Source organism: Mariniradius sediminis (assembly GCF_021491425.1).
Lineage (GTDB): Bacteria > Bacteroidota > Bacteroidia > Cytophagales > Cyclobacteriaceae > Mariniradius > Mariniradius saccharolyticus.
The window spans coordinates 57,672-115,342 of sequence record NZ_JAKEVZ010000009.1; the positions used below are offsets into that span (position 1 = coordinate 57,672).

The 57,671-nt window shown below is 46.3% G+C and carries 50 protein-coding genes and 1 pseudogene (2 of these 51 cut by a window edge); 23 read left to right on the forward strand and 28 right to left on the reverse strand.

The window, feature by feature from the left end:
- From L0U89_RS12560 to L0U89_RS12580, 5 genes are all read right to left on the reverse strand, one after another.
- Positions 1-1,003, reverse strand: partial view of an Ig-like domain-containing protein gene (locus L0U89_RS12560; protein ID WP_234861842.1) — the 5' portion only. 3,263 nt of this gene lie to the left of the window's left edge; only the first 1,003 of its 4,266 coding nucleotides appear in the window; the start codon lies at positions 1,001-1,003; the stop codon falls past the left edge of the window.
- Between the two features lie 505 nt (positions 1,004-1,508).
- The gene (locus tag L0U89_RS12565) at positions 1,509-2,123 is read right to left on the reverse strand and encodes a hypothetical protein (protein WP_234861843.1); all 615 of its coding nucleotides are present in this window, start codon (positions 2,121-2,123) and stop codon (positions 1,509-1,511) included.
- A 24-nt stretch (positions 2,124-2,147) separates the two neighbouring features.
- Positions 2,148-3,422, reverse strand: coding sequence for an LVIVD repeat-containing protein (locus L0U89_RS12570; RefSeq protein WP_234861844.1), 1,275 nt, complete (start codon positions 3,420-3,422; stop codon positions 2,148-2,150).
- 174 nt (positions 3,423-3,596) lie between these two features.
- On the reverse strand, positions 3,597-4,013 hold the full coding sequence (locus L0U89_RS12575; RefSeq protein WP_234861845.1) for a nucleotidyltransferase substrate binding protein: 417 nt from the start codon (positions 4,011-4,013) through the stop codon (positions 3,597-3,599).
- A 40-nt stretch (positions 4,014-4,053) separates the two neighbouring features.
- A complete protein-coding gene (locus tag L0U89_RS12580; RefSeq protein WP_234861846.1) occupies positions 4,054-5,493 on the reverse strand; it encodes a S1C family serine protease in 1,440 nt (479 codons plus the stop codon).
- A gap of 199 nt (positions 5,494-5,692) precedes the next feature.
- Between L0U89_RS12580 and L0U89_RS12585 the strand changes: the two genes are divergently transcribed.
- The 9 genes from L0U89_RS12585 to L0U89_RS12625 all read left to right on the forward strand — a co-directional run bounded on the left by L0U89_RS12585 (position 5,693) and on the right by L0U89_RS12625 (position 18,855).
- Complete coding sequence (locus L0U89_RS12585; RefSeq protein WP_234861847.1) at positions 5,693-6,859, forward strand: 1-deoxy-D-xylulose-5-phosphate reductoisomerase; 1,167 nt, start codon at positions 5,693-5,695, stop codon at positions 6,857-6,859.
- The gene (rseP, locus tag L0U89_RS12590; protein ID WP_234861848.1) at positions 6,859-8,178 is read left to right on the forward strand and encodes an RIP metalloprotease RseP; all 1,320 of its coding nucleotides are present in this window, start codon (positions 6,859-6,861) and stop codon (positions 8,176-8,178) included. The genes L0U89_RS12585 and rseP overlap by 1 nt, the downstream gene beginning before the upstream one ends.
- 625 nt (positions 8,179-8,803) lie before the next feature.
- On the forward strand, positions 8,804-10,033 hold the full coding sequence (locus tag L0U89_RS12595) for a hypothetical protein (RefSeq protein ID WP_234861849.1): 1,230 nt from the start codon (positions 8,804-8,806) through the stop codon (positions 10,031-10,033).
- A gap of 6 nt (positions 10,034-10,039) precedes the next feature.
- Positions 10,040-10,426, forward strand: a complete 387-nt coding sequence (locus L0U89_RS12600; RefSeq protein WP_234861850.1) for a hypothetical protein — start codon at positions 10,040-10,042, stop codon at positions 10,424-10,426.
- Positions 10,427-10,668: 242 nt separating this feature from the next.
- Entirely contained in the window at positions 10,669-11,895 is a 1,227-nt protein-coding gene (locus L0U89_RS12605) for a hypothetical protein (RefSeq protein WP_234861851.1), read from the forward strand.
- A gap of 12 nt (positions 11,896-11,907) precedes the next feature.
- Positions 11,908-13,974 (forward strand): IPT/TIG domain-containing protein, encoded by a 2,067-nt coding sequence (locus L0U89_RS12610; protein WP_234861852.1) that lies wholly within the window; start codon positions 11,908-11,910, stop codon positions 13,972-13,974.
- 124 nt (positions 13,975-14,098) lie between these two features.
- Positions 14,099-16,579 (forward strand): endopeptidase La, encoded by a 2,481-nt coding sequence (lon, locus tag L0U89_RS12615; RefSeq protein ID WP_234861853.1) that lies wholly within the window; start codon positions 14,099-14,101, stop codon positions 16,577-16,579.
- A gap of 69 nt (positions 16,580-16,648) precedes the next feature.
- Positions 16,649-18,052 carry an ATP-dependent protease ATPase subunit HslU gene (gene hslU, locus L0U89_RS12620; RefSeq protein ID WP_234861854.1) on the forward strand — a complete coding sequence of 468 codons (1,404 nt, stop codon included), beginning with the start codon at positions 16,649-16,651 and terminating at the stop codon, positions 18,050-18,052.
- A gap of 65 nt (positions 18,053-18,117) precedes the next feature.
- Complete coding sequence (locus L0U89_RS12625; protein ID WP_234861855.1) at positions 18,118-18,855, forward strand: SDR family NAD(P)-dependent oxidoreductase; 738 nt, start codon at positions 18,118-18,120, stop codon at positions 18,853-18,855.
- 19 nt (positions 18,856-18,874) lie between these two features.
- On the opposite strand, the gene L0U89_RS12630 is transcribed toward L0U89_RS12625, so the two are convergent.
- Entirely contained in the window at positions 18,875-19,363 is a 489-nt protein-coding gene (locus L0U89_RS12630; protein WP_234861856.1) for a SixA phosphatase family protein, read from the reverse strand.
- A gap of 89 nt (positions 19,364-19,452) precedes the next feature.
- On the opposite strand from L0U89_RS12630, the gene L0U89_RS12635 reads away from it, so the two are divergent.
- On the forward strand, positions 19,453-19,647 hold the full coding sequence (locus tag L0U89_RS12635) for a cold-shock protein (RefSeq protein WP_008623506.1): 195 nt from the start codon (positions 19,453-19,455) through the stop codon (positions 19,645-19,647).
- 58 nt (positions 19,648-19,705) lie between these two features.
- Here the strand turns inward: L0U89_RS12635 and cdaA are convergent, their stop codons facing one another.
- Together cdaA and folP are read right to left on the reverse strand one after the other, a co-directional pair.
- A complete protein-coding gene (cdaA, locus tag L0U89_RS12640; RefSeq protein ID WP_008623507.1) occupies positions 19,706-20,575 on the reverse strand; it encodes a diadenylate cyclase CdaA in 870 nt (289 codons plus the stop codon).
- Positions 20,572-21,417, reverse strand: a complete 846-nt coding sequence (folP, locus tag L0U89_RS12645) for a dihydropteroate synthase (RefSeq protein WP_234861857.1) — start codon at positions 21,415-21,417, stop codon at positions 20,572-20,574. The genes cdaA and folP overlap by 4 nt, the downstream gene beginning before the upstream one ends.
- Positions 21,418-21,471: 54 nt before the next feature.
- Here folP and L0U89_RS12650 point away from each other — a divergent pair, with 54 nt between their 5' ends.
- From L0U89_RS12650 to L0U89_RS12660, 3 genes are read left to right on the forward strand one after another with little or no spacing between them, the layout of a single operon-like run.
- A complete protein-coding gene (locus tag L0U89_RS12650) occupies positions 21,472-22,017 on the forward strand; it encodes a DUF1599 domain-containing protein (RefSeq protein ID WP_234861858.1) in 546 nt (181 codons plus the stop codon).
- Positions 22,010-23,110 (forward strand): BT_3928 family protein, encoded by a 1,101-nt coding sequence (locus tag L0U89_RS12655; protein ID WP_234861859.1) that lies wholly within the window; start codon positions 22,010-22,012, stop codon positions 23,108-23,110. The genes L0U89_RS12650 and L0U89_RS12655 overlap by 8 nt, the downstream gene beginning before the upstream one ends.
- Positions 23,107-23,631, forward strand: a complete 525-nt coding sequence (locus tag L0U89_RS12660) for a shikimate kinase (protein ID WP_234861860.1) — start codon at positions 23,107-23,109, stop codon at positions 23,629-23,631. The genes L0U89_RS12655 and L0U89_RS12660 overlap by 4 nt, the downstream gene beginning before the upstream one ends.
- On the opposite strand, the gene L0U89_RS12665 is transcribed toward L0U89_RS12660, so the two are convergent.
- Both L0U89_RS12665 and L0U89_RS12670 read right to left on the reverse strand, forming a co-directional pair.
- On the reverse strand, positions 23,628-25,148 hold the full coding sequence (locus L0U89_RS12665; protein WP_234861861.1) for an OmpP1/FadL family transporter: 1,521 nt from the start codon (positions 25,146-25,148) through the stop codon (positions 23,628-23,630). The genes L0U89_RS12660 and L0U89_RS12665 overlap by 4 nt on opposite strands.
- Positions 25,149-25,226: 78 nt before the next feature.
- On the reverse strand, positions 25,227-26,612 hold the full coding sequence (locus tag L0U89_RS12670) for a hypothetical protein (protein ID WP_234861862.1): 1,386 nt from the start codon (positions 26,610-26,612) through the stop codon (positions 25,227-25,229).
- A 127-nt stretch (positions 26,613-26,739) separates the two neighbouring features.
- On the opposite strand from L0U89_RS12670, the gene proS reads away from it, so the two are divergent.
- The 3 genes from proS (at position 26,740) to floA (ending at position 29,838) form a co-directional block, all read left to right on the forward strand.
- Entirely contained in the window at positions 26,740-28,221 is a 1,482-nt protein-coding gene (gene proS / locus L0U89_RS12675; protein WP_234861863.1) for a proline--tRNA ligase, read from the forward strand.
- Between the two features lie 153 nt (positions 28,222-28,374).
- Positions 28,375-28,836 (forward strand): NfeD family protein, encoded by a 462-nt coding sequence (locus tag L0U89_RS12680; RefSeq protein ID WP_008623515.1) that lies wholly within the window; start codon positions 28,375-28,377, stop codon positions 28,834-28,836.
- 3 nt (positions 28,837-28,839) lie between these two features.
- Positions 28,840-29,838, forward strand: a complete 999-nt coding sequence (floA, locus tag L0U89_RS12685; RefSeq protein ID WP_234861864.1) for a flotillin-like protein FloA — start codon at positions 28,840-28,842, stop codon at positions 29,836-29,838.
- A 73-nt stretch (positions 29,839-29,911) separates the two neighbouring features.
- On the opposite strand, the gene L0U89_RS12690 is transcribed toward floA, so the two are convergent.
- Entirely contained in the window at positions 29,912-31,477 is a 1,566-nt protein-coding gene (locus L0U89_RS12690; RefSeq protein WP_234861865.1) for a WG repeat-containing protein, read from the reverse strand.
- A gap of 345 nt (positions 31,478-31,822) precedes the next feature.
- Here L0U89_RS12690 and L0U89_RS12695 point away from each other — a divergent pair.
- Positions 31,823-31,945: pseudogene (locus tag L0U89_RS12695) on the forward strand (thioredoxin family protein); the annotation flags it as partial.
- 505 nt (positions 31,946-32,450) lie between these two features.
- On the opposite strand, the gene L0U89_RS12700 reads toward L0U89_RS12695, so the two are convergent.
- The 6 genes from L0U89_RS12700 to hemA form a co-directional block, all read right to left on the reverse strand.
- Complete coding sequence (locus L0U89_RS12700) at positions 32,451-33,041, reverse strand: hypothetical protein (protein WP_234861866.1); 591 nt, start codon at positions 33,039-33,041, stop codon at positions 32,451-32,453.
- Complete coding sequence (locus tag L0U89_RS12705) at positions 33,031-35,832, reverse strand: RHS repeat domain-containing protein (RefSeq protein ID WP_234861867.1); 2,802 nt, start codon at positions 35,830-35,832, stop codon at positions 33,031-33,033. Before L0U89_RS12705 ends, L0U89_RS12700 begins: the two co-directional genes overlap by 11 nt.
- A 354-nt stretch (positions 35,833-36,186) precedes the next feature.
- Positions 36,187-36,633: a hypothetical protein gene (locus tag L0U89_RS12710; protein ID WP_234861868.1), complete on the reverse strand. Its 447-nt coding sequence runs from the start codon at positions 36,631-36,633 to the stop codon at positions 36,187-36,189.
- Positions 36,634-36,752: 119 nt separating this feature from the next.
- Positions 36,753-38,060, reverse strand: coding sequence for an RHS repeat-associated core domain-containing protein (locus L0U89_RS12715; protein ID WP_234861869.1), 1,308 nt, complete (start codon positions 38,058-38,060; stop codon positions 36,753-36,755).
- Between the two features lie 2 nt (positions 38,061-38,062).
- Positions 38,063-38,608 (reverse strand): REP-associated tyrosine transposase, encoded by a 546-nt coding sequence (locus L0U89_RS12720; RefSeq protein WP_234861870.1) that lies wholly within the window; start codon positions 38,606-38,608, stop codon positions 38,063-38,065.
- 204 nt (positions 38,609-38,812) lie between these two features.
- Positions 38,813-40,087, reverse strand: a complete 1,275-nt coding sequence (hemA, locus tag L0U89_RS12725) for a glutamyl-tRNA reductase (protein ID WP_234861871.1) — start codon at positions 40,085-40,087, stop codon at positions 38,813-38,815.
- Between the two features lie 224 nt (positions 40,088-40,311).
- On the opposite strand from hemA, the gene L0U89_RS12730 reads away from it, so the two are divergent.
- The 4 genes from L0U89_RS12730 (at position 40,312) to L0U89_RS12745 (ending at position 43,625) form a co-directional block, all read left to right on the forward strand.
- Entirely contained in the window at positions 40,312-41,010 is a 699-nt protein-coding gene (locus tag L0U89_RS12730; RefSeq protein ID WP_234861872.1) for a ComEA family DNA-binding protein, read from the forward strand.
- A gap of 178 nt (positions 41,011-41,188) precedes the next feature.
- Positions 41,189-41,662 (forward strand): type I restriction enzyme HsdR N-terminal domain-containing protein, encoded by a 474-nt coding sequence (locus L0U89_RS12735; RefSeq protein ID WP_234861873.1) that lies wholly within the window; start codon positions 41,189-41,191, stop codon positions 41,660-41,662.
- A gap of 73 nt (positions 41,663-41,735) precedes the next feature.
- Positions 41,736-42,449 carry a Crp/Fnr family transcriptional regulator gene (locus L0U89_RS12740; RefSeq protein WP_008623798.1) on the forward strand — a complete coding sequence of 238 codons (714 nt, stop codon included), beginning with the start codon at positions 41,736-41,738 and terminating at the stop codon, positions 42,447-42,449.
- 90 nt (positions 42,450-42,539) lie between these two features.
- A complete protein-coding gene (locus L0U89_RS12745) occupies positions 42,540-43,625 on the forward strand; it encodes a Gfo/Idh/MocA family protein (protein WP_234861874.1) in 1,086 nt (361 codons plus the stop codon).
- A gap of 89 nt (positions 43,626-43,714) precedes the next feature.
- Here the strand turns inward: L0U89_RS12745 and L0U89_RS12750 are convergent, their stop codons facing one another.
- A complete protein-coding gene (locus tag L0U89_RS12750) occupies positions 43,715-45,091 on the reverse strand; it encodes a Gfo/Idh/MocA family protein (RefSeq protein WP_234861875.1) in 1,377 nt (458 codons plus the stop codon).
- A gap of 394 nt (positions 45,092-45,485) precedes the next feature.
- Between L0U89_RS12750 and hemN the strand changes: the two genes are divergently transcribed.
- On the forward strand, positions 45,486-46,847 hold the full coding sequence (hemN, locus tag L0U89_RS12755; RefSeq protein WP_234861876.1) for an oxygen-independent coproporphyrinogen III oxidase: 1,362 nt from the start codon (positions 45,486-45,488) through the stop codon (positions 46,845-46,847).
- A gap of 40 nt (positions 46,848-46,887) precedes the next feature.
- On the opposite strand, the gene L0U89_RS12760 is transcribed toward hemN, so the two are convergent.
- The 9 genes from L0U89_RS12760 to L0U89_RS12800 all read right to left on the reverse strand — a co-directional run bounded on the left by L0U89_RS12760 (position 46,888) and on the right by L0U89_RS12800 (position 56,410).
- Positions 46,888-47,592 carry a sulfite exporter TauE/SafE family protein gene (locus L0U89_RS12760; protein ID WP_234861877.1) on the reverse strand — a complete coding sequence of 235 codons (705 nt, stop codon included), beginning with the start codon at positions 47,590-47,592 and terminating at the stop codon, positions 46,888-46,890.
- Positions 47,593-47,634: 42 nt separating this feature from the next.
- Complete coding sequence (locus L0U89_RS12765; protein WP_234861878.1) at positions 47,635-48,060, reverse strand: FixH family protein; 426 nt, start codon at positions 48,058-48,060, stop codon at positions 47,635-47,637.
- Between the two features lie 252 nt (positions 48,061-48,312).
- Positions 48,313-49,725, reverse strand: coding sequence for a cytochrome c oxidase accessory protein CcoG (ccoG, locus tag L0U89_RS12770; RefSeq protein ID WP_234861879.1), 1,413 nt, complete (start codon positions 49,723-49,725; stop codon positions 48,313-48,315).
- Positions 49,726-49,805: 80 nt separating this feature from the next.
- A complete protein-coding gene (locus tag L0U89_RS12775) occupies positions 49,806-50,765 on the reverse strand; it encodes a cbb3-type cytochrome c oxidase N-terminal domain-containing protein (RefSeq protein WP_234861880.1) in 960 nt (319 codons plus the stop codon).
- Entirely contained in the window at positions 50,752-50,943 is a 192-nt protein-coding gene (locus L0U89_RS12780) for a hypothetical protein (protein WP_040478768.1), read from the reverse strand. The genes L0U89_RS12775 and L0U89_RS12780 overlap by 14 nt, the downstream gene beginning before the upstream one ends.
- A 12-nt stretch (positions 50,944-50,955) precedes the next feature.
- On the reverse strand, positions 50,956-53,088 hold the full coding sequence (ccoN, locus tag L0U89_RS12785) for a cytochrome-c oxidase, cbb3-type subunit I (protein WP_234861881.1): 2,133 nt from the start codon (positions 53,086-53,088) through the stop codon (positions 50,956-50,958).
- A gap of 2 nt (positions 53,089-53,090) precedes the next feature.
- The gene (ccoS, locus tag L0U89_RS12790) at positions 53,091-53,273 is read right to left on the reverse strand and encodes a cbb3-type cytochrome oxidase assembly protein CcoS (RefSeq protein ID WP_008623810.1); all 183 of its coding nucleotides are present in this window, start codon (positions 53,271-53,273) and stop codon (positions 53,091-53,093) included.
- Positions 53,274-53,275: 2 nt separating this feature from the next.
- Positions 53,276-55,714, reverse strand: coding sequence for a heavy metal translocating P-type ATPase (locus L0U89_RS12795; RefSeq protein ID WP_234861882.1), 2,439 nt, complete (start codon positions 55,712-55,714; stop codon positions 53,276-53,278).
- A gap of 60 nt (positions 55,715-55,774) precedes the next feature.
- On the reverse strand, positions 55,775-56,410 hold the full coding sequence (locus tag L0U89_RS12800) for a hypothetical protein (protein ID WP_234861883.1): 636 nt from the start codon (positions 56,408-56,410) through the stop codon (positions 55,775-55,777).
- A 192-nt stretch (positions 56,411-56,602) separates the two neighbouring features.
- On the opposite strand from L0U89_RS12800, the gene L0U89_RS12805 reads away from it, so the two are divergent.
- Positions 56,603-57,274: a 3-keto-disaccharide hydrolase gene (locus L0U89_RS12805; protein WP_234861884.1), complete on the forward strand. Its 672-nt coding sequence runs from the start codon at positions 56,603-56,605 to the stop codon at positions 57,272-57,274.
- A 33-nt stretch (positions 57,275-57,307) separates the two neighbouring features.
- On the opposite strand, the gene L0U89_RS12810 is transcribed toward L0U89_RS12805, so the two are convergent.
- On the reverse strand, positions 57,308-57,671 hold the 3' end of the coding sequence (locus tag L0U89_RS12810) for a lysophospholipid acyltransferase family protein (protein WP_234861885.1). Its footprint extends 470 nt past the window's final position; only the last 364 of its 834 coding nucleotides appear in the window; the start codon falls outside the window, past its right edge; its stop codon occupies positions 57,308-57,310.

Below are 57,671 nucleotides of genomic sequence, written 5' to 3' on the forward strand. Positions count from 1 at the left end.
GGATTTCTTCAGAGCAAACTATCGTACCACCAAACTGTTCATTGAAAATAAATTCCGCCTTTCCATAGAGAATATCCCCATCCTTTAAAACACCGTAATAAGGTGCTGGAATAGTAAAGTCAATATCCTTGAACCATGAAATTTGACGGTAGCAGTCAATTTCGCGGGTGTATGTACAACGGAAACTATCCTCCCTTTGAACAGAAAAAACAAGATCACTAACATAAGAGACACCACAAAAAGACTGCTCTTCCTTTCTAAAAACTGTTCTCTCCTTTGGCTCACCTACGATTACTCTGATGGATATCCCCTCATTAGCTTGAGCATAATAATTCAGCCATTCTTTGTATGCACCAGCAACCCAACTCTTATAAAAACTCTTAATCCCATTTTCGTCGCTACTTAAATCAGTAGTCCAATGATAGGCGATATTGTTATCAAAAAATGTTCCATCGTAACCACGTAACCCACTTCGAACGAACGAAAGTCCAGAGGAATTATTCGGATTAGATCCTGAATTAATATCGAAGAAAGATGGAACCTTAATCTTATCTCCTATAGAATTACCGTTAAGCGGATAATCAACGAATTTTCTTCCTTCCAATTCAATGGCTAATTCCCCCCAGTCACAAAGAGATGTAACATAGGTGCCCTCCGGTGCCAATCCCCGAGGGTCCAAAAATGCATAGGCATTGTACAGAAGGCCAAGTTCCTCATTAGCAGGGTCATTGTTAAGGTAGCACCATGCCCCTGACCTTGTATTTGCCCAGGCACCAGGGTCTTTAATCTCTGGAATGGGGTCGCCGTTGCGGTAATGCTTCACCCGGAGGTTGCTTTTTATCCAGCGCTGATCGCCGATCACCACGGTTTCATACACATTGCCGTCGATGTCGGTGATGGTTTCCTGGGCAAAGGAATTCGATATGCCAGAGAGAAATAGGGTGAAAAGAATCAGCAGAACAGGAATCGACTGATTGAGCTGTCGACAAAAGGATACACGCATATTATGTTTTTGATTGTTTAAACAATCCTTTAAGTGAGGCAAATGGGCGAAAGGCTTTTAAATATATTAAAACTGCATTTCAAATATTGTTTTTTTGACTTGATGAAACAATACCTACAAAATGGTATTTTTTTACTCAAAAATTTTGTTAAGTCAATCAATAAAAAAGTGTTTTTTGTTATTGATTGGATGACTTCACCTGGCATTTAGAATTAGTAAGAAATCGGCGTAATTACGGGCGTGATTGGGCAGAAAAAACCTTCAATGGGTAGGCATTCCTGATGATAATGAATATAGTGTCAAAAAACGGACGGCTATCTACCTTGGTCTGGTGGTAGGAAGGATGAAAAATCGCCCCGAGTTACTGTTCGCTTTTAAAAAATAGGATACTTACCTGCAACGCACTTTAGCTTGGCCAAAACTTGAAATCCGGAACGCTGTTAGAATCTTGATAAATCGGCCCGCAAATCAGTTCTCGGGCCTTTGGATTTTTAACCAAAAACCCTCAAAACATCAACCCCCATTTCACAAAAAAGCTATTGAAGGCATATTTCTCCGTACGTACGGAGGAAAAGCCGGCCGGTATATTCGAATTGAAAAAAGGTTGAACCCCAGAAAAATCGTAAAAGCCTTCGAAAAAGGAAGCCTCCTGACGCTTGTAGCCGATCGACCAGACAAAAGAATGATTTCCATCCTTGGGTTTCTTCCGAACGCCAATCGAGGGACTGACGAAAATTCCCCCATCAAACCAACTCTCGGACCATTCGGTGCGTGTAGTTTTCTGCAAAATCGTAGAACCGCCTCCCAGGTCCATCCCCGCAAACCAGGTGTATTTTTTGCCTTTTTCCCGAAATCCCCTCCAGCCCAATGCCAAAGGCATGATTTTCAAGCCAGGGTAAGTGTCTATCCCGACAGAAAATCCGACAGCATGGGCCGGGAGAATCTTGACCCCGTGGAAGGTGCTGAAAGTGAAATTCAGTCTCGTGTCAAAATTGTCTTCCCAAGCCTCCACCCTTCCGATCAGCACGCCAAAATCCGTCTGGTTGAAGTACTTCTGCGCTCCTGCATTGGCTACAGAGCTCATGTAAAACAGCAAAAAAAGGATTACTTTCAATTTCATAGCTTCGCCCATCGCCGAAAGAACCTAAACTACGACAGGATTTTTGACTTGGATACAGCTGAGCGGTTTCAGGACCGATGGCGTGCTGTAGTCAAACTGACAAACCCCATCCGGACCAATGACGATGAGCGATTTGGGACCTGCGATAATGTCAACGGACTTCATGGATTGCAGGAATTCGAGCTGATGCTTGTCCACCTCCATCACATCGCTGACATCAAAACTCTTCAGCCCATGCTTGCCTTCTGCCACATAAAGGAAGTTCCCCGTCAAGGAAAGGCCATGGGGATGTAGCATAGGATACGCCTTCAAAAGCGTCGGATTACGAGGGTTTTGGATATCGACGACATGGAGCTCGTTGACGCCATTGTTGCAGTTGACCCCTTTTCGCAAGGTCACAAATGCATGCTTCTCATTAACTACGACAGGATCACAGGCGAGAATATGTTGGTAAACAGCCATTTCCCTTGGATCGCTGGGGATTTTGGCATCATAGATATGCATACCGGTGTTGGAGCCGATGAAGAGTTTTTCTTGAAAAGGGAAAATCGTCTCAATCCCCCAGCCGAGGTCGATATTTTTAAGGTGTTTCGGCAACTTGGCGTCCGCCACGTCAAACACGCGCAAGCTGTATTCATCCACGGCATACAAGTGCCCACTCATCAGCGTAAACCGCGCCATCGATCCCCCCTGTCCATAGCTTTGGGATCCGGGCGAGGCACTCTGGGCACTTAAGTTTACCCTATCCATCATTACCCAAGGCCTTCCCCAATGCCACATCTGGTTGGAATCGGCAGTCATGACTGTATCCTTATAAGTAATGATCACACCGGTGTCGTGGTGATGGTACATGTGCTTGAAGACATCTTGGACCCTATTCTCCAGTTTCACGTTGCGGATGTCATTGATGTCAAATGCCAGCAGATCCACATAACTGTCCGCATAGAGAATCCCCGAATTGATAGCCAAATCCACGTTTCCGTCAATCTTGATGAAGTTTACATTGATCGGGGCGGCAGGATTGGAATTGTCCAAGATATGAATCCCTTTTTGGGGCTCGTTGACAAAAAGATAGTCGCCGTAGATGTAGATTTTACCGGGATTTTCCAATTCCTGCGGCGGTGCCACCACTATGTCCTTTGCCCGGATTGTACTCATTTCAAGATACACGGGGATTACCGTCTTGAAAGTATAGGTACTTGTCACTTCGTCATGACAAGAAGGAAGCACCAAGACCATCATGCCCGCCAGCAGCAGGGACATGAAGCGAAAGAAGGGGGAAGGAAAATAGGTCTTCATGGCAAAATGTTTTGAGGTAAGAAAAACTTCTGAACCCTAGACGCAGCTGTTTTTTGAAGTGCGACAGAAAGGATCGAAAAAAATCCTTCTACCGCGATCTTTTTTTGGAAAAGCGAAGGAAGGAGAAATTTCATCGCTGCAACAAGATCTCACGCAAAAGAAAAGAGGGCTCATCTAGCCCTCCAATTTCCTGATTATTTTCCTTTGGAAATTCTCCAATAGGTGAATGTATTTGTGGACAATTTTATCCGCCAACTCTCCTTGGTCAAGACCCTGATAAATAGGATTGTACTGAATCCGGTCGATGACCATGTCCAGCCAGCCCTTGCCATCATCGATCAGTTCCTCGTTGAAAGCCTCCACGGTTGCATCCCTCGAGCCGGAAAAGTACCCTCTCCCCTGCTTTCGGAAATATTCACCGATGGTCATCAAGGCCATCTCATGTGCGAGTTCGAAGAGGCGGATGACTTTCCGCTGCGACTTGTCATCCTTGTGATTGTGGGAATATTGCCACAGCGCATCATTTAATTCCTGCAAGGCCTCGGAGAAGTCTGCCAAACACTGTTCGCAATTTGGGGCGGTTGTTTTCATCTTCAAGGTCGATTTTTATACAGTCTTCAAGTTAAGAATTTTAGCGCACATTGTATGACTGCATGAAAGGTTGCCCGCCCGGTGTGAATCCCTCCAAGCGCAGCCTTCCGCTGAATTTTTCCAAAAACTTGCCGACATCCTCGGGATTTTTGGCAGGCTCGCCGTTGATGAGTGTAATGACGAAACCATTATTCAAGCCCAAATCCCTCAGGTAGCCCCGACTCATGCCGGTGATTTTGATTCCATAGGAAATGTTGAACCTATCCTTTTCGATCGTGTTTACAGATTCAAGCCTTGCACCCAACAGATCGGATGCGTAAAACTCCCGCTTCAGCACGCCTGTCCCGCCTTCGAGGTTTTGAAGCGTCAGGGTTGCGTTGCGTTCGGTTCCACCACGCTTGAAAACGACGCGTACCTTGTCGCCGGGGTAGTAGTAGGAAAGCACTTCCTCGAAACTTCCGTTGCCGGTGATGTTGATGTTTTCGATTTTGGTAATCACGTCATTGCGCTCAATCCCAGCCTTCTCGGCAGCACCTTCCCGAACCACATGGGTCACAATCACACCATCCAAAGAACCCAATTTCATTTCTTCTGCCAACTCCGGCGTAATCTCCACTACTTCGATACCGGGTATTGCCTTTTGGACTTCCCCAAACTTGATCAGGTCATTGGCAATTTTCATCGCAATGTCCACGGGCACCGCAAATCCATATCCCGTATAGGAACCCGTGCGGGAAAGGATGGCCGTATTAATGCCCACGAGTTCTCCCCTGACATTGACCAAGGCTCCGCCTGAGTTGCCGGGATTGATAGGTGCATCGGTTTGGATAAAGGACTCCAACGGAAACTCACCACCAAGAATATTGATCTGCCGCTCTTTTGCGGAAACGATGCCCGCTGTCACGGTTGAGGTCAAGTTAAAAGGATTACCCACCGCTATTACCCATTCGCCTATTTTCAGCTCTCGGCTATTGCCTAAGGTGATGGCGGGAAGGCCCTTTCCTTCAATCTTCAAAACTGCAATGTCGGTATTCTTGTCCGTCCCAACGAGCTTGGCTGGATAGGTGCGCTTTTGGTGGACCACTTCAATAACCTCCGCGCGATCGATCACGTGGTTGTTGGTAATGATATAACCATCCGCACTGATGATCACCCCCGAGCCTGTACTCACCCGCTGCGTCGGGCCGGTACCAAAGAAAAAGTCAAACATGCTGTAGCGCCTTTGGTCGGTACCCGAGAAGTTTTTGATGAACACTACCGAGGGAGTGCTCTTTTCGGAAGCTTCCACAAAGGAAATCGGTGGATTGTTAGCGGCACTTGGCCCGCTGTCATAGCGCACGTACTGTTGCCGGGCATTTTCGGGGATGTTTATTTCGCTCCCAAATACCGGCTCTTCTTTGCTCTTCAAAGAATCATAGGCCCACGCGCCGATAAGGCCTGCCACAAAGGCTACAAAAACAATTTTCAGATTATTTGCCATATTGTATCTGAACGATCCGTGAATTTTTGAGTTTAACAATTGCAGTAATGAAAATACCGATTTTCATGCCAATTGCCACGGCAATCAAAAAGACTGGAAAAGTTGAGGGAAAACCCAATGAAGCTTGTAATTTTGTCAGTTGCAATGGACGTGACACCAACACTGTCAGCTTGCAATTTTGTCAATCGTACCCATATTGATGTCAGGAAAAAAGCATGTAGCCATTCTCGGCTCCACAGGAAGTATTGGAAAACAAACCTTGGAAGTCATCCAAGCCCATCCGGGAAAGTTTGAAGTAGAGGTCCTGACCGCACAAAACAACGCCGAACTTCTCATCGAGCAAGCCCTGCAGTTCCAGCCCAACTGTGTCGTTATCGGCAATGAAGCCCTGTATGCTACCGTAAAGGATGCATTGTCGGGGCAAGACATCAAGGTGTACGCGGGTGAAAAAGCCCTGGCAGACGTGGTGACCATGGACACGGTCGATATCGTCCTGACCGCTTTGGTGGGATATTCGGGCCTGATTCCGACGCTGAAGGCGGTAGACGCAGGCAAACCCATCGCCCTTGCCAACAAGGAAACCTTGGTGGTAGCAGGCGAGTTGGTGACGCAATTGGCCAGCGAAAAAGGTGTCAACATCTATCCTGTGGATTCGGAGCATTCGGCGATATTCCAGTGTCTTGTTGGAGAATTCCACAATCCCATCGAAAAAATCATCCTGACAGCTTCAGGAGGACCCTTCCGGGGAAAAGACCGGGAGTATCTCAAGACTGTCACCAAAGCCCAAGCGCTCAAGCATCCCAATTGGGATATGGGTGCGAAAATCACGATAGATTCCGCTTCCTTGATGAACAAGGGCTTGGAAGTCATAGAAGCCAAGTGGCTTTTCGGATTAGATGCCAATCAAATAGAGGTGGTGGTTCATCCCCAGTCGATTATCCATTCTTTGATACAATTTGAAGATGGGAGCATAAAAGCACAACTTGGGCTGCCCGATATGCGTATTCCCATTCAGTTTGCCCTGAGCTATCCGGAAAGGCTCAAGGCGGATTTCCCCAGGTTTGATTTCACCAATTATCCAAACCTGACATTTGAAAAGCCCGACATGACAACCTTCCGAAACCTAGGCCTTGCCTTTGCTGCTTTGGAAAAGGGGGGAAATGCTCCCTGTGTACTCAATGCAGCAAATGAGATAGCCGTGGCCTCGTTTTTGAGGGATGAGATCGGATTTTTGGAAATGTCGGATTTGATAGAGCAGACGCTCGAGAAAGTGGATTTTGTCGCGCACCCCAGTTTGGAAGATTATGTGCAGACGGACCGAATAGCTAGAAAATTAACAGAAGAATCAATCAAGAGTAAAGTATAATGGAAACATTGATCATGGTGGCCCAGCTGATTCTGGGATTGTCGATACTGGTAGGATTGCACGAATTGGGGCACCTCTTGACGGCCAAAATGTTTGGGATGCGGGTGGAGAAGTTTTCCATAGGATTCCCTCCAAAAATCATCGGCTTCAAATGGGGCGAAACGGAATATTCTATCGGTGCGGTTCCTTTGGGTGGTTTCGTGAAAATCTCCGGCATGGTGGACGAATCCATGGATACTGAGCAGCTATCTTCCGAACCGCAACCTTGGGAATTCCGCTCCAAGCCGGCCTGGCAGCGACTCATCGTCATGCTTGGCGGTATCATCGTCAATGTCATTACGGGTGTCCTGATTTTTGTGGCTTTGGTGTACCAAAGGGGTGAAACCTATTTTTCAAGAGACCAAGTCGTAGAAAATGGCATCGTAGCTTATGACATTGCCAAAGGCATCGGCTTTCAAACTGGCGACAAAGTCCTTGACATCAACGGCCAGCCCTATGTGAGCCTTTCCGACCTCAGCAGTGGGGAAGCATTGTTGAGTTCCGGAGGATTCTACACCGTGGAGCGCAATGGGGAAACCATCCAAATTGAAATCCCAAGGGGTTTTATCAATTCCTTCTCCAACGAGGAAAGTATGGGCAATTTCCTCAGCATCCGCTTTCCATTCACAGTTGGTGAAGTGAGCAAAGACGGCGCAGCTGCAAAAGTGGGACTGCAGGTCGGGGACAAAATCGTCGCAGTCAACGGACAGCCGATTCAATATTTCGATGAGCTTCAGGGCGCATTGGCAGCGACCAAGGGCAAAGAAGCGGCCATCCTGATCGAAAGGGAAGGACAAAAACTAGAGAAAATGACACCTGTCTCCGCGGAAGGCACTATCGGCATCCAAGCCAATTCACTATTAGAGCCAGTCGTCAGAAAATACTCCATCGGAGAATCCATCAGCAAGGGGACGGCAAAAGCCTTTGGCGTCGTCATAGTCAACGCCAAGGCACTCGGCAAGATGTTTACCGGAGAAGTTTCCGCCAAAAATGTAAGCGGACCGATCGGCATGGCAAAAATCTATGGCTCCAAATGGGATTGGGTGAAGTTCTGGAGTATCACAGGCTTGATTTCCATGATCTTGGCCTTTATGAACCTGTTGCCGATCCCGGCATTGGACGGTGGACACGTGATGTTCCTCCTGTATGAGATGATTTCCGGACAGGCACCTTCCGACAAGTTCCTCGAGAATGCCCAGAAAGTAGGCATGGTCTTGTTGCTGGCCTTGATGGTATTTGCCATCGGAAATGATATCCTGAAGCTTTTTACAGGGGCATAATTCCTACATTACAATAGATATTCAGCAAAAGGGGTGGGATTCGTTCCACCCCTTTTGCTTTGTTGGCTAAAAAGGGTTGGCTGTAATTCCGAAACACAAACAAATAGCTACCCGGAAAAGGCTAGCTTATTAGGCCTTTTTTCTCTTTTAAACAACCGAGTAATTATGCCCAAGGAACTACCAGAAATACGGAGTTAACACGGAGTTAAGGCGGAATTGGTACGGACTAAGTACGGAGTTGGTACGGGTAGTGATAGGGACACGGTGGGAACACTGTGCCGACACGGTGCCGACATGGTAGGGAGGCGGTGGGACTGATATCGGGTGGTGGTTGGGTGGGAATCGGAATCAATATCTTGTCTATAGATTTCGATGCCGCATCTTTTCTAATTGTTGTACCTCTCATGGTACACCCCTAGTACCTGCCTCGTACACCGTTCGTACACTTTCCGACAAAAACCAAGAAATCAGATAATTCCCCCAACTCATCTTTTCATCTCGATTTTGATTGCCGAGAACCTATTATGGTGTCCGCACTTCGAATAAACAATTATTTCACACCCCTTATTTTTTAATATTGCAAATTTCGGTATCATTGGGGAAGGTTTTAGTATTCGTATCACCCATGGACTCAAATCGATATTTCGCAAGTTTGCTCCTGCTGTCACTCCTGATACTTTTATCCATATCCTCATATGGACAGAATGGCGACTTTGTTGTTTTGCCTTCGCAGGAAAAGGTATATGGTTCAATGGTGAATACCTTCGATTTTACCAATGCAAAATCGGTCAATTTCAGGAATTCTTCAGACCAGGCGGTGAACCAGTACATGCCGTCTGATCTCATAGCCTTTGGACTTGACAATGGGAGATACTTTAAATCTATCCACTTGCCTGAGGAGAATGAAAAGGTTTTTGTTCAAGTCATCCTTTCGGGGAAAAAAAGCCTATACAAATACAAGAAAGTATTCTACATTGATGACGACGGCAAGCTTGTTAAACTTAACAGTAGTTACAGTCAGTCGTTGGGCGCCGAAAGCAATACACAAAGGAGCAATTTTAAACCTTTTGTCAATACGCTTAACCTTATCTTGGCGGGTAATTGCGGCAATTCGCTTGTTGTGACGGTGATGGGTGCCAAGTATACAGAAAACTCTTTGGCCGAAATACTCTCAAAGTATCATGAATGCGAAGGCCTGGAATTCATCAATCATATTCAGGAAATCCCTCTGGTTAGGATTTCGCCAATGGCTACGGCAGGATTGGCTTTCCTAAACCAGGATTATTATCCGATCAATGCGAGTAAAGTGATGGTTTTTGATAGGAACTCATTCCCCGTATTTCAGGCTGGAGTAAGGTTTCACCAAATCCGGAAGCTTCCTCGACTTGCATTTGATTTGTCCGTTGCGTACATGAATAGGGACAACACGCTGAACTATCAATTCGAGAACTCTGAAGGATTGACAACCGGAACACAGGTCTATAGAAGCTCTAGCATACTCGTGCCGATGTTTGTTGACTACCAACTGTTCAAATTTGGATCCGTTGGCACCTATATTGGCTTAGGTGGAATTGTCAGAAACACGAGCTTTGAGGTTGATTATGCGATCGTAGATTACACGCTGTTCTTCAACTCGGTCACCACAGTTACCGAAGAACAGTTTTTTTTCAATGAAGACCGGGATTTCGCCCCCGCGATAAAACTTGGTGCCCATATCAATCAAGGGAAAAAGGTTGGACTGTTATCCGAACTTCAATTCGACTATCAGTCCAAAAATACGGTGAGGGTATGGCCCTATTCGGACAGTACCTACAAGCAATTTACAGTAGCGTTTTTGTTTAGCATAATCTTCTGAAATCAAATGACGGCCATCAAATACACTTCAATTATTTTATTTGTCCTTTTCCTTTCTGCTTGTGCTGAGGTAGAGCTTGCACCGAGGAAAAATCCAAGGCTAAGTGCCGCGACTGTACAAAAAATTGATCCGGTAAGTGTGCGTTTCGCCGCAAAAGTGTATGATTATGGTACACAGGAAGTTGTTGAATATGGATTTGTTTACAATGATAGGCCTACGCCTCGGGTCGGCGATGGCATAACGATCAGTCGCGCGGGAAAGCCCGATGATTTTTTCGAGCTGGAAGCAGCGCATACAATGGTCCCCGGAAGAAAATACTTGCTGGTTGCCTTCATGCGAACCACCAATGGAATCACCTACTCCGGTATTGTTGAGTTTGTTAATCAGCGATAACCCTGACCGGTGCCGCTAGGTTTCATTTGATTTGGGCGAACTACCTAGCAGCAACCAGCCAGGTTCCTGCTTGTTGATCTTCTAAAGAACATTTACCAAAGTGGAGGTCAATACAGGTCTCTCCGTTCCCTTGATCGCTTCATAAAAACAGGTGAATTTCACGGAAAAAATATTCCATCCCCTTATTTTTTAATATTGCAAATTTCGGTATCATTGAGAATACTTATGAAACCCGTTCTCAAATGATAAGACTCCCACTCTTTAGAGGATTGTGCTGCAGCTTGTTTCTGCTGATCTGCCATCCAAATTTCGCCCAAAAACAGGCCGATGACTACATCCTCAAGGCCGATGGACAAAAGGAAACGGGTGTCATTTTGGGCAGCTTTGAAAATGACCAGTACAATACCGTCCGATTCAGGTCTGCCGCTGGAGGTACGGGCACTTTTGGGCCAGGGGACATCCAAGGTTTCGGGTTCCAAAGCGGACGCAAGTTTATGGCCATAAGGCTACCTGGATCAGAGAATTTGGAATTTGTACAAGTCTTATTGACAGGAAAGCTTAGCCTATACAAGGCCAATGACAAGTTTTACGTGAACGACGGTCGAGAAATCCACGAACTGAAGGCTTTCTACGACAAGGCGACCGTCGCAGGCAGGGAGACGCGGGAACTGAAGAAACCCTATTTGGGCACGATCAACATGCTAATGGCCGGGGAATGTAGTGCAGAAATCTACGATGTACTGGCTGATACCAAATACGATGATTATTCTTTGGTCAAATTACTTTCCAAATATCACTACTGCGAAGGAATCACCTATGAACAGCACCTTCCCGAGTTGCCATTTGTGAGGATATCCCCGGTGATCTACGGCGGTGTCACTTACATGAGCATGAGCCCTGCCAGTCGTCCGGAAAACAGAAAAGATGCTTTCGAAAATCACCAGACACCAATCATGCAAATAGGCATCAAGGCCCACCAATTCCGTCGCTGGAAGCGGCTTTCCATCGACGTTTCGGTCGGCTACTCCAAGTTGGACAACACGATCATATCCGAATACACTTCAGAAAGCCAATACATGACCGCGAAGGAGGTCTTCAGCGCATCGACAATCACCATCCCCGCTTTTGTGAACTACACCTGGACGCGGGCGGGGAGCTTTGATTCCTATATCGGCATTGGTTTCAATAGCCGCTTCAGCAGTCTGGAAAGCGAGTTTGCCATGGTAGACCAAACGCTCACGCACAATGGAGTCACCACGATTTACGAGACGGAGTTTACCAGCATTAATGAAAAAATGACCACGGCTGCCGGCAAAATCGGCGTAGTCTGGAATTTTTCGAAGAAGATTGGTCTGCTTGCTGAACTGCAACTCGACTACCTGCCTGCTTTTTACCAGGTCAACCTACCGTTTAACGAAGCATCCTACAACCAAACCAATACCAGTCTATTGATCGGCCTACGTTTCTAACCATTGATGCATATGAATACCCTAAAAATATCGATTTTACTCTTGGCAGCGATTACGCTTTTCTCCTGCCAAAAAGACGAAGACGTCAAGCCTGCGACCAATCCGAGGTTCAGTGTGGCCTATGTGCAAAACATCGACGCTTCCGGCGTGGAGTTCGCGGCCAATGTGTTTGAATTTGGTTCAGAGGAGATTTTGGAATATGGGTTTGTGTTTAGCAAAACTCCAAATCCTTCAATTGAAACAGGTGACGTCGTAAAACAATCAGGTAAACCAGAAACGATTTTCAAACTTATCGCTGATTATGGAATGCGTCAAGGATCAGAATATTTCGTTGCAGCATTTGTAAGGACGAACAGGAGTCTGGTGTATTCTGAACAAATCAAATTTACCAGCAAGGGCTCGCTCGGATTCATTTTCGATGCTATTTCAGCCCCGGAAGAGGTGTATTTTGGGGATACTATCACTGTGTCGGGTAGGAACTTCAGCAGGATATCCAGTAATTACAGAGTGCAGGTAATGGGTGCCAATGCCCAGATTCTTGACCTTAGTCCAACGAGCTTTAAAATCGTCCTCCCTCCCGTTTTTGGATTCACTGAAAAACAGGCAGAACAAGGGCTTTTTGACTTCAAAATTGATATTTCCGGAAAGGAACTCTTGGTCGAATGGCCCCTGAATTTCAGAACAGCCAAATTCACTACCAACACAAGCAAAGAATTTATATGGGGAGAATCTATCAGCATCAGCGGCAGCGACCTCATGAGTGAAACGGTAAAAGTCAGATACAAGAATCCCGAGGGCAATTTTTTTGAAATACCTATTGACTTCTTCTCAAGCAATGAAATCAGATTCAAGCCAAAAGCGCCGATCGAAGAACAATCCCCGACTTTGGAGATTACGGTTAGGGGAAAAAAATACCTCTTGGAAAATGCCTTTAAATTGAAAGGCAGTGAAATCAATCCTGGACAAGGCTTCAATATCTTCAGTTCCGACCCGTTCACCATTTTCGGCCAAAACTTCAATCCGGATTTCACCAGATTGAATAAGATAACCTCGGATACGCCCGGTTTGAATTTCGAAATATTAGAATCGACCAGCGAAAAGATTACACTGAGGGTTTATCAAACAGACGATTTTTTCCTTCCAAGGACTCTCGCATTGTTTTCAAACACTTTTGGAGTGAAATCTAAAAATTCTGTTACTGTCACATTCAAGGATTTAAGCCTTCCGTTTCTCAGTTTATCAGATCATATAGAGGATTCTGAATATGTCTTGGGCTCTGCTACAGACGGGAAAAAGGGATATATAGTCACGACAAAAAAAATCGTAGAGTTCGATCCCTCTACCAAAACCTCTTCTTTGGTTTACACTTTTCCCGAACAATTTCAACTATACTGGTACTCATTTGTTGTAAGTTCTCCCAACGGAAAAATATACATTGGAGGCGATGGAAATCCTCTACAATCGCCAAGTAATGTTCCATACATCTTTGAACTGGATCCGATTTCTAAACAAGTGACGCTTTTACCATCCCATCCCTCCAATCTGGTTTACATAACTTCCGCCTACTCAACAGAACAATACCTGTATTGCGACGGGGGATGGCTCATTGAGTCTGTTAATGGTTATACCGAGAAACCAGAACGCTGGAGGTACAGCATTCTAGAGAAAAAGTGGGAGAAACTAGTATCTCCTTCGATCACATACCAAGGTCAAATTTTAAAACTCTTGGGTTTCAGGTACAAAAATCAACTTTACAGATTCGGCTATTCGCCCGAAAACTTCATACCATCCCTTTTCCGTTTTGATCCTCAAACAGAAGATTGGGAGAAATTGGCCGTATTCGAAAATCTAGAAAATCTCCAAGCAAGCCATGTTCCAGTCATTGGCAATAAGGCCTACTTTCAATCAAACTCAGTTATAGCTGAAGTAAACTTAGATGATTACTCAGTGAAGATGCTAAACTCGGAAAATGGTAGACAAGCCCTCGTTAATTTTCCAATTGTTATCGGAAACACGATTTTCTCGACTTCATTTAACAGGGTGTACGAAGCCGATCCTGCCTATTTCAAATTTGACTGACCTGCCAATTTGTACCACCCATTCTCCTTGGCATATTCATTGAAATTATTGGAAGAACCTTCATAAATTGGGGGTTCTTCGCTGTTTTATTATTTCATGACAGCTTATCTGTCATATTGTCCTTATGATGCAATTCAAAAACCAGTTATATCAAACCATGATGGGAGGCGACTATGCGGGAGAGGGTGACCTCATCCAGCTGATTACCGATGACGAAGAGGAAACCCAGCAGCAGCCGGACCATTTCGCCACGGACATCCCGATTCTTTCGGTCCGCAACACCGTGCTCTTCCCGGGTGTGGTGATCCCGATTACCGTGGGCAGGCAGCGCTCCATCAAATTGGTCAAAAAAGCCCAAAAAGGCGATAAGATGATCGGCGTCTGCGCCCAAATCAATCCCCAAAACGACGACCCGGCTTGGGAGGATATCTACCATGTGGGCACTTTGGCCAAGATCATCAAGATGATTGTCTTGCCCGACGGGAATACGACGATCATTATCCAAGGAAAAAAACGGTTCAAGATCACTGAAACCCTGACCGAGGATCCCTACTTTACTGCGCGGGTGGAATACTTGGATGAAAACTTCCCCAAAAACAGCCGAAAGATCAAGGCGCTAGAGGAATCCCTCAAGGAGTCCGCCGCCAAAATCCTGCACCTCAATCCCGAAATTCCCCGCGAGGCACAAGTCGCACTTGACAATATCGACAATACGGCCTTTCTCACACATTTCCTTTCATCCAATATCAATGCACCGGTGGAAGCGAAGCAGCGCTTGCTGGAGATCAACGATGGTTTGGAGCGGGCCACCTTGCTTTTGGAATTCATGATGAAGGATATCCAAATGCTGGAAATCAAGAGCGAGATCCAAAAGAAAGTCCATACCGATATCGATCAGCAGCAGCGCGATTATTTCCTCCGCCAGCAGATGAAAGTCCTCCAAACCGAACTGGGTGAAGAAGGACCGGAAAAAGAGGTCGAAGAACTGCGCGCCAAAGGAGCCCTAAAAAAGTGGCCCAAAGAAGTGGCACTGCATTTTGAAAAAGAACTCAATAAAATCCTCCGCATCAATCCATCCGCGGCGGAATATCCCATTGCACTCAACTATGCCGAGACACTTGTGGAGTTGCCGTGGAATGAATACACAGAGGACAATTTTGACCTCAAGCGGGCGAAGGCCATCCTGGACCGCGACCATTCCGGCCTTGTGAAAGTGAAGGAAAGGATCATCGAATACCTCGCCGTTCTCAAACTCAAAAAAGACCTTAAAGGTCCAATCCTTTGTCTATATGGACCTCCGGGAGTCGGAAAGACCTCTTTGGGAAAATCCATTGCTACCGCTTTGGGCAGGAAATATGTACGTATGTCACTAGGTGGCGTGCACGATGAGGCCGAAATCCGCGGCCACCGCAAGACCTATGTCGGCGCCATGCCCGGCAAGATTATCCAAAACATGAAGAAGGTGAAGTCTTCCAATCCCGTGTATGTATTGGATGAAATCGACAAGCTGAGTTCCGATTTCCGTGGCGACCCTTCCTCTGCTTTCTTGGAAGTACTCGACCCGGAGCAAAACAGCAGCTTCGTGGACAACTACCTGGAGGTGGAGTATGACCTTTCCAAGGTGCTGTTTATCGCCACTGCCAATTCGCTCGATACGATCCAACCCGCCTTGCGGGACAGGATGGAAATCATCGAAGTGACCGGCTATACGATGGAAGAGAAATTGGAGATTGCCAAAAAGCATCTCGTCCCCAAGCAACGAAAAGAACACGGCCTCAAAGCCACGGACATAAGCTTCGACAAAGCCGCATTGGTCAAGATCATCGAAGACTATACCCGTGAGTCCGGCGTAAGGACCCTTGAAAGGGCGATCGGAAAAGTAATTCGAAACATCGCCAAGTCGATTGCCATGGAGGAAGAATACGCCAAGAAAGTGACCGTCGAAATGGTGCGGAAAATCCTTGGTGGAGAAATATTCGACAAGGAAATCTACCAGGACAATTCGATTCCCGGCGTGGTGACAGGCCTTGCTTGGACCTCTGTGGGCGGGGAAATCCTCTTCGTGGAAGCATCACTCAGCAAAGGCAAAGGAAAACTAACGCTCTCCGGACAATTGGGAGATGTGATGAAGGAATCCGCCATGACGGCCCTCTCTTACCTCAAGACCAAGTCAGACAAATTGGGGATCGACTACCGGGTGTTTGACCATTATGACTTGCATATCCACGTCCCTGCCGGAGCGGTCCCTAAAGACGGCCCCTCTGCGGGAATTACCATGCTGACGGCAATGGCCTCGGCATTTACCCAGCGAAAGGTGAAGGCAAAATTGGCGATGACTGGGGAGATTACACTCCGTGGAAAAGTTATGCCGGTCGGAGGAATCAAAGAAAAAATCCTCGCCGCCAAACGTGCAGGCATCAAGGAAATCATCCTTTGCAAAAACAACCACCGGGACATCGAAGAAATCGACACCGAGTATATCAAGGGACTCAACTTCCACTTTGTCGACAAGGTAGAGGAAGTGTTGGCACTCGCCCTGCTCAAAACAAAAGTGGACGAACCGATGCAGTTTACCTTTCCGAAGGAGCATGGAAAGAAAGCTTAACAGGGCTTAGCCGAGCTATACCAACCATTAAAAAAGGGAACTCCGAAAAGGATATCCCGACACTACAAGATGAGAAACGAATTTCATGACTTGACTCCACGACAGATCGTCGCAGAGCTAGACAAATACATCATCGGCCAACACGATGCCAAACGCAACGTGGCCATTGCCCTGCGCAACAGAATCCGGCGGATGAATGTAAAGGGCGACATCCAAAAGGATATCGTCCCCAACAACATCCTGATGATTGGCTCGACGGGTGTCGGTAAGACGGAGATCGCAAGGCGCTTGGCAAAGATTGCCAATGCCCCCTTCACCAAAGTGGAAGCGTCCAAATTCACCGAAGTCGGCTATGTGGGCCGGGATGTCGAGAGCATGGTCCGCGACCTCGTCGAACAATCCGTCCATTTGGTAAGGGAAAAGAAGAATGAGGCTGTAAAAGAGAAGGCTGCTGAAGCGGTAGAAGAAGTTATTTTGGACATCCTGATCCCGCCTGTCAAAAGTCCGGGTTTTGCCAGACCAATTTCCGGAAACACGATTGAAATCGGGACAGAACCTAGTTCCGATGATGAATTGAATGAGCGAACAAGGGATCTTTTCAGGGAGAAACTGAAAAGGGGTGAACTCGACGACAGAAAGATCGAAATCAGCGTGAAGCAAAGTCCCCCCGTGGGAATCGGCATGATCGGAAACGGCATGATGGACGACGCAAGTATCGCCGGCCTTCAGGACATGATCAGCGGCATGATGCCCAAAAAGACCAAAAAGCGTAAAGTCAGCATCTCTGAGGCCAGAAAAATCCTCATGGAGGAAGAAGCCTCCAAGCTGATTGATTTTGACGAAGTCAAGGAAGAAGCATTGAAACTCGCGGAAAACAATGGCATCATCTTTATTGACGAGATTGACAAAATTGCCTCCAAAAGCGGCAAATCCGGCGGGGGCCCCGACGTCAGCCGGGAAGGTGTGCAACGAGACCTGCTTCCCATCGTAGAAGGCAGCGCCGTCAATACAAAATATGGAGTCGTCAATACCGATCACGTACTGTTCATCGCGGCAGGAGCTTTTCACGTAAGTAAGCCTTCCGACCTGATACCTGAGTTGCAGGGACGTTTTCCGATCCGGGTGGAGCTCAACAGCCTCACGGAGGAGGATTTTTACCGCATCCTGAAAGAACCAAAAAACGCACTAACCAAACAGTACCAAGCCCTATTCGAGTCGGAAGAAGTGTACTTGGATTTCAACGACGAAGCCATCAGGGAAATCGCAAAATTGGCATTCCAGATCAACGAACAAGTGGAAAACATTGGGGCCAGGCGTTTGCACACGGTGATGAGCCATTTGTTGAACGACTTCCTTTTCGAAGTTCCCGACACGATTGAGGCAAATTCGAAGATCATGATCACCAAGGAAATGGTACAGGAACGCTTGAGTTCCTTGGTCAAAAACAGGGATCTTTCGCAGTACATCCTTTAAGCAAAAATCCATCCTGGGCGAAAAGTTCAGGATGGCTTTTTTTAACCTATTCGAATAAAAATCAAATGCGGAGCGAACAACTCTATATCATAACCGGCAGTAGCAAAGGAATCGGTTTGGGTTTGGTCAAGCATTTGATCCAAAATCCTTGCATTCGGGTGATCGGGATTTCGAGAACGAAGACCGCGATCGAGCACCCTAACTTCACAGAGATCGCATGTGACTTGTCAGATTTAAATTCAATCCCAGCAATCTTAGATCGGATATTCCCCGCCGGGACTTTTTCGAGGATTGTCTTAGTCAACAATGCCGGGACGCTTGGTGAAATCGGCTATGTCGGCGCGCTTTCATCCAAAAACATAGCAGAGATTTTTTCCATCAATACCATAGCTCCCGCAATTTTGATGAATGCCTTTGTGTCGAAGTATGCATCGTATCGCCATGCCGAAAGGGTGATCATCAACATCAGTTCAGGTGCAGCGACCAAGGCCATCGACGGGTGGGCGATGTATTCCGCTTCGAAGGCCGCCATCAACTCCATGAGCCAAACTGCCCAAAAAGAAGCAGAGTTGAAGGAAACAGGTGTCCGGGTTTTTGCCTTGGCGCCCGGAGTCGTCGATACGGACATGCAGAAAACAATCCGGCAGTCCGAGGAGGAATCATTTTCCCAATTAAAAAGGTTTCGCAAACTGAAGGAGGACAATGCGCTCAGCACGTCGACTGAAGTCGCAGAAAAAATCCTTTACCTACTCGATAATATGGCGGATTTCCCGGAAGTAATCCAGGATGTACGCAATTTCTAAGTTCCAGGGCAAAATCCAATCAGCTCTTTTTGGGGTAGTCAAAAAACCAGACTTTCGCATTTTTGCTTGCAACATCCTCCCATTTTTTGACATCAAACTTGAACGCGAACTGACCTGAGGTCGGCAGGTTGTCAATATCCCCACCCAACTTGGATATTAGATCATTTAGTCCCGGGTTGTGACCAAAAATGAACAAGGTCTTGACCTCATCATCGGTCTTCTTAATCTCTGCCAAAAGGCTTGCAGCGGATGCGAGGTAAAGCCCATGTTTAAAAACAATATCTTGTTTGGGAAAATCCAACACTTCTGCAGTGATCAATGCGGTCGCTTTTGCCCGTTCGGCATCAGAGGACAAAATCGCATCCGGGTAGATCTTTTCCTTCCTGAGGCGTTGCGCCATCTTAGGTGCATCCTTCAATCCACGCTCAGCAAGTGGCCTAGCGTGGTCGTTTAGAAAAGGATCGTCCCAAGAGGATTTTGCGTGTCTGACTATCACAAGCTTTTTCATATCTCCAATTTAGCAAAATATATTTTTGTTTTTCCAACCAGTATATTTACATTTAAAGTACATTTAACCACATAATTCTAATATTTATCATGCTTACCGGAACAGTAAAATTCTACAACGACGCCAAAGGATTCGGCTTTATCGTTGATGACGAGTCTCAAAACGACGTATTTGTACACGCAACAGGTTTGGTGGACAAAGTGGCCCAGAATGACAAAGTAACTTATGACGTAAAGGATGGAAAGAAAGGTCTCAATGCCATCAATGTGAAAAAAGTGAAATAAAATAGTCTATTCTTAGCGCAAAAAAAAGCCTTATCCCGACGGATAAGGCTTTTTGATTTTATGCACTGCTAGGAGATATCTTCTGTATCCGGGCTTTTTCGTATACGGAAATCGCCTCGAACTTCTCGTCTATATCGCTGCCTATCAGGTATTCGTTGATCAATTCCCTGAGCTCTTGGAAGGAGAGGTTGTGCAGGATTTTGCCATTTTTTGCCAAAGAAACCTGTCCCGTTTCCTCTGAAATGATCAAAACCAAGGCATCGGTCGCCTCTGACATACCGATACCTGCGCGGTGGCGCAGCCCAAACTGTGCGGGGACTTCCCTTTCCGTCACCGGCAGAATACACCTTGCCGCCTTGACTTTGCCATTGTAAATGATCACCGCGCCATCATGGAGGGGGCTATACTTATTGAAAATGGAAACCAACAACCTTTTTGAGATTTGTGCTTCCAAGATATCGCCACTTTCTGCATAAAACTTCAGCTCGGTATTTCTAGAAATAACCATCAATGCGCCGGTATTTGTACCGGAAAGGCTCTTGGATGCCTCAATGATGGGATTGATGTTAAAAGCATTGCTGTCACGCTTTTTCCAGAAAAGCAATTCTTGGAGGATGTTTTCATTGGACAAGAAGGATGACCTACCGATCAGGAGTAGGAATTTCCTGATTTCCGGCGCAAAGATAATCAGTGCCGCAATCACACCTACGCCCATAAATTGTCCCAATATAATGGAAAGCAATTCCATCCTTAGGGCACTGACCATGAGGTACATCAGATATATCGACAGGAACCCTAGAAAAATCTTGATCGCCACGCTACCTCGGAGAAGTTTGTACACTTGGTACAATAGGATACTCACCAGCGTGATATCGATGATATTCACGACGGATACTTCCAAAAATCCGATCTTAAAAAGAAGCGTCAAGGATAAAGCTGTTTATATAATTCGATTGTTTCTTTAGCTGCTTTCACGTCATGGACCCTCAAAATGTTGGCCCCGTGGAGGAGAGAAAACATGTGAAGGGCGGTGGTCCCATTGAGGGCTTCTTCGGGTTTGATCTCCAGTTTTTTGTAAATCATGGACTTTCTTGACAATCCAACCAGCAAAATGCACTCAATTGTTTTAAAATACGCCAAATTTCTGAGTATCTCATAATTTTGCTCCAAAGTTTTGGCAAAACCAAACCCTGGATCGATTATTACATCTTTGATGCCAAATTTCCGACATTCTTCCAGCTTTCTCGAAAAAAAATAACAAATCTCCTTCGTAACCTCAGTGTAGTTTGCCATGGCCTGCATGGTCTGCGGTGAGCCTTTCATGTGCATGGCAATGTAGGGGGTACCAAGCATCCCGACCGTTTCAAGCATGTTTGGATCCAAATCGCCGGCTGAAATATCATTGACAATATCCGCCCCAGCTTCCACTGCCGCTTTGGCTACAGAAGCGCGGAAAGTATCAATGGAAATCAAGGTCTCGGGAAACCGTTTTTTGATAGCCTTAATGTAGGGTACCGTCCTCGAGATCTCTTCTTCCGGCGACACTTCTGCAGCACCGGGACGACTCGAATAGCCGCCGATATCCAAGATCTCTGCCCCTTCCTCAACCATCCGTTCGGCAATCCTGAGCACTCCATCCATGGTCAGCTCAACCCGACTATCGACAAAGAAAGAATCTGGTGTCATGTTCATGATTCCCATTACCCATGGCCTGTCAACTAGGTACAGCTTTCCTTTGATTTGGAGTGTTATATTTGTGGGAAAAAACATATCTTCGGAGGGCCTTGACGGTCTATTTCAAAACCCATCAAAACGATTGAAGCATTGAAAACGCAAACAGCGAGCGAATATAGTCAAGTTATCTCCCATTGTAAAGAACTCTTTAAGAAGAAAACCCTCGACTACGGTACGGCTTGGCGAATATTCAGACTTCCCTCCATTACCGACCAGATTTTTATCAAGGCACAGCGGATTCGCTCTATTCAGGAAAAAGGTGCCCAAAAAGTCGAGGATCCAATCGAAGATGATTTTGTAGGCATCATCAATTACTGCCTGATGGCATTGATGCAGATCAGTCTAAAGGATGATCCTAGAATGGAACTGCCTTACTCCGAACTGGAACCGCTTTATGACCATTGGGCAAATGCTACCAAGAGCCTTTTGGAAAACAAAAATCATGACTATGGAGAAGCTTGGCGCGATATGCGCGTATCTTCGATGACTGATATCATCCTCATGAAGCTCTATCGGGTCAAACAAATAGAGGACAATCAAGGTCGGACCTTGGTATCCGAAGGCATAGAGGCCAATTACCAGGACATGATCAACTACGCCGTCTTCTGTCTCATCAAATTAGGTTACCATGCTTAAGCAAACCATGCTCTTTATTATCCGTCTGCTAGTAGGTGGATTGTTTATCTTTTCGGGATTGATCAAAGTCAATGACCCTGTCGGTACCGCGATCAAGCTAGAGGAGTACTTTGATGTTTTTTCCAATGACATTGCCTCATTCTTCGTCCATTTTAAGGAAATCGCACTGCCGCTTGCCGTATTCTTGGTTGTGACTGAAGTTGTATTGGGTGTGATGTTGATATTGGGAGTAAGGTTGCGACTCACAGTATGGGCTTTGGGTTTGATGATCGTTTTCTTCACCTTTCTCACGTTTTATTCTGCCTATTTCAACAAAGTCACCGACTGCGGTTGCTTTGGAGATGCTATCAAATTGACGCCTTGGGAGTCTTTTACCAAAGATGTGATCCTACTCGTGTTGATTGGCATCCTGTTTCTTTTTCGCAAAGACTTGCCCAACCAACACCGTCCTTGGGCACATCGGATTGCTTTTGGGTCATTAGCTGTCTCTTTTATCATCGCCATTACCGCAATCAGAAACCTCCCTTTTATTGATTTTCGCGCCTACAAGGAAGGTGTGAATATTAACACTGCCATGCAGCCATCGGCTCCTTTGAAATATTCCTATATCATGAAAAAAGGCGAGGAGCTTCTGGAATTTGATCAATACCCTAATGACGAGAGTTTGGAGTTTGTAGAAATGAAGCTGCTCAACGAAGAGGCTTTGCCAAAGATCTCGGATTTCGCCGTTTGGAATGACGAAGGAACCTTTACGGAGCAAATTCTCCAAGGACAAAAACTCGTGATTTTGGTCACGAATATGTCCAAAATCAATACCGACCACTTGGGAAAAATCGACGAACTTCTTGCCGGGATTGCGGGGACTAGCATTGAACCTGTTTTGGTCGCTGCATCATCGATGGAGGAAATCGAGCAATTGGTCGAAAGCAGGAAATGGCAAGTGACATCCTATCAGGGCGACGCAACCGTCATCAAGACCATAATGAGATCCAATCCTGGAACAATGCTTTTGTCGGAGGGTGTCGTGATCAAGAAATACCACTATCTGAATACACCCAGCGCAGCAGAAGTGAAGGAATTATTCCCATCATGAGAACGCCTCTCAAAATAATTTTGCTGGGATTACCAGGTTCGGGCAAATCCACGTTTGGGAGACTGATCGCGCGCAAGCTCAATTTTGCATTTGTCGATCTCGATCAGGTCATTGAGACCGAAACTGGGAAAAAAATCCGGGAAATATTTCAAGAAGAGGGCGAAGGAAAGTTCAGGGAACTCGAAAGCCAATATTTGGAAAAGGTATTAAACGGCGTTGAGGGATTTGTCTTGGCAACAGGCGGTGGCACGCCCTGTTTCAATGACAACATGGATTTAATCAATCAAAAAGGAATCTCGGTCTACCTTGAAGTTTCTTTGGAGGAGATTTTCAGGAGATTGCATAAAGATGAAGGTGGAAAGCGCCCACTTTTTGCAGGACTGGATGAGGGCGAGATGATATTGAAGCTCAAAAACCTACTTGCGGAACGGGAATATTTTTATAACCAGGCAAAAATAAAACTCAGTGGAGATGACGTTTCCACTGAGCATTTGATTTCCGAGCTAATCGGGTATTTTTAGAAGTTGAAGCCTAAGGTAAGGATCCCTGTTGTAACCTGATTTCTGATTTCGGTAAATGGACCGATGTTGAATCCATCGTTGTCAATGAATGGATAGGAATTGTACAGACCATCGAACAAAGCGTAGGTCATAGCAAAATCTGTATAGAAGGTTTTGAACCTCAGTCCTAGGCCTCCTGTCACCTGTTGCATTGTCCTGTCAAATGAACTGTCTTTGAATGGGTCTCCATATAAAGCATACCCTCCCCTAATCCTCAGGATATCAAACCTGAACTCGGCACCTGCGCGATAGTTGAATGTCTGCCCGTACAGGGTTCTGATTGTTTGATTGTCCGAACTGGTATTAAAATCCCTCGAACTGAGCGTACTTCTTGAATAATCTAGGTAGTCGATGTCAGCCGTAATAAATCCAATTTTCCCCAAGAATAAAGTAGCTCCACCACTCATTCTCAGTGGCGTATTGAGATTGTACCTTCCCAATACAATTGGTGTAAAGGCTTCTTCCGTGCCTAATACCAAATCTTCCTCTTCAAAATAGAAGTTGTCATACACACTCACCATTCTGGCCTCGTATTGCTCGTCCATCGCATACCAGGTTGGAGATTGGAAGTTGAATCCAAGGTTTAAGATGCTGATGGGTTTTACAATTAGACCTAGATTGATGTTGGCGCCAAATCCATTGATACTTAGATTTTCCTGCAGATTGGTAGTAAGCAGCGGCTCATTGAAAAACTCCTCACCATACAACCTCCTGGACCGGAAAATAATTGAGCTCAAACCGACTCCGCCACCGATAAATATCTTGTTGTAGAAATTGGCCCCATAGGAGAAAGATGTCTGACTGGTACGCCCCTCGGTAGTAATCGTTTCATCTTGGAAAGGAAAGCCCTGCACGAAGGAAAAATACTCGGTTGGATTATTGATCGGGTTTCCGTTTTGGTCAACCGTGATCGGATTGATGAGGAATGTATTGTATGCCAATCCCAATAGGCCTTGGTTTTCTATCTGGGATTCAGGAATGCCCTGTGCCTGTTGGAGGAAGTAATCGATAATCGAAGTTTCTCCTTCCAGATCAGAGAAATACCCAAACTGGGTATTGTAATGGTTCATACGGTTGAAGCTTATCCCAAAGGACCCACCTCTAAACGCATCGGTGTTCAATGGCCCTTTCGTCTTGCTGAGGACAACAGCAATATTTGGCAAGGCAAAATTATTCGTTTTGTCTGTCTGTAACTGTCCCAAATACTCGGATTCGGTGTTCCATACGCCAAATGAAGGACTCACGCTGAATTCTGATCTTCTGAAAAATCCGAGCCCTGCTGGATTTGCATGGATATTGGATACATCACCCCCGAGAGACATCTGTGTTCCTCCCAGGCCCATAATCCTCGCTGAACCGGATGACCTAAACTCACTGAATCGTAAGGCGTCTTGGTAATATCCAAATTGGCCAAAAGATTCGAATATGGCTGCCAAACTCAGGCACAAGCCCAAAACGGCCTTGATTTGTACTCGCATATCGTAGGAATATTTTGATCGTTATTGTGTTATTATTTCGGCTTCGGAAAAATTTTAATCCCTATAAAAAAAGGGGAATTACATTCCCCTTCCTCCTCTCATTCCTCCGGAACTCATGCCTCCGCCGCCCCTACTTCCGCCCATACTACCTCCTCCCATCGATCCGCCTCTACTAGGCGCACTGAAAGAGGGTGAAGTGCTTCTGCTTGGTGCGGACATTGATCCACCCCTTGAAGGTGAACCCATGCTTCCACCCCTTGAAGGAGAACTCATGGTACCACCTCTTGATGGTGAGGACATTGTTCCTCTGTTGTTGTATGAAGGGCTCGTTCCTCTGTTGGTTGGAACCGTACCTCTGTTGTTAAAGCTTGGTGCTGTGCCAGAACCACCTCTTGTGGCTCCGCTATTGTATGTAGAACCACCTCTAGTATTGTAAGTGGGTCTGGAGTTTTCAATGCCAGTTCTATTGGACGGCCTTGTGGCTGCTGCAGATCCTACATTTCTGCTACCGGTGGCAGCAGAGTTGGCTACCCTATTTCTTGTGCCTGTGTTGTAATAGTCGTTTTGGGATCTGCTGAAATCTCTTGTGGCTGCTCGGTTAGACGAACCAACGGTACGGTCTGAACCTGCGACTGCATCTCTCCTCGCGGCCCTGTTTGTAGAGGCAGAAGGATAATATGAACTGCCTCCTCTATTTCCACCGGGTGATGCAATTGACGAACCTGTTCCAGGTCTGCCACCCCTTACGACTTGGCGGCTTCCTTCACCGCCCCAGCCGGGAGTACCCCAGCCCCATCCGGGAGCGCCCCAACCCCAGCCAGGTGCTCCCCAGCCCCAGCCTGGAGCACCCCAACCCCAGCCGGGCATGCCCCACATTCCACCCATTCCCCAGCCCATGCCGACATTCCAGCCCCACATGGAGTTCCAACCGATACCCCAGCCAAAACCAGGTCTCATCATCCAAGGATTACCCCAACCCCAGAAAGGATCCCACATGCCCATGGGCATTCCCCACATTGGCATGCCCCAACCCATTCCAAATCCGAGGGAGACATTGAAGTTTGACCCGCCGTTCCAACCATTTGGGTTGACACTAGATCCATAAAAATTGTTATAAACGTTTACATTTGGTGTAGTCTCCTGTGCCTGAGTATCGTCAAAATACACGGTACCACTATCTTGGGTTTGGGACTGGGCCTGATATTTTGCGATATACTCTGGATTCACATTTCTTGCCGAAAAACTCTCTTGTTCGAACGTCGAAGGAGCGGCTTGGTTCAAAGACTGGAAGTTCTGAGGATTGTTATTTGCCACGGCAAACTCTGTTGCGACTTTGGCATCCGATGCCATGAAGTACATGTCATCCAACTCCCCACCATTCATCGCAGTTTTTGATGCGCTGCAAGAGGAAAGGATGAGCGCAGTACCCAAGCTGAGCGTTAATATTCCGTTGACTTTGTTCATTTGTTTGGTTTTTACTAATTCACCTTATATACGCTACTCTAACAAGAGGGTTATACTTTTTTGGATTATATTTGCCCCCCACAGTATCGAGCGAAGATAAATAGATTTTTGAATTCAAAAAAACACCATGAGCAAAGGATTGCCCAAACGAAGTGAAGATTATTCATTATGGTACAATGAGTTGGTGAAAAGAGCTGACCTTGCGGAGAACTCTCCTGTACGTGGCTGTATGGTCATCAAGCCATATGGTTATTCCATTTGGGAAAAGATGCAGGCGGAGTTGGATAGAATGTTTAAGGAAACCGGCCATACGAATGCCTATTTCCCCCTGTTCATTCCCAAATCCTACCTCTCCAAGGAAGCCAGTCACGTTGAAGGTTTTGCCAAGGAATGTGCAGTTGTAACCCACTACCGGCTGAAAAATTCAGACGATGGTCGAGGCGTAATCGTCGACCCTGAAGCCAAGTTGGAGGAAGAATTGATCGTACGTCCGACTTCCGAAACGGTTATCTGGAGTACATACAAAAACTGGATCCAATCCTACCGTGACCTCCCATTGCTTGTCAATCAATGGGCAAACGTCGTACGCTGGGAAATGAGGACCCGGTTGTTTCTCAGAACAGCTGAATTTCTCTGGCAGGAAGGACATACTGCTCATGCGAGCAAAGAGGAGGCGATTGAAGAAACCGTACAGATGATGAACGTCTACGCGACTTTCGCAGAAAACTTCATGGCGCTGCCCGTTGTAAGGGGCATAAAGTCAGCGAATGAGCGATTCGCCGGGGCAGAGGACACATATTGTATCGAAGCCTTGATGCAGGATGGAAAAGCCTTGCAGGCTGGCACTTCCCATTTCTTGGGGCAGAATTTCGCGAAAGCGTTTGACGTCAAGTTTGCTACCAAGGAAGGTGGATTGGAATATGTATGGGGCACATCTTGGGGAGCGAGTACCCGTCTGATGGGAGCGCTTATCATGGCCCATTCTGACGACAATGGGCTCGTATTGCCACCAAAACTTGCGCCGATCCAAGTTGTCATCGTCCCGATTTATAAAGGCGATGAGGAACTCGAAAGAATTTCTGTCAAGGCTAAAGAGATCATGGCTAGCTTGCGTGCCAAAGGCATATCTGTCCAATTCGACAATCGTGACACACACAAGCCTGGATGGAAATTTGCCGAGTATGAGCTGAAGGGCGTTCCTGTGAGAATCGCCATGGGTCCGAGGGACTTGGAAAACAACACCGTAGAAATAGCAAGAAGGGATACCTTGACCAAGGAATCGGTCAATTTGTCGGAAATATCGATAGACATGCACGTCAGCGATCTGTTGGATCAGATCCAAAGGAACATTTTCCAAAAGGCTTTCGAGTTTAGGGAAAATATGACGACCGAGGCGGATACTTGGCAGGAATTTGAAGATCTGTTGGAAAATAAGGGAGGCTTTGTTTCAGCCCATTGGGACGGAACTACCGAAACGGAGGAACGCATCAAGGAACTGACAAAGGCAACGATACGCTGTATTCCGATCGATCGAAAAGAGGAAAGTGGATCGTGTATCCTAACAGGAAAACCTTCTACTGGACGGGTCCTTTTTGCTAGGGCATATTAAGCCTCGAAGATCAACCACTGAAATAATCTGACCTCCAAGTGTTTTTTTAAGCTTGGAGGTTTTTTTCTTCTTGTCATCTAAGTGGATTTTGCAATTATTCCAAGCAAATCAATTCAAGCATCCGTTTTTCTAACTACTTTGGAGGAAAAAAAAATGACCTGGTTTATCCTTATATCACTACTCCTGATTGGGCTAATCTTGATTTTGGCCGAGATCATTTTTGTACCCGGTACGACAGTCGTAGGACTGATAGGCCTTATCGTAACGATTGCGGGAATCTACTACGCATTCATCAGCTTGGAATACACGACTGCATGGACGGTACTTGCCATGACAGCCTTGGTGAATTTAGGCGCATTGGTATACGGGTTCCGGTCGGGTGTATGGTCGCGTTTCGCTTTGAAGGAAGCTGTAACCTCCACTACTTTTGGGGATAGGCTAACAGGACTTGCCGTTGGCATGGAAGGGAAAGCAATCTCTGACATCAAGCCCATCGGCAAAGCCGATTTCTTGGATAAGGCTTATGAGGTAAAATCCAATTCAGGCTTTATCCCCGTAGGAACTAAGGTTATTATTACTAAATTGGAAAACAATACCATCATCGTTAAATCTTAATTTATGGAAGTAACTAATTCGGCGTTTATACTCTTTGCAGCCTTCGCCGGGCTGATTCTCCTTTTTGTTTTCCTCTATTTTGTCCCTGTCAATCTTTGGATCACAGCAATTTTCGCCAATGTAAAAGTCAGTATCGGCGAACTGATTGGAATGAGAATCCGAAAAGTGCCACCAAGCGTCATCGTCAATTCGCTGATCACAGCCACCAAAGCCGGTCTGCAATTGACCACGAATGACCTCGAGACCCACTACCTCGCTGGCGGCAATGTACCGAACGTGATCCGCGCGCTGATTTCGGCTGACAAAGCCAATATCAACCTGAGCTTCAAGCAGGCGACCGCGATTGATTTGGCTGGAAGGGACGTATTTGAAGCGGTTCAAATTTCGGTAAATCCAAAAGTCATCAATACGCCCAACGTGGCCGCTGTGGCTGCAGACGGTATCCAGTTGATTGCCAAAGCGAGGGTAACAGTCCGTGCCAATATCGCCCAATTGGTGGGTGGTGCCGGCGAGGATACCATTTTGGCAAGGGTTGGCGAAGGGATTGTGACCTCGATCGGTTCCTCACCCAACCACAAGAGCGTATTGGAAAACCCGGACAAGATCTCAAAACTGGTTTTGTCAAGGGGACTGGACGCAGGTACTGCCTTCGAAATCCTTTCCATCGACATCGCTGACATCGACGTGGGCACCAACATCGGTGCAAAGCTTCAAATCGACCAAGCCTCCGCGGACTTAAAGGTTGCAGAAGCCAAGGCGGAAGAAAGAAGGGCGATGGCAGTAGCTTTGGAACAAGAAATGAAAGCCAAAACCGTGGAAATGCGGGCCAAAGTAATCGAGGCGGAGGCTGATGTACCAAAAGCCCTGGCAGATGCATTCAGGTCAGGCAAACTGGGCGTCATGGATTATTACAAAATGGAAAATATCCAAGCCGACACATCCATGAGGTCCTCAATCGCAGGAGGCGAAAGCGGATCTTCCAGCGGTAGCAAGCCAAAGTAATCGAAACCACATCTTTATATGATAAAGGCCCCCGGTTTTGGAGGCCTTTTTCTTTGCTGGGTTTTTAAGGAAATCAGGTTCCTTTTCTCTTTTTTCCAACCGGTTGTTCAACGATTGGCGGCGCTGGAACTGCGAACTGGTAATCATCTTCAGCCAAAATCTGAGAAGCCCCAGTATCAAAAACTATGCTTTTGTAATAAACCGGCAGAACATATTCCCCTTGCTCGTTGAGAATCCCATATTTGTCACCGAGCCTCACCAAAATCCTGTCCAACTCTTCCCGCCGAAGTTCCTCGAATTTTGGTTCGACAATCTCCTTTCCGTCGGGCGCGACGAGGCCAAACTTCTTGTCCAACTCTGTGATGAAATAGTCGTCGGCAGAAAGAGAAATGCGTTCGTAGGCATTTGGCAATAAGCTATTGCCCTCCTTGTCAATCAGTTGGTGTCTTCCACCACGCTTTACGATGGCGATGCTTCTTTTAAAGTCAGATGCTGAATCAAACTGGGGGGAAATGACAACCAACCCAGCTCGATCAACAAAACCCCAAAGCCGCCCCGCTCTCACTGCTGCCATATCCTGAAAAAAGGGCCTCACTTCATCAAATTCAGGACTTATCACCCACTTTCCCTGGGTATCGACAAATCCGAATTTGCCACCTTTGGATGCCGGATACAATCCGTCCCTGCCAGGAAGAATTGATTCCACACCGACCACAGGCCTTACCTCCCAGCCTCTCGGCCCCAGCAAGCCAAGGCTTTTGTCCTTGAGCAACACGTTGTAATGCTGTTTTCCCAAGGAAGTCACCTTTTCCATTCCCACCTGGTCAAGGAGAATCCCTTCGTATTGCATGACGCGTCTGAGTTTGCCATGGATGTATTCCAGCATCATGTCGCCCTCCAGCGTGATTTTATGGTACGAAGTATAATTGATGTCGGCACGGATTTCCTTTGCCTCAATCAGCATGTACTGGCTGCCATCAAACGCATAAAAGTAGACGTCGTCCAAATGCACCATTTGATCGATGATAGGATCCAAAATATATTCCCCATCCCGATTGACCAGCCCATAGCCTGATGATTCCTTGACAAATAGAAAATCCCCGTTCGCCTCTTGGACCATTTCCTTGGCCCGCTCTGGCTCTGGAGAAAGCGGCAGAAAATATTCCGCACCTTTTTGGGCGATTACCTGGCCATTTCGGGCAAGCACCGCATCATCAAAGTTTCCCAAAAGGGAATTTTTCCTACTTGCATGTTCGTACAGCCAAAAAGCATTTCCCTTGCGGCTCAGGATTTTGGTAAACACAGTCTGGATTTGGTCATATTCGGCCGGTAAGACCTCTTCCCCGTATTCGTGAAAAACCCCTTTGCCGCTTGGCCCCTCCACAATCAGCCATGGCTGGTCATAGCGATATACCGAATTGGCTTTGAGGTCCAAAAATGGTTTGTAATCCTTGCTCAGCAGTTTCAGTTGCTGATTGGCTGTACTCACCCTGACGGACTCCCCTAGGATACTGATTTGGTCGTACTCAACCCTGGATTTCAGCTTCATGTGCTGGTCGTAGACCTCATAGGTTTGGGCTTTAGCAATCAAACCCGAAAAAAACAAAAAAAGGCACAGTACCGCCCGATAAGAACTCATTATCATAAAGGTGAACGAATAAGCGGGAAAATTAAGGCTTAATCTATGCAAGACAAAAAAAATTACGGCTACTTCTTGGACTGTTCTCTCTCCGTCTAGGTGCAGAATAGACCTTCGGCGGTGGCTGGGTGGATCCCCCCGAGTGTAGTATAGGCTTTCAGTGGGATGAAACTACACCCTATTATCAATCCATCCACGACAAATGTTGGGATGTAATTGGAATACAGTTCTTCAAAATACCATTGTGGAAAATAGTTTGAGATCAGGTGAATTACAAAAGAAATATGAAGGCGTGATTGCAAAATGCGACTTTAGCGCCTTCGCCATTCTACGACCAGATGGAGGCAGTTTGGCGTGCGGTCCATTCCCCATTACATCCTGTTCAAAAAAGGTAAAATCCTCTGGAGAAAAGGCGGCATCATGACCAAGCGGGACCTGCAACAGGGATTGAAAGGATTCATTGGATAGCCGAGATGGTCCTTTGGAGTTCTGGAAAAGGAATAGTACGCGATACTATTTTTGTTTGGCTTAAGCCGGAACCGTCTATCGCTACCCCTCAGGAATGGGCTAAAGCACCATTCCTATGAAGCGCTGATCCAGTCGATAATCCAAGGATTGCCTCCTGCTTTAGCTGGGAATTGCCTCCTGCTTTAGCTGGAGGCCTGAAATGCCAAATCTTCCATCGGGGCTTTAGCCAAAAGAACCCATTGCAAAAAAAAAACAATACATCAGAGCCAAAAGGGGCGATCGGGATACTCCTAGCACCTTCGCCATATTTCACCCAGACGGGGGAGCCAAACGAATCGGCACGACACAAGGTAAACATCCAAGTGAACGATCACTGTATGCTTCCTCTCCGGTATCGTAAAGGTAAAAATTTTCAGAAATTCTCTTGTTTCAAAATATAGTACCTACAACTAGTCCCCATTAAATTTCTTCTAAACCAAGAGCACTTTTTTCTATAATGAAATTCTCATTTCATCAACAAACTATCCAATGGTTCCGCATTAATTTCAGTGATTTTTTCAGGATCATTTTTTAAATCAAAAACTATTTTACCATTCAATTTTAAACTTGGAACTACCTGTTTCCTGAATTGATCTTCAATTTTAGAAGAATTATCTGCACTCATTCGAATTGCCATATCATAAAAAACTTCATTCAAATTAAATGTAATTGAAATATACTTTACCTTTTCTCCTTGTTGATAAAATTCATATGTGGAATAAAGATATCGAAATCCATCATTAACAAATTCATAAATAGAATAATCTACTAAATCCAGTTCATGATAAAAGAATCTCTCGTGAGTACCTGTTAAATAGTCATAGAACATTTGATCACCCTTAGTATTATGAAAAAAATTGATGGCAAAAAAATCATTCTGCATAGGAAGTTTGGCATATAAATAATAGTCGTCTTTTTTTTGGACAACCCAACTATTAATTATACAAACCTCTAATTTTCCAGCATCATTGAGGCAATTCAATTTTTCCTCATTTTTTTCAGAGCAAGAAAATAATAATAGAAAGAAAATCGAAAATAAAAGAAACCTATTTTTCATCTTTTTTCCCTGCTTCAACTGTTAAATTAAATTTAGATTGGGTAAAGTTCAAATCAAAAAGCAATTTTATTCCTGTAGTGTTTGTTTGTTTTCCATTAGAAGACTCTGATCTATTAAAACCACTCAACCCACCTTTTCCGATAGAAATTTCATAACTTTTATTTGAATTACCATTTGACAAATCTGCCGAAAAAGTAGAAGACGTTTCTATATCGACCATATTTGTACTTAATTTTGTATTTGTCTCGGTAACAGATTCAATAGTACTTTCTGTAGTAAAATTGAATAAACTAGTATTTTTGGATACTAAATCACCACTTGAACCTTGAACAGGTGTCAAAAAATCTGCAAAATTACTGGAAACAGATGCAGTATTTTTCACATCTACTGATGTAGTAGAATTCACCTCCATCAAACCTAAGTTAACTTTTACAGTTGAAACTACTTGTTTGTATGTTGTTGAAATAGACAAGTATGTTTGATCAATTGCCTTTCCAAAATCAACAGCAGCTCGTCTAAATGTCTCAGTAACATTGTTAAGACCATAACTAGGATGAATTGGATATGCCTCAAGTCCCTCCAACTCAATATGGGAGGTCACTTTATTCTCACTAAAGGCATATGTACTGTTGTGTACAAATTCTTCAGCAAGTGGATCAACATTAAAGAATCTCCCGATTTCAGGCTGGTGGTTCCTCCATTTGAACGAGCTCCAATTCAGCCCGTGGTCATCAATACTTTCCTGTCCCTGGAATAGCCATTTATTCACTTTGATACCACCATACTGATAACCCAAGCCCGAAAGTTCCAGACCCCAGGGATCATAGTGTGTCTCCTGCACGATCAGGGGCGGGGTGCTTTCGATCCGGAAGTTATCGAACCAGACATCTTCATTGGTTTCATTTACAAGGAACGTCTCCGCATGACCTGACTTTTGAATATACAGCTTTTCCCGCAGCTCTTCATGCTTGTTTTCGGATCTTTTGGAGAGGAGGATCTTTCCTTTCTCATAGAGGTTGCTATCCGCATCATATAGCGCATAGCCCATATAGGCCTCGGGCTCAGGCTCGGACTTCAGGTCAGAGGCGAGAATCTCCGCAAGGTTATAGAGCAGCAGGGGGCTTATCCCGCCTGTCAGGGCCATACTGCCATAGTCGGATGGGATTGGAAGGCCAGAGCCACTTGGCAGCAGGGAACTCGCCCTGGCCCGCTTAGTCTTCCGCTCGTACTTCGCATGCACCGAAAGATCGAGGCTGTCACCTTCATATACTTCGAAACCCGTACTCGGCCCAAGTTCCCGGCCACGGGCAGCGTTCAGCCAAGCGACTTCGCTGCCGCCCTCGGTGATGTTGTGCCGGGGCTCGGTTTGCCTGGACTCACGGATCTGGGAAAACTCGGATTCTTCAGTCTCGCCGTTATGCTGTTCCATCGTGGCAAGCCTGAGGTTGGTAAGGTCAGAGGGGCGCAAGACCTGACGGACATTGCCCAAGTGGTCCTTGACGAAAAATTCATAAACGGGAACGCCGGCTGATTCGATTGCGATCCGTCCCTCCTCATGCAGGATATAATCAAGCGCGCCGTTAACATATACGTGGTCACCGACATAGTCCGTCGTCGTGGAGAGCGTCTGATTGGTATAGACCCGCTGCCGCAGCTTCCTGCCACCCGCGTCGTAGTCGTATTCTATCCTCCCGATGGTACCCGTGAAGGTAATGACCTTGGGCAGGTTCAGGTGGTTGTAGCTGATGGAAGCGATGTTCTTGTCTGCATTTGCGGTCTGGTTACCGTTGTTGTCATAGGCGTAATTACCACCACTTCTGGACTTGAAGTCCTTGGAGGTGTAGCCAGTTGATGTAAGGGCATCATTTACGCGATTAAGCTTGTTCGAATAGTCCCCAAGGGTGGTGTTTGTCGGGTAGGCGTAGGTAAGTTGGTCAATATCTCCGTAGGTGGTTGCCGTGCGTTGCCCCCCGCGCGTCATGGCTTTGATATTGCCGTTGGCATCGTAGCTGATTCCACTGAGGTTATAGCGGTTGTTTTCTGCCGAAAGAGTCGGTACGGAATAGGTGGCTGTGGTTATTCGGCTTGCTTTGTCGTACACGTAGGCGTAGCGACGCTCAATACCGTTTCGGTCCCACCAGTCCATACGGTTGATGTTGCCGTTCCACTGGGGGTTCGTTCCCGTATTGTAGTGCAGCACCTCTTTGAACAGGCCTGTGGTTGGACTCCCGATATTGGTCAGCCATCCACGAATATTGTAGGTATAAGTGTTTTCCGCCATCGGGAATTTCTTGCCGATCAGTTCCCCAAGGTCGTTGTAGGAATGTACTGCCAAGTTCACAGGAGTCCCGGAATTGAGCTTGTGGCTGATGTGGCGGAGCGGCCCCGCAGCATGGTAGGTATAGCCCCTTAGGACTTGGGAGGAAGACATCCCTGTAAGCGCGACATGGGTTTCGATGGGGCGGTTTTCAAAGTCATATTTGGTGGATGAACGGGAAAGGCCCCCGACATGGTTCTCTGCTATTTCCTGGATGACGCGGCCATGTTTGTCATAATACAACACCTGCGTCATGAAAATCGAAGAACCCAGATCTTTCACCTTTTTCCCAGTCATCAATCCATGGGTTTGGTCACTTTTATCATGATATCCAGTCAGGCCCGCCGGTGCTTCATAAGCAAACCCTGATAAAAGCTGGTAGTTGTCATAATAGGTAACCGTCAAAATCCCACCTGAGCGTAGTCTTATCCCAGTACCTCTGAAGTCCAATTGGGCGCTGGGTGGAATTTGCAATTCCACCCTATTATCAACACCAATTTGTAATTGGAAATCAAGACCAAACACCACGGCGGAATATAGTTTGAGAACAGGTGAATTACAAATTCAAAAAAATATGAAGGCGTAATTGCAAATTACGCCTAGCGCCTACGCCATATTTCACCCAGACGGGGTGACAGTGGCCCCGTGCCGATCCTGTGGCTCGTCTGGATGAGCTGGGAGCTAAGCGCCTTAGCCATACTACGACTAGACGGGGTTCGTTTACAAGCTCAACCGAAGATACCTCGGAAAAAAGCTATTCGACCGATTGGTAGTTCCGGCGGTTTCATCCCTACGTGCAGTGATGCTGATACACATATTTTTAATTATCTAGGGGTTTTTCTTGACAATGTAGTAACCCCCTGCTGGTCTCTTCTTCGTCTCTCCATTTTCTTCATCGGATACTGCATATAATTTATCGTCCACTTGCCAAACTAAATTATGTTTATTCTCCTCATACCACACTCTTACCCGTTTCTGGAATTCTAATCTATTTTTAAAGTCACTCACATAGCCCCAATAAATGCCATAAGCTTTTTCCATAAGCAAACTTTTGTCAGTTTCTATTAAATTTATCGTTGGAAAATCTCTAATAATTTCCTCTATAGCTCTAACACATATATCGCCAATAGTATATACTCCGCCAAAGTTAGGGACAGAAGCATTGGTTTTTGTTGTATCATTTATCCTATCAATAAGATAGGGTAAAATATCAATTTTCCCCTTTGTAATATTCCAAAAAAGACTGTCTCCTGACAATTCAGGCTGATAGGGCATGGTATTTATCTTTATTAGATTGTTTATTTGGGATTCGTATACGTTTCTTTGTCCAGTACAATTAATACAAGACATAAGACACATTGTAATAAAAATACAAAATTTCATACTTAGCAATATTATCTGGGTTTATAGGTTGTTTGAATAACTCGTTGGCTTCCACGGTCTGCCGAACGAATCATTGTTCCATCGTATTTGATTGCACCGCCGCTTTGTTTAAACTCTGCGCCACCACCACCATTAAAAGCATTAACCGTAGAAGAACCCCCCAAATGGTTGGCCATGTATTGAGCATGATTTGCTCCAGATGTTATTGCAGCGGTATTTGCTCCGCCTAAATTACATCCCCATAAATTCACAGTTGCATTTGTGGAAAAATTATTGGCATCAATCCTTGCGACTTCATTATTCCCATCTGGATTTTGCTGAGATGCGAATGCCGATACAAGTCGATAATCAGCATCACCCGGCCCAGTTTCTGTAGGTGCCCCACTTTCTGGGCCTCCTAGATTAATGGAGTTATTTGTACCATGCGAATACACATCAAGCTGTTTTATAACTCCTGATGAATATTCTGTATTTAAAGCATTAATATATTCATCTTCTGTTGCTGCATACACGACAACAACCTCATCACCATCTTGCAGATTTTTTCTAAGTCCTTCTGCCCTAGCTTCAGCATTTTTCTTGAATCCATTTCCTACATCGTTGCTCTGTCCTTGCATTTTTGGATTAAGGTGCCCTGAACCATAAACAACAAGATAGGTACTATCTCCATTTACGTCAATATACTTGATGGGATTATTTGCACCGTATTGAAACGGCGTCAGTGCAGCATACTTTTCAGAAAAACGATCGACTCGATTAAACCTGCCAATTGAAGGGTCATACATTCTTTGGCCATAGTCGAACAAGTTCAACCCGAGATGGTCGTTGAACTCCTTCCCGTTATACAGGTACTTATTCACCTTCAGCCCGCCCTGCTGGTAGCCGAGGCCCTGGAGTTCCACGCCCCAAGGGTCATAGTGGGTCTCCTGCACGATGACAGCGCCGGTACTAAGTATCCTGAACTGATCGAACCATACGTCCTCTTCGGATTCATTGACTACATAAGCCTCGATGTATCCGTCCTTAGGGACGAATATACGGGTTTTCAGTTCTTCGTGGCGGTTGCGGGCTTTTTTTGACAGCACGATCCGGCCTTGGTCATACATATTGCTGTCGGCGTCATACAAGGCATAGCCCAAGTATGCCTCCGGTGCGGGCTTCTGCTGTAGGCCCGTAATCAGAAGGTGCAGCGCCTTGAAGAGGAGGAATTGGTTGATGCCGCCCCCCCCTGAGTGTAGAATAGACGTTCGGTGGTGGACTGGGTGGAATTTGCAATTCCACCCTTCTATAAAACCAATTTGCAATTGGAAACCAGCCAAAACTACCAATAATCTACTTCAATCAAACCCTTTAGTCCTGAATAGTTTCTGGCGCTGGAATAAAGGTATTCTTCGGCGTTTTCGACCCAGCCCGCCCTCACGGGGTTTTCATGGATATAGTTCATCCTACTCTCAATCATCTCCGATCTGAATAATTCAATCGCATGATTTTCATGGGTCCAAAACTGCATCTCTCCCGATCTTTTGTTTGAACTAGCATGATACGAAAAAATCATTTTGAGCCATTCCTTTCTGCTCTCATGTGGATTCTCCATAATCGTGGCCAATAACTTCTTGCTTGTAAACTTTTTGAAATCCCGCACCCAATCCGAAAGCTTTCCATCCTTTTGCTGAACTACCAGATGAACATGATTGCTCATAATCACATAACCATACAAGTACAAACCCTTTTCCAACCGGCAATAGGAAAGGTTTTCCAAAATCAAATCCCGATATACTTTTCTGGTAAAAACATCTGCCCAACCCACAACCTGAAAAGTGAGAAAATAAGGCATTTCTTGGTCGCTTATCCGATATGCTTCACCCATAACTAAAACTAATATCAAAAAATCGAATTACAAATTCGTTTTGATAGAAAGGCAGGGCAATGCGTCTAGAAATCATCCTGTGGATGATTTTAGCATTGAGCCGGAAAGCAGGGCTGGCAAATTACGCCTAGCGCCTACCCCATATTTCACCCAGACGGGGTAAACTAAGCCTACTTAACGGTCTGTTCAAGACCGAAAAAATAATCAAGCGTCTTTTTTGACTGGATCCTTTTCCAAATCAAACAAATCCGAAAGGATGTCTATCATCTTATCCGCATCATCCCGTTGGCAGGCAGCTTTCAACTGTACCACAGGAACTTTGAGGATTTTTTGCATCATGCTTTTGGTGATCTTATCGATCATGGCAACCTGTTGCTCGTCGGCGTTTTTCAGAAAACGCTCCATCTCTTCGAGGCGGATTTGCTCCAGTGCATTTTTGAGTTTGTTGATCGTCGGCGAAACCATCATTTCCTTTTTCCAATTGAAAAAGTCCTGTATGCTTTCATCGATGATTTTCTCCACCATTGGAATCGCTGCTAGCCTTTTTTCCAACGTTGCAGTCGCTTTGCTGCGGATATTGTCCACGTTGTAAAGCAACACACCCGGTACTTCTTCTATCGTCGTCTCTATACTTCTAGGAACGGAAAGGTCTACAAACAATTTGTAGGAAGGAATGTCCCAAGATTTTACCAATTCCTTGGTAATGAAAGGCTCTGACTTCATGATCGACGAAACGACCACATCTGCATCCTTCATCGCCTCGACACACCTTTCGAACGGTATCACCTCAAAACCAAGCTCATCCGCCAATTCTTTTGCCTTTTCGAAAGTCCTATTTGTAATGGTCACTTTGGCATCCGGGATATGCACCATGTTTTTGGCCACATCTTCGCCGATTTCACCTACGCCGATGAGAAGCACCCGAGGTTGATAGGTATTGGAAGTGATCCCTTCAATCAATTCGACTGCGGCATAGGAAACGGAGGCTGCACCGTCCCTGAACGCCGTTTCCTGCACTACGCGTTTGTTGGTATAAAAGATCGTATGCATTAGGCGATGCAGGAACGGACCAGCCAAATCCAAATCTGCCGAGGCCTGATAGGCCCTTTTCACCTGGTTGGCAATCTGTAAATCCCCGACGACCTGAGCCTCCAAACCTATTGAAACCCGGAACAAATGTTGGATGGCTTCAATATCTTGATTGAAAATCTCAAAGTATTCGATATAATCGACCACACTAGTCAGTCCCTTTTCCAGGCCAATCAACTTGATGATTTCGGTACTGAGATCAAGCTCGTGTGAGTAATAAACTTCTGTACGGTTACAGGTCGAAAGAATAAGCACGTCCGTCATGCTGAAAAAATCCTTCATCTTGACCAAAAGCGCATGGATAGACCCTTCATCCAAAGAAATCACCTCCCGGATCTGGACGGGTGCATTCTTGTAAGACAAACTGATGGCTCTAAACTTGTTTTGCATGTCGGGCATTATTCGGGAACAAATTTAACGCAGATAAAGCTTCGAATGAAACCTTCCATCAAGGTGGTGGTAATTTATATTCGATCTAAATAGCTGTGATTTTTGATTTGAACAAAGGTGAGTCACAAAGCAAGGTCAAATTGGATAATAATACCAATTGTATTAATTTATCACCGATAGATATCGACAATATTTCTAAATTTGATTTAATCCGATCAGAATATATGTTCAAGAGAATCCAATTTTTTCTCAGATCGACTTTTGGGTTTTCCAACCGGGAATCCCGCGGATTCATGTTGGTGCTGCCCGCCTTACTTTTGCTCTACCTGATTCCAGTCGGGTATCAGAAAATACTGGATCGGAATAACGAAGAACGATACCAAGCCTATCTTTTGAAAGCCGACAGCCTCGTAAAAGCGGGTTGGAAGCCCTACCAAGCGACCTACACGTCAGATCACAATGCTACTACCAGCACAGACAGCACAAAAAGAAGACCTGCCTATCAAGCTCCCAAAAAACCGGGTTTAAATAAGTTGTCATTTGCGGAGGCGGATTCGATTGTCCTGCAAATTGTCCCCGGAATCGGCCCGACGATGGCGGGCAGGATCGTAAAGTTCAGGGAAAACATCGGGGGTTTGCATCAAAAAGAGCAAATCCTCGAAGTCTATGGCATGACGCCCGAAATGATGGAAAAGCTTTTTGACCAATTCGAATTTGAACCGGGTATTTTCAAAAAAGTGAAGATCAACGAATGGGACGCAAACACGCTCGCTAACCATCCTTACATCAGCTACGGAGAAGCCAAGGTCATTGTCGCCTACCGGACCCAACACGGCAAATATGAAATACCCGAAGACCTTCTCGGCATAAAGATTTTTACCAAAGAATGGGTGGACCGGTTGAGCCCATACCTGGAGTTCTGAGGTTTTCGACCCTATACATGTTTGTCCATCAGCTCGAAAGCCTAGATCATTCTTGTGTTGGAAGCTTGCAGCAAAATGGAATTCATTCATTCGACTTGCCACCAGAAACAGTCCAAAATAATTGACCTAATGAAAATAAAATTTGGGGTAGGTGGCGAAAAGCGAACATATTTGCGGGATGACTTCACGCAATTACTCCTTTTTGGAGATTCCTTTGGACTTTCCAAAATTTGATTTCAGCATTCAGGAAGACGAAGGGAAATTAACTATTTTCGACGCACTACGAAAACGGTTTTTGATACTGACGCCGGAGGAATGGGTGAGGCAGCATATGATTGCCTATCTGACAAAATATCAAGGGTTTCCGAAAAGCCTTTTTGCACTTGAAAAAGGACTTCGCTACAATCAGCTCCAAAAACGCTTCGACATCCTGGTGTTGGACCGCAATGGCCGGCCTTTTCTGCTGTTGGAATGCAAAGCTCCTGAAGTCCAACTCAGCCACAAAACCTTGGAACAAATTGCCACCTATAATACAAAAATCGGAGCACCTTTTCTCGGGATCACAAATGGTCGACAACACCTGTTTTTTGGCTTGGACAAGGAATCTGCAAATTTTACCCAACTGAGTACTGTTCCCCAAATTCATACCTAAAAATGTGACAATTGTCATACAATGTATTATCTTTAAGCCATAGGTTTATCCAAGAAAATTTGCCAAACTGATCATGAAAGTTCTTGAAAAAAGCACTCCTTGCGAGCTATGCATGAGTCGAAAATTCTCACTTTTTGCCAATCTTTCCGAACCTCACCTCTGCCATCTTTCGGATCATAAGAATTTCATTACCCACAAGAAGGGTCAGATATTATACTACGAAGGCACCAAACCACTTGGTGTTTTTTGTATCAATGACGGTGTGGTGAAAGTATTCAAAACTGCATCCAATGGCAAAGAACAAATCATCCGTTTGGCTAAGAAAGGCGATTTTCTGGGCTACACTTCGCTGCTTGGGGAAGAGGCTTACAGCAATTCAGCAACAATCATAGAGGACGCCAAAATCTGCTTTGTACCCAAAGAATCATTCTTGAAGGTTTTGGCCGAAGACACGGAATTTCACCGAAGGGTGACAAAGGCCCTTTGCCACGATTTAGGTATCATGGAGGACAAGCTGACGGATGCAACCCAAAAGTCAATTCGCGAGCGTTTGGCATTTACGCTTTTAAAACTGAGTGAGACTTATGGTATTGATGGTGAAGCAGGAGAAAAGATTGACATCGTGTTGACCCGAGAGGAAATCGCCGGGCTCGTGGGGACAGCGACTGAGACAGTGATTCGCTTGCTGTCAGAATTCAAAAAAGATGATCTTATCGATTTCCAAGGGAAAAAAATTATAGTGCAGGACAAAAAAGCTTTGGCAAGGTTGTCGGATTTCTACGGTTGAGAATTCAAAAAATAAAATATCAGGAGGCTGTCAGGAAATTCTTGCCAGCCTTTATTTTTTTCGATTTCTTTATTGAATCGGAAAGTAAAAATGGAAAAGTACAGGACAGGAATCATCGGATGCGGCAAAGTAGCCCAACTCCACGCCAAAGCCCTACTTGGTGCGCACCGGTCTGATTTTACGGCCGTATACAGCAGAAGCCTCGCAAAGGCAAAGGGTTTTGGCGAGGCTTACGGAGTCAAAGGTTATGACTCGATCACAGAAATGGTCCAAAAGGAAAAATTGGATTTGGTGATGGTCTGTACACCGCATCCCAACCACAAAGATCCAACCTTGGAAGCGCTCGCCGCCGGGGCAAATGTAATTGTAGAAAAACCTTTGGCATCCAGCCTCGCTGACTGTGACGCGATGATTGCAGCTGCCAAAAAATATGGCAAAAAACTCGGCGTCATCAGCCAACGCAGGTTTTACGAGCCGGTACAGCGGCTGCGAAAAGCCATAGATGCCGGCAAAATCGGAAAGCCCATCCTTGGAACGGTCTCCATGTTGAGCTGGCGGGATGAAAAGTACTATGCTTCAGATCCATGGCGGGGGACTTGGCAGCACGAAGGCGGCGGCGTTTTGGTCAACCAAGCCCCGCACCAATTGGACCTGCTGTGCTGGCTGATGGGCGACATCGCGGAGGTATATGGCACTTGGGCCAACCTCAACCATCCCTACATCGAAGTGGAGGACACGGCCCTTGCGATCGTCAAATTCAAAAGCGGTGCCTTGGGAAACATCATTCTCAGCAATTCCCAAAAACCCGGGATCCATGGCAAAGTGCATATCCATGGTAGCAATGGCGCCTCTGTCGGAGTCGAACCCGAAAGCGGGGCGATGTTCATTGCTGGAGTATCAGGCATTTCCAAGCCACCCTTCAACGACCTTTGGACTATACCTGGCGAAGAAAACCTCCCCCAAGAATGGCTGGCGGCTGACAAGAGACAATTTGAAAAAATCGATGCGACCTACCATTATATCCAAAAGCAGATAGAGGACTTTTTGGAAGCTTTGGAAGCCGGAAGAGAACCGCTGGTGACCGGAGAGGATGGGAGGAAAGTGGTGGAGCTATTTACCGCAATCTATCGCAGTAAGGAACGAAATGCGCCAGTCAGCTTTCCAGTCCTTTTATAAGGAAACATGGGTTGAATCAAATTGCAAAAATGGATTCTACTCCGTGGAATACCCGAATCGGTCACTCCAGTCCCTTCAATCTAAACCCATCAAGCTCCTCTTCCCCGGGCTTTTAGCTCAATATCCGTCAAATCCTTGATCTTGATGGGCTGTCCGCTGTCAATACTTTTTCGCGCAGCAATACCCACGAGGATCGACATGGCCCCATCCCTTGTCCCGGCCGATTGCCGGTAAGGATCGGCCATGGTGGGGTCTTTGAAGAGTTTGTCCTTCAAGCGTGTGTCACCACCACCGTGCCCTCCACCGCCGTGGGGGATAACAATGATTTCGGAATCACCAAAATTCTTCGTGAGCCTCAGGTCATCCTGTGGCGGCTCGTCCCAGGGTTGGCTTTCCTTGATCCATGCTTCCAGTCGGCCTTTGGTACCGTTGAATGCGATGCGGTAGCCCTCGTAGGGGGAATAGGTCGTCAGGGAATAGGATACTTGCACTCCATTCATGTAGCGGATTTGTACCGCCATCTTGTCAAAAATATCGATCTCCTCCCGAAACACACAACCGTCCCGCAAATAGCCGTCGTGCTGTTCATTTTGGACATAAAGTGCCATCAGGTGGCTATTTTTGGTAATGTCCCAGTGAAAATCACAATTGGATTTGTGGGGACAAGTCCTACAGTGGGTATAGCGAAAGGGTCCGTTTTTTCCATAGAATTCCAATTTGCCATAGGCAAACACTTCCTCAGGATCGGAATCCAGCCACCAATTGAGCAAGTCGAAGTGGTGCGTGGACTTGTGGACGAGGAGCGTACCTCCCTTTTCCCGCAGCCCGTGCCAGCGTCGGAAATAGTCAGCACCGTGCGAAGTATCCAAATACCAATGAAAATCCACTGAAGTCACGGTACCGATTTCTCCCGAATGGAGGATTTCATAGATGCGCTGACGGTGCGGGGAATAGCGGTAGTTAAAAGTTACAATTACCTTTTTCCCGGACTTCCTTTCTGCATCCAGGATAGCCTGACACTTGACCTCATCGGTGGTCATGGGTTTTTCGGTGATCACATTGGCGCCAAATTCCAGCGCCTTGATAATGAACAGATGGTGTGTGGCATCCACCGTCGTGACGATAACGATATCCGGCTTTTGGGACCGCAGCATGGCATCGAAATCCGTAAAAGTCGGGCATTCCACACCGATATATTTCTTCCCAACCTCCAGACGCCCAGGGTTGATATCGCAGAGGCCGACAAATTCGATCTGCTCGCCATAGGCCCGCTGCACGTCTCTGCCAAACATGGATACTCCCCTTACGCCCAAACCGACCAAGGCGATTTTCATCTTTGCGGCGGGATTCCCGTGAAGCTGTATGGCCTCCGCGATTCCACTCAAAAAAACCGTACCTGCCGTGAGGGCGGAAGCTTTTTGGATAAACTCTCGTCTTGATTTGCCTTTTTGGGATTGGGTATTCATAGGGTTATCGTATTTTGACTTTCCTAAAATAGAAAAAAAGGCCAAATGTGCCGCACCTTGAATGGTGAATTCGACCCGCACTCAGCATAAATCGAAATTCAACAACGATACCTCATGTACTTAAACATCAAATTATTGGAAGTTAGATTTACATCGGGTTCCCGGTCCAGCCTTTTTCCTTGATTTTTATTCAACCACAAAAGAGATCAAAAGAAAACAAAAGGTCTTTTGGGGATCAAATCTTTTGATAACTCTTGTATCTTTTGTGGTTTGAAAAATGTGGTACCATTAAATCTATGGGTGCAAAAAACATGACTTTTATCAGCCGTGCCACTTTTGGTCATCATAAAAATCCGGATTCCAATGCCCCAACTTTGAGGGAAATTCGCGTCCTATGTCAATCTCCCCCGCCCAACTGATCCAAAAATATAATGTCCCCGCGCCGCGCTACACTTCGTATCCCACGGTGCCGCTTTGGGCCAACGACTTGGAAGAAAAACATTGGAAACTCCTTGTCAAAAAAGCCTACTCCGACTTTGGGGATCAGGAAGGCATCACGCTGTACATCCACCTGCCCTATTGCGAAAGCCTGTGTACCTACTGCGGCTGCAACAAGCGCATTACCAAAAATCATACGGTAGAGATCCCCTATATTCAGGCTGTGTTGGCAGAATGGAGGCATTATTTGGCAGCACTCGGAACGAAACCCAATTTGGCTGGAATCCACCTTGGCGGCGGTACACCGACTTTTTTTTCACCGGAATCGCTCCATGAGCTGATTTCCGAAATCCAGGATTCGGCCAACATCATGCCCGATGCCGAGTTCAGCTTCGAGGGTCATCCCAACAACACTACGCGGATGCACTTGCAGACGCTCTTCGATCTTGGTTTCCGAAGGGTCAGCTACGGCATACAGGATTTTGACCCACAGGTGCAAAAAGCCATCCACCGTATCCAGCCATTTTCCAAGGTGAAGGAAGCCACCGATATAGCCCGCGAGATTGGCTATACCTCGGTCAATTTTGACCTGATTTATGGACTTCCCTTTCAGACATTGGCGACGATTGAGCAAACATTTAAGGAAGTGGCGGGACTCAAACCCGACCGGATCGCCTTCTACAGCTATGCACATTTGCCTTCGGCCTTCCCGGCACAAAAGAGCTTCGAGGCATTTCTCCCCAAGGAATCCAAAAAAAGGGAACTCTATGAAAGGGGAAAGGAAATCCTGACCGAAATGGGCTACCTCGAAATCGGTATGGACCATTTTTCCCTGTCTGATGATCCATTGTACTTGGCAAAGGAAAACAAGACCCTGCACCGCAACTTCATGGGCTACACGACTTCGCCTTCCAAAATCCTTCTCGGCTTGGGTAATAGCGCCATCTCGGATGTGTATTACGGCTATGCCCAAAACGCCAAGGAAATCGATCCTTACAAAGCGCAAATCCAGTCAGGCCACTTTGCCATCGTGAAGGGGCATGTGATGACGCAGACCGATATCGATACCCGCAATCTGATTTTAAAACTGATCTGCCAGCAGGAAGCCACTTGGAACCTCTGCTTCTATTCCAACCTTGGGAAAAAGAACTGGGAAAAACTGCGGGAGTTTCAGGATGAAGGCCTCATCACCTTTGACACGATGGGCATCCGCATTGGTGCAGCGGGACTTCCCTTCGTCCGGAATATCTGTATGGTCTTTGACAAAAGGCTTCAGGAAAAAGAAGAAAAACAGTTTAGTTTCAGTAAAGCAATTTGAGATTTAATGATCTCATACCTCCCATCTCAAATCTAAAAATTCACTCACACACTTCAATCCCCTCCTTCGGTCCCTCTTGACCGAAGGCCTGAAGGTCGGGACTCAGGATATGTCCGCCGAGACCCATACCCCGCACGATAAACAATATCCCGATCAGCATAGCCATGTAAGGAAGGGCTTTGGTGAATTTTTGTCGCATCGTCAGCGGCAGCAACTTGCCTGAAATCATCACTCCAATCAACATCGGAATAGTGCCCAAACCAAAAGAAAACATGTAAATCGCTCCATCTAGCGGACTTTGCAAAGCAAGGGAAGCGATCAGCGCGATATAGACCATGCCGCAAGGCAGAAAGCCATTCAGAATACCTGACATGAAAAAAGCAAAGGAACCTCCCCTTTTGAGAAAATGGGAAAGGGAACTTTTTAACCTGTACACCGCCCCAAAAAATCCTGATCCTGTGATGATGCTTTCTGACTTTTTGTAGAAAAATGCCATCAACAGTATAAAAATCCCCATCCCGATAGAAATCCCCTGTTGGAAGCCTACGAGTGAAAGTGAGTATCCCAACATACCTACAACAGCCCCCAACAAAGAATAAGTGAGCGTTCGGCCGAGATTGTAGATGATCTTGTTTTGGAGAAAAGGTGCGGCATCCTTGGCCGAAATGGCCATGGCAATCGGGCCACACATGCCGAGGCAGTGAAAGGAGCCCAGAAAACCTAAAGCGACAGCGGTCCAGATCATAAATGAGAGTTAAGATTCAAGACACAAGACATAAGAAAACGGCTAGATAGTGATCTTCTTTTCCTCGTAATAGTCCACGCCGTTTTCGGACCAGGAGAGTTTGAGGCGCCAATAGCCCGGCTTGAGATCGGCGACGTTGACAGATTGGGCAGCAGGATCGGTAATCTCAAAATCGATCTTCTGATCCAAGCGCGCGTCGGATGGCCTGAAGAGGTGCAGGACTCCCTTAGCCCCCACGGGCAAATTCAAGTCAACTTTCTTAAGTTGACCGTCGAAAGCCAGAACCTCCCTGCCCAGGGCAACCGTATTGGCGACCTTGTCGATTTGCTCTTGGTATTTGATTTCCTCTTCGTAGTAGTTTTGCGATACCAAGTGGATATCGTCCTGCTTCACGCAGATGGCCACCATGCTGATCATGATCGCGGCAAACGCCACCAAAGTCAATGTGATTCCTTTTCCCCAGTCCATGTTTTTGTGATTAGTTGATTGGTTAATGGTTTATGGTTATTGAGTTACTGAGTTATTGAGTTATTTGTTAATAGTCGATAGACCATAGACCATAGATTGATCCTTGTCTTAGTTATTGGTTACTGGTTATTGTGTTATTTGTTAATAGTTAATAGTTAATAGTCGATAGACCATAGACCATAGATTGATCCTTGTCTTGCTTCTTGTGTCTTGTGTCTTGTGTCTCATTTCTCGCTCCTCTCATCTCGCTTCTCACCTCACTGGCCCTACAAAACTCGTCTTGATCTTGTCGATGACTTCCCCGTTTTGGGTCAGTAGCAAGGTCACGTCCTCCTGATTTTTACGGATTTCATCCGGTTGTTTGACCAGGAAAAACCTGCCTTCAAACTTTGCCTGACCTTCCAAGGTCCAGTTCTGGTCGCCTACGATTTCCACTTTGTAGCTCCCGTCCTCTGTCACCAGGTTGACTTGCTGTGGATCAAAGGTTTTGTTGATGAAAGTCACCTCGTACAGGTTGCTGATGGCACCTGTGTCTCGCGTCTGATAGGTCATCCCCCTAAACCGGGTAACTGTGGCCGCCAAATCCTGCCTGGTCAAAAGCAGTGACACGAACGCCACGACTAGTAACACCAAAAGAAAACTGTACAACTTGACCCTAGGGGTAAGGAGCTTTTGGGTACCGTTGAGGATACTGTTGTCGGAAGCGTACCTAATTAATCCCTTTGGTCGGTCCACTTTGACCATTACTTCGTCGCATACATCGATACAGGCGGTGCAATTGACGCATTCCATCTGTACACCGTTTCGGATATCGATCCCTGTCGGACATACTTGCACGCAAAGGCCGCAATCCACACAGTCACCCTTGGGCTTTTCCTCAATCTTGTTTTTGCGGATAGGACCCCGAGGTTCCCCGCGGACATGGTCATAGGTGACGTTGATCGAGTTTGCATCAAGCAATACGCCCTGAAGCCTTCCGTAAGGGCAGACCACAATGCAAGCCTGCTCACGAAACCAAGAGAATACAAAGAGAAATATGCCCGTAAACGCCATCAGCCCGATAAATCCAGCCATATGCTCACTGGGTGGCTGACTGACAATGGTTTTTACTTGATCGATACCGATCAAATATGCCATCACGGTATGGGAAATGACAAGGGAAATGAGGACGAAAATGGTCATTTTCAGACCTTTTTTCCAGATTTTCTCGGTGTTCCAGGGCATTTCATCGAGCTTTCGCTGCTGGTTTGCATCGCCTTCTATAAGGTATTCGATTTTGCGGAAGACCATTTCCATAAACAGGGTCTGCGGACAGGCCCAACCACAAAATACCCGACCGAAGACAGCCGTGAAGAGAATCACAAACACGAAGAAAATGAGCAGCAAGAAAATCAGGATATGGGTATCCTGCGGCCAAAATGCCGCCCCAAAGATGATGAATTTCCGCTCGAAGATGTTGAAAAGCATGTACGGCCTTCCATCCACCCGGATAAATGGTCCGGCAAACAAAATCGCCAAAAGAACCCAAGAAAGGTAAGTTCTCCACTTGTAGAACTTACCCGATACTTTTTTTGGATAAATCCAATTACGCTTACCGTCTGACCGGACCGTCCCAAGTGAGTCTCTGAAATTCTCTGGGTCCAAGTTGGGGTTTACTTTGCTCATGGCGGATTTTTTTACGCTACTCTAAATCTCTTCAAAAGAAATAATACCGGAAGTGACCGCTGTCACTCCCGGTATCTTGATTATTCCTCGGTTCCAGCAACAGCCACCACCTTGGTAGTATCTACCGGGGCTACCAAGGCTGAGTCTGCACTTGCCGGTGCGTTGGGTACATACCTTTCGCCTTCAGCCTCTTTCGGATTTGCAGGAGTGGTTCCCTGCAGCGTCAAGATAAAGCTCGCTACTTGTTGGATTTGCTCCGGACTGAGTTGGTCCTGCCAAGGAATCATGCCTTTTTCAGGGACACCATATTTGATGACTTTGAAGATATCATTGATCGAGCCACCATGCTTCCAATATTCATCCGTCAGGTTAGAACCCACGCCGCCACCGCCATCCTGGGCATGGCAGGCTACGCAGTTGGCTTGGAAAATGGATTGGCCAGCCGAAATGGCAGCTGCCGATTCGTCGAATACGACATTTGTCTCATCGATCAGGCTGGTCAAATTGGCTTTGTAGGCTTCGATCTGCAAGGCTGCTACACGCTGTTCTTCGGCATATTCTTCGTATTGGGACACCCCCAAACCGAGCACCGTGTAGTAGGTGAAATAAATCACCCCAAACGCGATCGTGATGTAAAAGACATTGGCCAGCCAAGGCGGCATGTGGTTATCCAACTCCACGATACCGTCGAAGGTGTGTTCCTTCATCAACCTCTTCTCTTCTGGGCTACCCACAGGCTGCATTTTGCCTGTCACATACTTCAGTTTGAATTCATCCCACCAGGAAGGCTGTGCCGCCAATTCAGGGTTTTCCTTTTTCAAAACCGCCGACATGAACGACATCAAATAAATCATAAGGAAAAGCAGCAACACAATCACCAACAACACCACACCTAGGATAATGAGCAGCGTGAGTTGGGAACTGTCCATTTGCTGAAGGGTGCCCATCCAGGAGGTTTCCGCCTCAGCCGCTTGGGCCCATGCCGGACTGCTTCCAAAGACGCCCAGCAACAGTAGCATTAGATATTTAAACTTTTTCATAGCCTGAGTTCTTTTGATGGTCATCACTGAAAGGCATCTCTTTCATGTGGTTGATATAGTTTTTGTCCGCCGTAATCACCCAAATGAACATGCCCACAAAAAAGATCACAAAGATCAGTAGGGAGATGATCGGGTATATTTCGACGTTTTCGATGGCACTCAATATATCCTTTTTCATAGCGTGTCTGATTTAGGGGTTAGAAGCGGTGGTTTTCTTGATGTCGGTACCCAAGCGTTGCAGGTAGGCAATCAATGCCACAATTTCTGAATCAGGTACCACTTCAATTCCTGCTGATTTCAGGTTTTTGACGATACCGTCAGCCTGTACGTAAAGGTCAGCCTGTGCTTGCGCTTCATATCCCTCAGGGTAGGGAACTCCCAAGCTTCTGAGCGTGGATATCTTATCTGGCAAGCTGCTGTGGTCCATGATATTGGTGGACATCCAATCATATGCAGGCATCAAGGATCCGGGTGACATACTGGTAGGATCCATCATATGGTGATAATGCCAAGAATCCGGATACTTTCCACCGACACGGTGAAGGTCTGGACCGGACCGCTTGGATCCCCATAGGAATGGCCGGTCATAAACGTATTCGCCTGCCTTGGAGTATTCCCCATAGCGCTCAGTCTCGGACCGGAATGGCCGTATCATCTGCGAATGGCAGCCTACACAGCCATGCGATATGTAAAGATCCCGACCTTGGAGTTCCAATGGGGTGTAAGGCTGGACGCTGGTAATGGTCGGAACATTTGACTTGACGAGGATGGTTGGGATGATCTCAATGATACCACCGATCAATATCGCAACTGTGGCCAATAGGGTGAAGAAAACAGGTTTTCTTTCCCATGCCCTGTGCCAAAATTCTCCTTTTTCCTCGACATGTGGTGCCAAAGCGGGCGCCTCGTCAGCTTCTTCGGCGACGAATTTCCCTTGCTTGGCTGTCATAATCATATTGTAAACCAATAAGAACGCACCGGTCAAGTACAACAATCCACCCAAAGCCCTGAGGATGTACATCGGAACGATTTGGATGACTGTCTCAATGAAGTTGGGATACGCCAAGCGGCCAGCTTCAGTGAATTCCTTCAGCATCAAAGATTGTGTCAATGCCGATACGTATAGCGGAAGGGCATAGAAGATGATACCTATCGTGCCCAGCCAAAAGTGGGTAGTCGCCAATTTGGTAGAATACAGGTTGGTCCTCCACATTTTTGGCCACAACCAGTATAGCATGGCGAATGTGAAGAAACCGTTCCAACCCAAACCGCCGATATGTACGTGGCCTACGATCCAGTCTGTATAGTGCGCGATGGCGTTGACATTCTTCAAGGAGAGCATTGGCCCTTCAAAAGTTGCCATACCATAGGCTGTCACGGCCACCACCATGAATTTCAACACGGGGTCGACTCGCACTTTGTCCCAAGCGCCCCTGAGCGTCAAAAGCCCGTTGACCATACCACCCCAAGACGGAGCGATCAGCATCACGGAGAAAATGACGCCCAATACTTGTGCCCACTCGGGTAAAGCAGTATACAACAAATGGTGTGGACCCGCCCAGATATAGAGGAAGATCAAGGACCAAAAGTGGACGATCGACAGTTTGTAGGAATATACAGGTCTATTGGCAGCTTTTGGCAAATAGTAATACATCAAACCCAAAAACGGCGTCGTCAGGAAGAAAGCGACCGCATTATGTCCATACCACCACTGTACAAGGGCATCCTGTACACCGGCATAGGCAGAGTAGCTTTTCAGGAAGCTCACGGGGAGTGCCAGGGAATTGAAGATATGTAGTACGGCGACTGTGACGAATGAAGCCAGGTAAAACCATATGGCCACATACATGTGTTTTTCCCTTCTGGTGAGCAAGGTTCCGATCATGTTGGCGCCGAAGGCCACCCAAACCACCGCGATCAGGATATCGATCGGCCATTCGAGCTCCGCATATTCTTTGGAGGTCGTAATCCCCAAGGGAAGCGTGATCGCTGCCAAAAGAATGATCAACTGCCAGCCCCAAAAATGGAACCAGCTGAGGTTTTTGTTCCACATGGGCGCTTTGAGCAAGCGCGGCATGGAGTAATAAATCCCCGCGAAAATCGCATTGCCCACAAAAGCGAAAATCACCGCGTTGGTATGCAACGGCCTGATTCTACCAAACGTGGTGTAGGGATTGCCGAAATTGGCTTCGGGCAGAAATAGCTGTATCGCTACTATAAGCCCGACCAACATTCCTACGAGGCCCCAGGCTATCGTGGCGACCCCGAAGTACTTTACGATCTTGTTGTCGTAACTGAACTGTTCAAGTGATGGTCCTGACATACTTACTTCGATTTAGTTGATGGTACTTTTTTTTCATTTGTTTTTATTTCATTTTCAAATAGCATTCGGATCGCAGGCGTCTGGTCGTCTTCAAACTGACCTGATTTTACAGCCCGGAAAAACAGGAACAAAAACGAACCTGCCAAAACCAAACTGACTGCGATGAGGACGAAGATGACTTCCATGGTTACCAGATTTTTTGTTTCAAACCTTTTTTGACCGCCAAGTAATTGGTCGCAAGCGTGGTAAACACCACGACCGAAATGCTGGAAATTGGCATCAAAACGGCACAGAAAACCGGATTCACCAATCCCTGTACCGCGAAAATGACCCCGATCGTATTGTAAGTGAAGCTCAGCCCGAAGCTGGCTTTAATGATTTTTCTACTTGTCTTGGCAAAATCCAAAAACGCCGGAAGCCTATCCATGACCGCTGCATCCATGATCGCATCGGAGGCAGGCGAAAAATTGGTGATCCGATCCGTAACCGCGATGCCCACCTGAGCGGCCCTCAGCGCACCGGCATCATTGAGCCCATCACCCACCATCAAGGTACTTGCCCCCGCTTGGTTGAGGGTTTGGATGTATTCCAATTTGTCTTTTGGGCTTTGATGGAAGTTCATCAGCACATCTTTCCCAAAAACCTGCTTGAGATGGTTTCGCTCATGGTCTTGGTCGCCCGATAGTAGATGCACTTCCTTGTTGCTGCCTATTTGGGCTACTACCTGCTCGATTCCTTTACGCAAGCCGCTTTGGATCAAAAAGTAACCGATCACATTCCCTTCAATGGAGAAAAATACCAAGTTGCCGCCTTCTTTGAGGTCTCCTCCCTGATAGCCTACAAACTCTGCCGAACCCAATCGGATAGCCTGACCCTTGTAAAAACCTTGGATTCCTCTTCCCTGAATCTCATGTACCTCCTCGACACTCAGCGTCGATATTCCATCCAACCAAGAATTGATGCGGTTGCTCAGCGCATGGGTAGAGTGGCTGACCAAGGTCTTGATGATCGATTTGGATTCTGCTGAAAGCCGGTCTCCATGGTAGCTCACCTTTGCCTCGGAAGGTGCGGTCAAGGTTCCTGTTTTGTCAAAAACCACCGTATCCACCTGTGCCATACGCTCGATGACTTGGGCATTTTTTAAATAAAACTTGCCTTGTCCAAACACCCTGAGCGTATTGCCCAAAGTAAAAGGTGTCGACATGGCCAAAGCACATGGACAAGTGATAATCAAAACAGACGTAAAGGCCAGGACGCCCAAGGAAACCTCTCCCCTTGCAGCCCAAAACACCAAAGCACCGAGCGCGATCGCCAAGACCGTGAATGTGAACTTGCCCGAAATGCGATTTGCTAGGGACTCAAGGCTATGCGTTTTTTCTTTTTCGAAGGACTCGTTGTTCCAAAGGTCGGTAAGATATCCCTGTGAAGGCGATTTCTGTACCGCAAGAGAGATCGGTTGGCCCTTTTGCCTTCCCCCTGCGTAGACAAGTTCGCCTTTTTTCTTGGCCACGGGGATTTGCTCCCCAGTTACAAAGCTGTAGTCGATGTATGCTTCTCCCTCGAGCAAAATGCTGTCCGCGGGGATCAGCTCCTCATTTCTTACCTTGATGATATCACCGACATGGAGTTTGATCAATGGGATCACTTCCTCTTCATTGCGGACCAAGCGCGTCACGGCAATCGGGAAATAGGACTTATAGTCCCGATCAAAAGAGAGCGTGTCGTAAGTCTTTTGCTGATAATATTTCCCGATCAAAAGGAAAAACAACAAGCCTCCGAGCGTGTCCATATAGCCTTCATTGCCCAATGCGAAAATGTCGTACAAGCTGTAGGTGAAAAGCGTCACAATTCCTAGGGCAATCGGCACATCCATGTTCACGGCTCTGTTTTTGACAGAAAGCCAAGCCGAGCGGTAGTAGTCCGTGGCGGCGTAGAAGAAAACCGGCAGGGCCAATAGCACATTGAGGTAATTGAAGGTCTTTTTGAAACCATCGCCAAGTAGCTCGGCCTCCGCGAAGTACTCGGGAAGGCTGAAGAGCATCATATTGCCAAAGCAGAAACCTGCCACGGCAAGTTTTTGGATTAGCTTCTTGTCGGAAAATACAGGTTGCTTTTTGTCGGCATCGGAAAGATTGATGCTGGGCTCGTAGCCGATTCTGGAGAGCAGCTGTACCAGTTCTTTGAGACTGATAGCATCCTGGTGGTATTTTACCTGAACTTTCTTCTTGATAAAATCCACCCGTCCGGAAACCACGCCTGGATGGAGTTTGTGCAAGTTTTCCAACAACCAAATGCACGACGCGCAATGTATCAGTGGAATCGAAAAAGTAATGTGGGTCTCATCGCCATTTTGGAAATCGACCAAGCGGTGGACGATATCGGCATCATCCAAGTAATCAAAACGGTTGTCTTTGCGGGACACTTCCTTTTGGCTGATTCCGGGCTTTTCGGCGATTTGGTAGTAATTGCAAAGCTCATTTTCACTCAAAACCTCATAGACGAGCTTGCAGCCTGTACAGCAAAATTCCTTTTCGTCAAAATGCAAAACCTCCTCGCGGCACTCTTCCCCACAATGGTAACATGTGGCGGTGGACTTGGAAGCAGCGTGATGGATTTGGTTTGGCATGGTACAATTTACTGAGCTTCGGGGGTGAAAAACATGACGAAAATCATATTTTGGAATGATTTAGAAAGACAGGTAGAATGAAAGCCTGTCGTACCACATTCCCCCTTTGTAGAAATGAAAAAGTACTTTGGCTAAATCTGATTGATAATTTTTAGTGGTGACCAGTAGGGTGCAGCGATGTTTGACCGCATAGGACCAAAAGTCCCCTATCCTCGTAAAGTTGAATTTTATGAATGATGTCTCAGAAGTCGAGTTCGTAATCAATTGGATGATTTCTTGTTCTTCCCTTTGCTTCGACTTAGGGATAAAACTTGGAGAAATGATTGTGGCGCGGCTGTCTTTGATATTGTCTTGAAATAGTTCGACAAAATGATGGATCAACCTTGCAGATGCGGGGGTCCCATCATAGTGAAAAAGTAGGCTTTCCGTAGACATTTCCTTGTCAAAAAGCAAAACTGGAACTTCGCAGGGTTCTTCCTCGAGTGCCTTTGGCTTTTCTTGCTTATGCAGCCAATCGAGTACCTCTGGCAAATGCGCGGTAAAAAGCGTGGGACCTTGTTCGGGACTGCACATCAATCCTTTACCCCCTTTATTCAGATGAACAGGGAAACTCTCTGGGAGTCGTTCGCAAAAATGGGGGGATACTATCTCCTCCGGGACCGCGAACTTTACTAATTGGTCAACTTTCGCCTGCATAATTCCACATTCAACAGTTACAAAGCTATCGAGGCAGGCAAACTTTGGCGGTGACATTAAAAAGGTTCAAATATGATTAATGTCATGTTTTTTTGGCTAAGTAGCGGAATAGCTAAATCGTATCTACACTCCGGTGTTCCTGATTGATTGTTTTTCTTGGATTCCTTGCGAAATTGGAGTAAAATCAATCCGATGAAAAAGCCTGTACTAATAGCCATTTTTACCCATTTCTGGCTTAGCCTTGCTGCCCAAGAAATCGATTTGTTCAATGGCAAAAACCTGGACGGCTGGTACATGGACGTTCCCGACCTAGATAAGGACTCGAAGCTGAGAAAGCCTTTTCTGGTACGAGATGGCAACCTCGTCAGTTTGGGCACGCCCAACGGACACCTGCTGACGGAAAAGGAATTTGGGAACTATCGCCTGGAAGTGGAATACCGCTTTGCCGGCAAACCCGGAAACTGCGGCGTGCTCGTCCACGCCTCCCGGCCACGGGCCTTGTATGGCATGTTTCCCCAATCCATAGAAGTGCAGATGATGCATGAAAACGCCGGGGATTTTTGGTGTATTGTCGAGGACATCCAAGTCGAGCATATGGAAAAAAGGCGCGGACCAAGGGAAAACTGGGGCATCACCGAAGGCAAGGAAAGACGCATCGTCAACCTGACCGACGGCTCCGAAAAGCCCCTCGGGGAGTGGAACCGCATGGTAATAGAATGCAAAGCCGACCGCATTACGGTTTGGGTCAACGGTGACCTCGTCAACGACGGCTTCGGTGCTACGGCTCGAAGAGGAAAAATTGCATTGCAAGCCGAGGGTGCCGAAGTGGAGTTCAGAAAGGTGGCTTTGACGCCGCTTCAATAGCGATCCCAAACAGATTCAGCAAAACAGAATCGGTCATCTCCACCGATTATGGCTCCAGAGGTAGAGTTCCGGATAGGCACGGATATTTTTTTCCGTCAACTCAATAAACTTGTGGGTGATGCTTTGTGCCGGACTATCCGTGTAGGGGGGATTTTCCACCAATTGATAGGTATAGATATAATGTCCCCGCTTTGGCTTTTGGACATCGGCGTAGACGGCGGCAAGTCCATAGCGCTTGGCCATCTTTTCCGGACCTTCATAGAAATACGTTTCCCGGTTCATAAACGTGGTAACGTATTTGGTCTCCGCCTGATGAGGCCGCTGGTCCGCCGCCAATCCAATCAGCCTCGGGACGTTCCTGTTTTTCAAATAATTTCGGGTAAAGTCATCTTTATCC

Coding starts and splice junctions, on each gene's coding strand:
- L0U89_RS12565 (WP_234861843.1), bottom strand. CDS start 2,123: ATGAAATTGAAAGTAATCCTTTTTTTGCTGTTTTACATGAGCTCTGTA.
- L0U89_RS12570 (WP_234861844.1), bottom strand. CDS start 3,422: ATGAAGACCTATTTTCCTTCCCCCTTCTTTCGCTTCATGTCCCTGCTG.
- L0U89_RS12575 (WP_234861845.1), bottom strand. CDS start 4,013: ATGAAAACAACCGCCCCAAATTGCGAACAGTGTTTGGCAGACTTCTCC.
- L0U89_RS12580 (WP_234861846.1), bottom strand. CDS start 5,493: ATGGCAAATAATCTGAAAATTGTTTTTGTAGCCTTTGTGGCAGGCCTT.
- L0U89_RS12585 (WP_234861847.1), top strand. CDS start 5,693: ATGTCAGGAAAAAAGCATGTAGCCATTCTCGGCTCCACAGGAAGTATT.
- rseP (WP_234861848.1), top strand. CDS start 6,859: ATGGAAACATTGATCATGGTGGCCCAGCTGATTCTGGGATTGTCGATA.
- L0U89_RS12595 (WP_234861849.1), top strand. CDS start 8,804: ATGGACTCAAATCGATATTTCGCAAGTTTGCTCCTGCTGTCACTCCTG.
- L0U89_RS12600 (WP_234861850.1), top strand. CDS start 10,040: ATGACGGCCATCAAATACACTTCAATTATTTTATTTGTCCTTTTCCTT.
- L0U89_RS12605 (WP_234861851.1), top strand. CDS start 10,669: ATGATAAGACTCCCACTCTTTAGAGGATTGTGCTGCAGCTTGTTTCTG.
- L0U89_RS12610 (WP_234861852.1), top strand. CDS start 11,908: ATGAATACCCTAAAAATATCGATTTTACTCTTGGCAGCGATTACGCTT.
- lon (WP_234861853.1), top strand. CDS start 14,099: ATGATGCAATTCAAAAACCAGTTATATCAAACCATGATGGGAGGCGAC.
- hslU (WP_234861854.1), top strand. CDS start 16,649: ATGAGAAACGAATTTCATGACTTGACTCCACGACAGATCGTCGCAGAG.
- L0U89_RS12625 (WP_234861855.1), top strand. CDS start 18,118: ATGCGGAGCGAACAACTCTATATCATAACCGGCAGTAGCAAAGGAATC.
- L0U89_RS12630 (WP_234861856.1), bottom strand. CDS start 19,363: ATGAAAAAGCTTGTGATAGTCAGACACGCAAAATCCTCTTGGGACGAT.
- L0U89_RS12635 (WP_008623506.1), top strand. CDS start 19,453: ATGCTTACCGGAACAGTAAAATTCTACAACGACGCCAAAGGATTCGGC.
- folP (WP_234861857.1), bottom strand. CDS start 21,417: ATGTTTTTTCCCACAAATATAACACTCCAAATCAAAGGAAAGCTGTAC.
- L0U89_RS12655 (WP_234861859.1), top strand. CDS start 22,010: ATGCTTAAGCAAACCATGCTCTTTATTATCCGTCTGCTAGTAGGTGGA.
- L0U89_RS12660 (WP_234861860.1), top strand. CDS start 23,107: ATGAGAACGCCTCTCAAAATAATTTTGCTGGGATTACCAGGTTCGGGC.
- L0U89_RS12665 (WP_234861861.1), bottom strand. CDS start 25,148: ATGCGAGTACAAATCAAGGCCGTTTTGGGCTTGTGCCTGAGTTTGGCA.
- L0U89_RS12670 (WP_234861862.1), bottom strand. CDS start 26,612: ATGAACAAAGTCAACGGAATATTAACGCTCAGCTTGGGTACTGCGCTC.
- proS (WP_234861863.1), top strand. CDS start 26,740: ATGAGCAAAGGATTGCCCAAACGAAGTGAAGATTATTCATTATGGTAC.
- L0U89_RS12680 (WP_008623515.1), top strand. CDS start 28,375: ATGACCTGGTTTATCCTTATATCACTACTCCTGATTGGGCTAATCTTG.
- floA (WP_234861864.1), top strand. CDS start 28,840: ATGGAAGTAACTAATTCGGCGTTTATACTCTTTGCAGCCTTCGCCGGG.
- L0U89_RS12690 (WP_234861865.1), bottom strand. CDS start 31,477: ATGAGTTCTTATCGGGCGGTACTGTGCCTTTTTTTGTTTTTTTCGGGT.
- L0U89_RS12700 (WP_234861866.1), bottom strand. CDS start 33,041: ATGAAAAATAGGTTTCTTTTATTTTCGATTTTCTTTCTATTATTATTT.
- L0U89_RS12710 (WP_234861868.1), bottom strand. CDS start 36,633: ATGCCCTATCAGCCTGAATTGTCAGGAGACAGTCTTTTTTGGAATATT.
- L0U89_RS12720 (WP_234861870.1), bottom strand. CDS start 38,608: ATGGGTGAAGCATATCGGATAAGCGACCAAGAAATGCCTTATTTTCTC.
- hemA (WP_234861871.1), bottom strand. CDS start 40,087: ATGCAAAACAAGTTTAGAGCCATCAGTTTGTCTTACAAGAATGCACCC.
- L0U89_RS12730 (WP_234861872.1), top strand. CDS start 40,312: ATGTTCAAGAGAATCCAATTTTTTCTCAGATCGACTTTTGGGTTTTCC.
- L0U89_RS12735 (WP_234861873.1), top strand. CDS start 41,189: ATGACTTCACGCAATTACTCCTTTTTGGAGATTCCTTTGGACTTTCCA.
- L0U89_RS12740 (WP_008623798.1), top strand. CDS start 41,736: ATGAAAGTTCTTGAAAAAAGCACTCCTTGCGAGCTATGCATGAGTCGA.
- L0U89_RS12745 (WP_234861874.1), top strand. CDS start 42,540: ATGGAAAAGTACAGGACAGGAATCATCGGATGCGGCAAAGTAGCCCAA.
- L0U89_RS12750 (WP_234861875.1), bottom strand. CDS start 45,091: ATGAATACCCAATCCCAAAAAGGCAAATCAAGACGAGAGTTTATCCAA.
- hemN (WP_234861876.1), top strand. CDS start 45,486: ATGTCAATCTCCCCCGCCCAACTGATCCAAAAATATAATGTCCCCGCG.
- L0U89_RS12760 (WP_234861877.1), bottom strand. CDS start 47,592: ATGATCTGGACCGCTGTCGCTTTAGGTTTTCTGGGCTCCTTTCACTGC.
- L0U89_RS12765 (WP_234861878.1), bottom strand. CDS start 48,060: ATGGACTGGGGAAAAGGAATCACATTGACTTTGGTGGCGTTTGCCGCG.
- ccoG (WP_234861879.1), bottom strand. CDS start 49,725: ATGAGCAAAGTAAACCCCAACTTGGACCCAGAGAATTTCAGAGACTCA.
- L0U89_RS12775 (WP_234861880.1), bottom strand. CDS start 50,765: ATGAAAAAGTTTAAATATCTAATGCTACTGTTGCTGGGCGTCTTTGGA.
- L0U89_RS12780 (WP_040478768.1), bottom strand. CDS start 50,943: ATGAAAAAGGATATATTGAGTGCCATCGAAAACGTCGAAATATACCCG.
- ccoN (WP_234861881.1), bottom strand. CDS start 53,088: ATGTCAGGACCATCACTTGAACAGTTCAGTTACGACAACAAGATCGTA.
- ccoS (WP_008623810.1), bottom strand. CDS start 53,273: ATGGAAGTCATCTTCGTCCTCATCGCAGTCAGTTTGGTTTTGGCAGGT.
- L0U89_RS12795 (WP_234861882.1), bottom strand. CDS start 55,714: ATGCCAAACCAAATCCATCACGCTGCTTCCAAGTCCACCGCCACATGT.
- L0U89_RS12800 (WP_234861883.1), bottom strand. CDS start 56,410: ATGCAGGCGAAAGTTGACCAATTAGTAAAGTTCGCGGTCCCGGAGGAG.
- L0U89_RS12805 (WP_234861884.1), top strand. CDS start 56,603: ATGAAAAAGCCTGTACTAATAGCCATTTTTACCCATTTCTGGCTTAGC.